Source organism: Mycobacterium sp. E802 (assembly GCF_001666875.1).
Lineage (GTDB): Bacteria > Actinomycetota > Actinomycetes > Mycobacteriales > Mycobacteriaceae > Mycobacterium.
This window is the reverse complement of the sequence record NZ_LZJD01000082.1, coordinates 1-46,171: the sequence shown is the minus strand read 5'-3', so window position 1 is coordinate 46,171 and position 46,171 is coordinate 1. Positions and strand designations below refer to the sequence as shown.

Annotated in this window: 48 protein-coding genes, 2 pseudogenes and 1 riboswitch; of the genes and pseudogenes, 26 read left to right on the top strand and 24 right to left on the bottom strand. The window is 67.0% G+C overall.

Features of this window, described 5'->3' with window-relative positions; translation table 11 throughout:
* A partial coding sequence (locus A5699_RS29560; protein ID WP_231965696.1) for an HNH endonuclease signature motif containing protein occupies positions 1 to 780 on the top strand: 780 nt, incomplete at its 5' end.
* A gap of 120 nt (positions 781 to 900) precedes the next feature.
* On the opposite strand, the gene A5699_RS12420 is transcribed toward A5699_RS29560, so the two are convergent.
* Together A5699_RS12420 and A5699_RS12415 are read right to left on the bottom strand one after the other, a co-directional pair.
* Positions 901 to 2,052 carry an acyl-CoA desaturase gene (locus tag A5699_RS12420; RefSeq protein WP_067769654.1) on the bottom strand — a complete coding sequence of 384 codons (1,152 nt, stop codon included), beginning with the start codon at positions 2,050 to 2,052 and terminating at the stop codon, positions 901 to 903.
* Positions 2,053 to 2,069: 17 nt separating this feature from the next.
* Positions 2,070 to 3,152: a ferredoxin reductase gene (locus A5699_RS12415; RefSeq protein ID WP_067769652.1), complete on the bottom strand. Its 1,083-nt coding sequence runs from the start codon at positions 3,150 to 3,152 to the stop codon at positions 2,070 to 2,072.
* A 71-nt stretch (positions 3,153 to 3,223) separates the two neighbouring features.
* Here A5699_RS12415 and A5699_RS12410 point away from each other — a divergent pair, with 71 nt between their 5' ends.
* Positions 3,224 to 3,889, top strand: a complete 666-nt coding sequence (locus A5699_RS12410) for a TetR family transcriptional regulator (RefSeq protein WP_067769647.1) — start codon at positions 3,224 to 3,226, stop codon at positions 3,887 to 3,889.
* Positions 3,890 to 3,898: 9 nt separating this feature from the next.
* Positions 3,899 to 4,696 carry an enoyl-CoA hydratase/isomerase family protein gene (locus A5699_RS12405; RefSeq protein ID WP_067769645.1) on the top strand — a complete coding sequence of 266 codons (798 nt, stop codon included), beginning with the start codon at positions 3,899 to 3,901 and terminating at the stop codon, positions 4,694 to 4,696.
* Here A5699_RS12405 and A5699_RS12400 read toward each other — a convergent pair.
* Positions 4,665 to 5,435, bottom strand: a complete 771-nt coding sequence (locus A5699_RS12400) for an SDR family NAD(P)-dependent oxidoreductase (protein WP_067769643.1) — start codon at positions 5,433 to 5,435, stop codon at positions 4,665 to 4,667. The two genes, A5699_RS12405 and A5699_RS12400, sit on opposite strands and share 32 nt — an antisense overlap.
* A 92-nt stretch (positions 5,436 to 5,527) precedes the next feature.
* On the opposite strand from A5699_RS12400, the gene A5699_RS12395 reads away from it, so the two are divergent.
* Positions 5,528 to 6,118, top strand: coding sequence for a hypothetical protein (locus tag A5699_RS12395; RefSeq protein ID WP_067769642.1), 591 nt, complete (start codon positions 5,528 to 5,530; stop codon positions 6,116 to 6,118).
* 3 nt (positions 6,119 to 6,121) lie between these two features.
* Here the strand turns inward: A5699_RS12395 and A5699_RS12390 are convergent, their stop codons facing one another.
* From A5699_RS12390 to A5699_RS12380, 3 genes are read right to left on the bottom strand one after another with little or no spacing between them, the layout of a single operon-like run.
* Positions 6,122 to 6,976: a pseudouridine synthase gene (locus A5699_RS12390; protein WP_082957680.1), complete on the bottom strand. Its 855-nt coding sequence runs from the start codon at positions 6,974 to 6,976 to the stop codon at positions 6,122 to 6,124.
* A gap of 7 nt (positions 6,977 to 6,983) precedes the next feature.
* The gene (locus A5699_RS12385) at positions 6,984 to 8,729 is read right to left on the bottom strand and encodes a glycerol-3-phosphate dehydrogenase/oxidase (RefSeq protein ID WP_067769633.1); all 1,746 of its coding nucleotides are present in this window, start codon (positions 8,727 to 8,729) and stop codon (positions 6,984 to 6,986) included.
* 42 nt (positions 8,730 to 8,771) lie between these two features.
* Complete coding sequence (locus A5699_RS12380) at positions 8,772 to 10,187, bottom strand: NAD(P)H-quinone dehydrogenase (protein WP_067769631.1); 1,416 nt, start codon at positions 10,185 to 10,187, stop codon at positions 8,772 to 8,774.
* Positions 10,188 to 10,228: 41 nt separating this feature from the next.
* Between A5699_RS12380 and A5699_RS12375 the strand changes: the two genes are divergently transcribed.
* Entirely contained in the window at positions 10,229 to 10,696 is a 468-nt protein-coding gene (locus tag A5699_RS12375; protein ID WP_067769629.1) for a gamma-glutamylcyclotransferase, read from the top strand.
* Between the two features lie 70 nt (positions 10,697 to 10,766).
* Here the strand turns inward: A5699_RS12375 and A5699_RS12370 are convergent, their stop codons facing one another.
* The 3 genes from A5699_RS12370 to A5699_RS12360 form a co-directional block, all read right to left on the bottom strand.
* Entirely contained in the window at positions 10,767 to 11,702 is a 936-nt protein-coding gene (locus A5699_RS12370) for a hypothetical protein (protein WP_067769627.1), read from the bottom strand.
* A 76-nt stretch (positions 11,703 to 11,778) separates the two neighbouring features.
* Positions 11,779 to 12,945, bottom strand: coding sequence for a M20 family metallopeptidase (locus A5699_RS12365; protein WP_067769625.1), 1,167 nt, complete (start codon positions 12,943 to 12,945; stop codon positions 11,779 to 11,781).
* On the bottom strand, positions 12,942 to 14,126 hold the full coding sequence (locus A5699_RS12360) for a M20 family metallopeptidase (protein WP_067769623.1): 1,185 nt from the start codon (positions 14,124 to 14,126) through the stop codon (positions 12,942 to 12,944). Before A5699_RS12360 ends, A5699_RS12365 begins: the two co-directional genes overlap by 4 nt.
* Positions 14,127 to 14,170: 44 nt before the next feature.
* On the opposite strand from A5699_RS12360, the gene A5699_RS12355 reads away from it, so the two are divergent.
* The gene (locus tag A5699_RS12355) at positions 14,171 to 14,980 is read left to right on the top strand and encodes a purine-nucleoside phosphorylase (protein ID WP_369806694.1); all 810 of its coding nucleotides are present in this window, start codon (positions 14,171 to 14,173) and stop codon (positions 14,978 to 14,980) included.
* On the opposite strand, the gene A5699_RS12350 is transcribed toward A5699_RS12355, so the two are convergent.
* Complete coding sequence (locus A5699_RS12350) at positions 14,973 to 16,064, bottom strand: AbrB family transcriptional regulator (RefSeq protein WP_067769666.1); 1,092 nt, start codon at positions 16,062 to 16,064, stop codon at positions 14,973 to 14,975. The genes A5699_RS12355 and A5699_RS12350 overlap by 8 nt on opposite strands.
* A 108-nt stretch (positions 16,065 to 16,172) precedes the next feature.
* Here A5699_RS12350 and A5699_RS12345 point away from each other — a divergent pair, with 108 nt between their 5' ends.
* The gene (locus A5699_RS12345) at positions 16,173 to 16,619 is read left to right on the top strand and encodes a MarR family winged helix-turn-helix transcriptional regulator (protein WP_067769619.1); all 447 of its coding nucleotides are present in this window, start codon (positions 16,173 to 16,175) and stop codon (positions 16,617 to 16,619) included.
* Positions 16,616 to 18,232, top strand: coding sequence for a phospho-sugar mutase (locus tag A5699_RS12340; RefSeq protein WP_067769617.1), 1,617 nt, complete (start codon positions 16,616 to 16,618; stop codon positions 18,230 to 18,232). Before A5699_RS12345 ends, A5699_RS12340 begins: the two co-directional genes overlap by 4 nt.
* Positions 18,233 to 18,238: 6 nt before the next feature.
* Here A5699_RS12340 and upp read toward each other — a convergent pair whose 3' ends face one another.
* On the bottom strand, positions 18,239 to 18,862 hold the full coding sequence (gene upp / locus A5699_RS12335) for a uracil phosphoribosyltransferase (RefSeq protein WP_067769615.1): 624 nt from the start codon (positions 18,860 to 18,862) through the stop codon (positions 18,239 to 18,241).
* 136 nt (positions 18,863 to 18,998) lie between these two features.
* Here upp and A5699_RS12330 point away from each other — a divergent pair, with 136 nt between their 5' ends.
* The 5 genes from A5699_RS12330 to A5699_RS12310 all read left to right on the top strand — a co-directional run bounded on the left by A5699_RS12330 (position 18,999) and on the right by A5699_RS12310 (position 23,107).
* Positions 18,999 to 19,607: a sigma-70 family RNA polymerase sigma factor gene (locus A5699_RS12330; protein WP_082957679.1), complete on the top strand. Its 609-nt coding sequence runs from the start codon at positions 18,999 to 19,001 to the stop codon at positions 19,605 to 19,607.
* 18 nt (positions 19,608 to 19,625) lie between these two features.
* Positions 19,626 to 20,363 (top strand): SDR family NAD(P)-dependent oxidoreductase, encoded by a 738-nt coding sequence (locus A5699_RS12325; RefSeq protein ID WP_067769612.1) that lies wholly within the window; start codon positions 19,626 to 19,628, stop codon positions 20,361 to 20,363.
* Positions 20,364 to 20,426: 63 nt separating this feature from the next.
* Complete coding sequence (locus tag A5699_RS12320) at positions 20,427 to 20,732, top strand: hypothetical protein (RefSeq protein WP_231965695.1); 306 nt, start codon at positions 20,427 to 20,429, stop codon at positions 20,730 to 20,732.
* Positions 20,733 to 20,734: 2 nt separating this feature from the next.
* Positions 20,735 to 21,784, top strand: a complete 1,050-nt coding sequence (locus A5699_RS12315; RefSeq protein ID WP_067769610.1) for a C40 family peptidase — start codon at positions 20,735 to 20,737, stop codon at positions 21,782 to 21,784.
* A 45-nt stretch (positions 21,785 to 21,829) separates the two neighbouring features.
* Positions 21,830 to 23,107, top strand: a complete 1,278-nt coding sequence (locus A5699_RS12310; RefSeq protein WP_067769606.1) for a primosomal protein — start codon at positions 21,830 to 21,832, stop codon at positions 23,105 to 23,107.
* A gap of 3 nt (positions 23,108 to 23,110) precedes the next feature.
* On the opposite strand, the gene A5699_RS12305 is transcribed toward A5699_RS12310, so the two are convergent.
* The 4 genes from A5699_RS12305 to A5699_RS28470 all read right to left on the bottom strand — a co-directional run bounded on the left by A5699_RS12305 (position 23,111) and on the right by A5699_RS28470 (position 27,650).
* The gene (locus A5699_RS12305; protein ID WP_231965698.1) at positions 23,111 to 24,427 is read right to left on the bottom strand and encodes a PQQ-binding-like beta-propeller repeat protein; all 1,317 of its coding nucleotides are present in this window, start codon (positions 24,425 to 24,427) and stop codon (positions 23,111 to 23,113) included.
* Between the two features lie 358 nt (positions 24,428 to 24,785).
* Positions 24,786 to 25,874 carry an adenosine deaminase gene (locus tag A5699_RS12300; protein WP_067769603.1) on the bottom strand — a complete coding sequence of 363 codons (1,089 nt, stop codon included), beginning with the start codon at positions 25,872 to 25,874 and terminating at the stop codon, positions 24,786 to 24,788.
* Between the two features lie 39 nt (positions 25,875 to 25,913).
* Positions 25,914 to 27,203 (bottom strand): thymidine phosphorylase, encoded by a 1,290-nt coding sequence (locus A5699_RS12295; RefSeq protein WP_082957678.1) that lies wholly within the window; start codon positions 27,201 to 27,203, stop codon positions 25,914 to 25,916.
* Positions 27,204 to 27,251: 48 nt separating this feature from the next.
* Positions 27,252 to 27,650, bottom strand: coding sequence for a cytidine deaminase (locus A5699_RS28470; protein ID WP_076239935.1), 399 nt, complete (start codon positions 27,648 to 27,650; stop codon positions 27,252 to 27,254).
* Positions 27,651 to 27,863: 213 nt separating this feature from the next.
* Here A5699_RS28470 and sdhC point away from each other — a divergent pair, with 213 nt between their 5' ends.
* Genes sdhC through A5699_RS12270 form a run of 4 tightly spaced genes read left to right on the top strand, consistent with a single transcriptional unit; the run spans position 27,864 to position 31,302 of the window.
* A complete protein-coding gene (gene sdhC, locus A5699_RS12285) occupies positions 27,864 to 28,280 on the top strand; it encodes a succinate dehydrogenase, cytochrome b556 subunit (protein WP_076239954.1) in 417 nt (138 codons plus the stop codon).
* Positions 28,281 to 28,327: 47 nt separating this feature from the next.
* A complete protein-coding gene (locus A5699_RS12280; protein ID WP_197508273.1) occupies positions 28,328 to 28,750 on the top strand; it encodes a succinate dehydrogenase hydrophobic membrane anchor subunit in 423 nt (140 codons plus the stop codon).
* A gap of 3 nt (positions 28,751 to 28,753) precedes the next feature.
* Positions 28,754 to 30,508 carry a succinate dehydrogenase flavoprotein subunit gene (sdhA, locus tag A5699_RS12275; RefSeq protein ID WP_067769593.1) on the top strand — a complete coding sequence of 585 codons (1,755 nt, stop codon included), beginning with the start codon at positions 28,754 to 28,756 and terminating at the stop codon, positions 30,506 to 30,508.
* A 2-nt stretch (positions 30,509 to 30,510) separates the two neighbouring features.
* Complete coding sequence (locus A5699_RS12270; RefSeq protein WP_067769590.1) at positions 30,511 to 31,302, top strand: succinate dehydrogenase iron-sulfur subunit; 792 nt, start codon at positions 30,511 to 30,513, stop codon at positions 31,300 to 31,302.
* A 76-nt stretch (positions 31,303 to 31,378) separates the two neighbouring features.
* On the opposite strand, the gene A5699_RS12265 is transcribed toward A5699_RS12270, so the two are convergent.
* Positions 31,379 to 31,747, bottom strand: coding sequence for a hypothetical protein (locus A5699_RS12265; protein ID WP_231965694.1), 369 nt, complete (start codon positions 31,745 to 31,747; stop codon positions 31,379 to 31,381).
* Between the two features lie 105 nt (positions 31,748 to 31,852).
* Here A5699_RS12265 and A5699_RS12260 point away from each other — a divergent pair.
* A pseudogene (locus A5699_RS12260) lies at positions 31,853 to 32,449 on the top strand (carboxymuconolactone decarboxylase family protein); the annotation flags it as partial.
* Here the strand turns inward: A5699_RS12260 and A5699_RS12255 are convergent.
* From A5699_RS12255 to A5699_RS12245, 3 genes are read right to left on the bottom strand one after another with little or no spacing between them, the layout of a single operon-like run.
* Complete coding sequence (locus A5699_RS12255) at positions 32,412 to 32,933, bottom strand: PPOX class F420-dependent oxidoreductase (protein ID WP_067769586.1); 522 nt, start codon at positions 32,931 to 32,933, stop codon at positions 32,412 to 32,414. The pseudogene A5699_RS12260 and the gene A5699_RS12255 sit on opposite strands and share 38 nt — an antisense overlap.
* Positions 32,933 to 33,841, bottom strand: coding sequence for a sigma-70 family RNA polymerase sigma factor (locus A5699_RS12250; protein ID WP_067769584.1), 909 nt, complete (start codon positions 33,839 to 33,841; stop codon positions 32,933 to 32,935). The genes A5699_RS12255 and A5699_RS12250 overlap by 1 nt, the downstream gene beginning before the upstream one ends.
* A 44-nt stretch (positions 33,842 to 33,885) precedes the next feature.
* Positions 33,886 to 35,373 (bottom strand): gamma-aminobutyraldehyde dehydrogenase, encoded by a 1,488-nt coding sequence (locus A5699_RS12245; RefSeq protein ID WP_067769582.1) that lies wholly within the window; start codon positions 35,371 to 35,373, stop codon positions 33,886 to 33,888.
* Between the two features lie 123 nt (positions 35,374 to 35,496).
* On the opposite strand from A5699_RS12245, the gene A5699_RS12240 reads away from it, so the two are divergent.
* From A5699_RS12240 to A5699_RS12225, 4 genes are all read left to right on the top strand, one after another.
* Positions 35,497 to 36,009, top strand: a complete 513-nt coding sequence (locus A5699_RS12240; RefSeq protein ID WP_067769578.1) for an Lrp/AsnC family transcriptional regulator — start codon at positions 35,497 to 35,499, stop codon at positions 36,007 to 36,009.
* Positions 36,006 to 37,376, top strand: a complete 1,371-nt coding sequence (locus tag A5699_RS12235; protein ID WP_067769576.1) for an aspartate aminotransferase family protein — start codon at positions 36,006 to 36,008, stop codon at positions 37,374 to 37,376. The genes A5699_RS12240 and A5699_RS12235 overlap by 4 nt, the downstream gene beginning before the upstream one ends.
* A 39-nt stretch (positions 37,377 to 37,415) precedes the next feature.
* Positions 37,416 to 38,414: an SMP-30/gluconolactonase/LRE family protein gene (locus A5699_RS12230; RefSeq protein ID WP_067769574.1), complete on the top strand. Its 999-nt coding sequence runs from the start codon at positions 37,416 to 37,418 to the stop codon at positions 38,412 to 38,414.
* A gap of 79 nt (positions 38,415 to 38,493) precedes the next feature.
* On the top strand, positions 38,494 to 39,711 hold the full coding sequence (locus A5699_RS12225; RefSeq protein WP_067769572.1) for a D-alanyl-D-alanine carboxypeptidase family protein: 1,218 nt from the start codon (positions 38,494 to 38,496) through the stop codon (positions 39,709 to 39,711).
* A 136-nt stretch (positions 39,712 to 39,847) separates the two neighbouring features.
* On the opposite strand, the gene A5699_RS12220 is transcribed toward A5699_RS12225, so the two are convergent.
* On the bottom strand, positions 39,848 to 40,705 hold the full coding sequence (locus A5699_RS12220; protein WP_082957677.1) for a nitronate monooxygenase family protein: 858 nt from the start codon (positions 40,703 to 40,705) through the stop codon (positions 39,848 to 39,850).
* A 22-nt stretch (positions 40,706 to 40,727) separates the two neighbouring features.
* Positions 40,728 to 40,792, top strand: a riboswitch (guanidine-III (ykkC-III) riboswitch).
* A 12-nt stretch (positions 40,793 to 40,804) separates the two neighbouring features.
* Between A5699_RS12220 and A5699_RS12215 the strand changes: the two genes are divergently transcribed.
* Positions 40,805 to 41,122: a multidrug efflux SMR transporter gene (locus A5699_RS12215; protein WP_067769570.1), complete on the top strand. Its 318-nt coding sequence runs from the start codon at positions 40,805 to 40,807 to the stop codon at positions 41,120 to 41,122.
* On the opposite strand, the gene yhjD is transcribed toward A5699_RS12215, so the two are convergent.
* Both yhjD and trpS read right to left on the bottom strand, forming a co-directional pair.
* Positions 41,119 to 42,135 carry an inner membrane protein YhjD gene (gene yhjD, locus A5699_RS12210; protein WP_067769567.1) on the bottom strand — a complete coding sequence of 339 codons (1,017 nt, stop codon included), beginning with the start codon at positions 42,133 to 42,135 and terminating at the stop codon, positions 41,119 to 41,121. The genes A5699_RS12215 and yhjD overlap by 4 nt on opposite strands.
* 21 nt (positions 42,136 to 42,156) lie before the next feature.
* Positions 42,157 to 43,173: a tryptophan--tRNA ligase gene (gene trpS / locus A5699_RS12205; protein WP_067769564.1), complete on the bottom strand. Its 1,017-nt coding sequence runs from the start codon at positions 43,171 to 43,173 to the stop codon at positions 42,157 to 42,159.
* Positions 43,174 to 43,214: 41 nt separating this feature from the next.
* Between trpS and A5699_RS12200 the strand changes: the two genes are divergently transcribed.
* A complete protein-coding gene (locus A5699_RS12200; protein ID WP_067769562.1) occupies positions 43,215 to 43,742 on the top strand; it encodes a hypothetical protein in 528 nt (175 codons plus the stop codon).
* Here A5699_RS12200 and A5699_RS12195 read toward each other — a convergent pair.
* Positions 43,739 to 44,548: an exodeoxyribonuclease III gene (locus tag A5699_RS12195; protein ID WP_231965693.1), complete on the bottom strand. Its 810-nt coding sequence runs from the start codon at positions 44,546 to 44,548 to the stop codon at positions 43,739 to 43,741. The genes A5699_RS12200 and A5699_RS12195 overlap by 4 nt on opposite strands.
* A gap of 72 nt (positions 44,549 to 44,620) precedes the next feature.
* On the opposite strand from A5699_RS12195, the gene A5699_RS12190 reads away from it, so the two are divergent.
* On the top strand, positions 44,621 to 45,448 hold the full coding sequence (locus tag A5699_RS12190; protein ID WP_067769560.1) for an alpha/beta fold hydrolase: 828 nt from the start codon (positions 44,621 to 44,623) through the stop codon (positions 45,446 to 45,448).
* A gap of 104 nt (positions 45,449 to 45,552) precedes the next feature.
* On the opposite strand, the pseudogene A5699_RS12185 reads toward A5699_RS12190, so the two are convergent.
* Positions 45,553 to 45,966 (bottom strand): annotated as a pseudogene (locus A5699_RS12185) (NADP-dependent isocitrate dehydrogenase); the annotation flags it as partial.
* Between A5699_RS12185 and A5699_RS12180 the strand changes: the two are divergent.
* Positions 45,935 to 46,171: NADP-dependent isocitrate dehydrogenase (locus A5699_RS12180; RefSeq protein WP_369806693.1), on the top strand; the 237-nt coding region annotated here is incomplete at its 3' end. The pseudogene A5699_RS12185 and the gene A5699_RS12180 overlap by 32 nt on opposite strands.

Genomic DNA, 46,171 nt, shown 5'->3' with positions numbered 1-46,171 from the left:
TCGGGCACCCGGGCTGCTGCCGATGCCGCGGTGGTGCACCTGCTGGCTGAGCAAGCCACCCTCGATGCCAACAGCCCCACCCCCGGCTACCTACCCGGCTACGGGATCGTGCCCGCCCAAAGCGTGCGCGACCTGGCCGCCAACGCCACCCGCAAACCGGTGCGCCTACCCGACGACAACCCCACCCCCGAGACCACCCGCGCGGCGGCTGACAGTAGTGAGGCCGCGCCAGCCTCCACCGCCAGGACCTCTGCTCCAGAGCCTGGGTATCGCCCGTCGGTGGCGTTGCGGGAGTTCATCTTCTGGCGGGATCTGACCTGCCGGTTCCCCGGCTGTGACCGGCCCGCACAGTACTGCGATGTCGACCACACCGTGCCCTATCCGGCCGGGCCGACCCATCCGTCGAACACCAAAATGTATTGCCGCACACACCATCTCGTCAAAACGTTCTGTCCCGGCTGGGTCGATCGCCAATCACCTGATGGCACCGTTGAATTCAACACACCCACCGGGCACACCTACACCACCGAAGCCCACGGCGCGACGCTGTTTCCCATCCTGGGCGAGTCGACCGGGGACCTCAACCTCCCCGATCCCGAGGCGCAAAGTCCGCACCGTGGCATGAAGATGCCCAAACGCAGCCACACCCGCGAACAAGAACGCCAAGAACGCATCGCCGAAGAACGACACCTACGCGCCGAAATCAACAACGACCTCGACGTCGAACGCCAATACCAAATCTGGCTCGCCGAAGAATACGGACCACCCCCGCCGTTCTGAGAGTTTCGCGGTCAGCACCTCGGGCTCCCTCCTGCCACCTCGGAGCCCGGATGACCACTCGTGGTTCCGATATTGCCACGGGGTGGGCCAGGAGGGCCGGTGCCAAGGACCGGATTCAGATCAGCAATTGACGAGTTCAGGCTCGCAGATCGGCTGCGAAACCGGTTCGGGTGCAGACTCTTCGACAGCAGGCTCTTCTACGGCCGGCTTCGGATCCTTCGGCTTACCGCCCCACGGGAAGGCGAGCCGCACGATCTTGCGCACCACTGACGCGAATTGCTTGTGGATCGGGCCCGTGTTGTAGGGCAGGCCGTAGCGCTGGCAGATCTCCTTGACCTCGCCGGAGATCTCGGCATAACGGTGTGCCGGGATATCCGGGAACAGGTGATGTTCGATCTGGAACGACAGATTGCCGCTGAAGATGTGGAACCACTTGCCACCGCTGAGGTTTGCCGAGCCCAGCAGCTGGCGGAAGTACCACTGCCCGCGCGTCTCGTTCTGGGTTTCCTCGATGGTGAACTCGTGAGTGCCTTCCGGGAAGTGTCCGCAGAAGATGATGGTGTAGGACCACACGTTGCGCATCAGATTGGCAGTCATGTTGCCGGCGAACACAAATGGCGCGAACGGTCCGGCCAGCAGCGGGAAGGCCACGTAGTCCTTGACGGTCTGCTTGCGGACCTTGGCCCACATCTCACGCAGCATGTCCTTCTTGTCCCGCAGCCGGATCTCACCGGAGCGAATGCGTTCGGTTTCCAGCTCGTGCAGGGCCACGCCGTACTGGAAGAACACCATCAACAGGAAGGCATACAAGGGATTACCCAGGTAGTACGGACTCCACTTCTGGTCCTCGCTCATGCGCAGGATGCCGTAGCCGATGTCGCGGTCCATGTCGACGATGTTGGTGTAGGTGTGGTGCATGTAGTTGTGCGAGTGACGCCACTGGTTGGACGGGCAGGCCGAATCCCATTCGAAGTTCTGGCCGCGCAGCGCGGGATCGCCCATCCAGTCGTACTGGCCGTGCATGACGTTGTGGCCGATCTCCATGTTGTCGAGGATCTTCGACAGCCCGAGCATCACCGTCCCGACCGGCCAGGCCGGCGGCAAGAACAACAGCGCGCGACCGCCGACCTCGAGCTTGCGCTGCATCTTGATGATGTCGCGGATATAGGTGGCGTCGCGCTCGCCGAGATCGGCCAGCGCGCGCTCGCGGATGGTGTCGAGTTCGCGACCGAACTCCTCGAACTGGTCGGGGGTCAGGGTGTAGTGAGTCATGGCTCCGCCTTTCCGGACTAGAGATCGATGTCGACGTCACCGACGGGTGCGGTGACGCAGATCTGGATGTCTTCGCAATCCGCGGTGGACACCGCGCCGGTGATCAAGTTGCGTACTGCGCCGCGGCTCTTGAGCCGGGTGCAGCTGTGGCAGATACCCATGCGGCATCCGCTCTCGGGAGTCAGCCCGGCAGCCTCGGCCTGCGCAAGCAGGGTCTGGCCGTCGTCGGTGACGGTCACGGAGCTGTCGGTGAAGGTGATCGTGCCGCCCGTCGCCTCCCCGGACACCGCGAAGGTCGGGGGCACGAAGCTCTCCGAGTGGGCACCCGGGCAGTGTTCGCGGACGGTGTCGACGAGCGCGGGCGGACCGCAGACGAACACGGCGTCCGGCGTCGCGTCCGGGAAAGCAGCCGCCAGATGCGCCGGACCGAAATGGCCGTCCAAGTCGCCGCCGCCGTCGCGCGTGAACCCGTGCAGCACCCGCACGCCGAACATGCCCGCCAGCTCAGTGCGGTAGCAGGCCTCGTCGGCGCTGCGCGCGTAGTGCACGAACGCGATCTCGCCGGTGAACGCCTGTGCACGCAAGGTGCGCAGCATCGACAGCACCGGGGTGATCCCACTGCCGCCGGAAACGAACAAGATGCGCTGCGGCCGGACCTCCGGAAGCACGAAGTCACCGCCAACCGAATCGAGACCGAGGACCATCCCCGGATACGCGTGGTCACACAGGTAGTTCGAGACCAGCCCGCCGTCGTGACGGCCGATGGTCAATTCCAGGTGCCGCGCGCCTTCGGCGTTCGCCGGCGAATAGCACCGCGTGAGACGTCGGCCGTTGATCTCGACGGAGAGGTTGATGTGCTGACCAGCTCGAAACCCGGCGAACGCCGCATTGGGCTCCAGGGTCAGGGTGACGCTGCGCGACGTCTGTCGCCGCACCGCCACCACTTTGGCGCGGGCCTCGCCGCGGGTCCACGTCGGCTCGACCAGCTCGGTGTAACGATCCACGCCGTGCGGTCCGGTGAGCAAGTTCGCGAGCGCACTCAGCCGGGGGCCGGCCAGCAGCCGTCGACCAACGCCTTCAGCCATAGTTTGAGTGAACATGTGTACACAGTGCGCGTGCACAAGCGCATCTGTCAACGATAAAAATGCAGCAAGTGGTAGGGTTCACATCAGTGAACAGACGTACGCCCACTTCACGAACATCTAGCTCCCGCTCGCGGGACACGCTGTCCCGGGAAGAACGCAAGGAAGCCACCCGCCGCGCAATCATCGCCGCGGCGCTCACGCTGCTGAAAGACCGCAGCTTCAGTGCGCTGTCCCTGCGGGAGGTCACCCGCGAGGCCGGCATCGTGCCCGCCGCGTTCTACCGGCATTTCGACTCGATGGACGCGCTCGGACTCGTCCTCATCGACGAGTCATTTCGCTCTCTGCGCGACATGCTGCGGGGTGCGCGTGCCGGCAAGCTCGATCCGCACCACGTCATCGAATCCTCGGCCGAGATCCTGATCGGCAGTGTCAACGACCGGCGCGAGCACTGGCGGTTCATCGCCCGGGAACGCTCCAGCGGCGTGTCGGTACTGCGGTACGCAATCCGCACCGAGATCCGGCTAATCACTTCCGAACTCGCGATCGACCTGGCCCGATTCCCGGCCATGAAGGACTGGAGCAGCGAGGATCTCAACATCCTGGCGACCCTGTTCGTCAACGCGATGATCTCGACGGCAGAAGCGCTCGAAGACGCGGGCGATGCGTCAGCCGTCGAGGCCATCCACCGCACCGCGGTCAAACAACTACGGATGATCGCCGTTGGCGTCAACGGGTGGCACAGCACCGGCTAGTGTCCGCTCATGCCCCTCGCAGAGCCACTCGACCTGGCCTATCCGCGGCCCGACATCGCCGTCATCACACTCAATCGGCCCGACAAGCTCAACGCCTTGTCCTACGAGCTGGTCGAGGCCCTGCACGACACCCTCGACACGATCGCCGCGAACAACGAGTGCCGCGTCGTCGTACTCACCGGCGCCGGACGCGGATTCTGCTCGGGCCTGGATCTGAGCAACCCCAATCCGCCCGAGGCCGGTGGCGGCACCGAGTTTCCCCGCTCGGGCATGCGCTGGCAGGAACGCATCGCCAACCTGACGGTCAAGCTGCACCGCCTGCGCCAGCCTGTCATCGCCGCGGTCAACGGCGCGGCCTACGGCGGCGGTTTCGCGCTGGCCGCCGCCAGTGACATCCGCATCGCCGGACCGGCGGCCAAGTTCTGCACGCAGTTCATCAAGCTGGGCATCGGCGGCTGTGACATCGGCGTGAGCTACACGCTGCCCCGAATCATCGGCGCGGGTCCGGCATTCGATCTGATCCTCACCGCACGGGCGGTCGACGCGGCCGAAGCGCTACGGCTGGGTCTGGTGACGCGCGTCGTCGACGACACCGCCGACCTGCTCGACGCAGCCCTGGAAATCGCCGAAACCCTCTGTGGCTACGGCAAATTCGGTCTGGAATCGACCAAACAGGTCCTGTGGGCCAACCTCGACGCCGGCTGCCTGGAGACGGCACTGCACGTGGAGAACCGCAGCCAGATCCTGTCGGTTGGCACCGGCAGTCTTGCCGATGTCACCGAGGCGTCCCGCCACCGTCGACGATGATCACCTGCCCGGTCATGTAGCTACCGGCGTCAGAACACATCAGCAGCGCCGCGCCGACCATCTCGTCGGGACGGGCCAGGCGTTTCATCAAGGTGCCACCCACCATGTGGTCGATGGCCTCCTGCGGGTTGTTGCGCATCATGTCGGTGTCGACCGGCCCCGGCGCCAGGGCGTTCACCCGGATACCGAGCGGGGCGAACTCGGCGGCCATCGACCGGGTGGCCGACATGAGCGCGGCCTTGCCCGAGGCGTAGATCGACAGCGACGGCGCGAAGTTGAACGCCCCGACCGACACCATGTTCAGCACTGCTGCCTTGGCGCTGGCCTTCAGATGCGGCAAGGCCTCCTGCACGAGAAACACCGGTCCGCGCAGGTTCACCTCATAGGACTTCGCCCAGGCTTCCGGCGTCATCTGGCCCAGGGGCTGGGCCAGTGCGTTGGCGGCGTTGTTGACCACCACGTCGATCCCGCCGAACTCGGCGACCGTGCGTTCCACCAGGGTGCCGAGGTCGTCGATGCTGCCGCTGTGGGTGGGCACCCCGATCGCCTGACCTCCGAGACCGCGCAAATGCTCGGCCGCCTTCTCGCACGCATCCGGCTTGCGGCTGGCCACCACCACATGCGCACCGGCCAGGGTGAAACCCTCGGCGAGGGCCAATCCAATGCCGCGGGTACCGCCGGTGACGATCACGGTCCGGTCGGTCATGTCGAACAGATGGTCAAAGGTCTCCCGGTTCACCCCGTCAGTAGAACACCCCGACGGGGGGTGGATTGAGTCGCTACCGCAGTGTCAGCATGGAGGGGTAGCCAAGATCGGAGGGACCAGGCTGCATGAGAGTCAATCGGCGTCGCTGGTGGGTGCTGCGGGCACTCGGCCGGAACCCGCTCGTCCGGCGATCCGATCGGTTCGAAGCATGGGCCATGGTGCTCGTCGCGATCTTCGTCGTCCTGGTCATCCCGCACGCCGTCACCGTCGGGGAGAACGTCTACGCACACACGCTTCGCACCGCCGAGATCCAGGCGCAGACCCGCAAGCCGGTGCAGGCGACGGTGGTGGACGACACCCCCGCGACAGCCATGCCCGACGAGGGCACGACCGCCACAGCCACCGTGACGTGGACGGCGAACGGCACCCCGCACACCGGTGCCGTGCGCCCGACTCGCTCATTGAAGGCCGGCGACACCGTGCCGATCTGGGTCGACGAGAACGGGCGCCGCGTGTCGGCGCCGCTGTCGCCGTCCAGCGCCGGAACCTATGCGATCGCCGCCGCGGTGTCCGTCTGGCTGGGCACAGCGGTGTTGTGCGGCCTGGCCATCGCCGGGCTACGCGCGCTCCTCGACCGGCTCCGGATCCGCACCTGGGCCGCTGAGCTTCGGGTACTGCTCGACCGTGGCGACGGCCGAACCAGATGGCACCACTGAATCTCAACCCAGAGTTCGCGCGCTGACGAACTCGCGGTCGGCGCCGCTGACCGGGTCCGTGAACGCCAGACGCTGGGCCAGCAGCTGCAGCGGATGGTCAAAATCGTCTGGGCTGACTCCGATCACGTTGGGGTACAAGGAGTCACCGACAATCGGCAGGCCGATCGAGGCCATGTGCACCCGCAATTGATGCGTCTGCCCGGTACGCGGGGTGAGCCGGTACAGTCCGTTCCCGAGGGGTTCGACGTAGGTTTCGGCATTGGGTTCACCGGGTTCCTCGAAAGCCTGTAACCGACCGCGCTGCTTGATGATCCGACTTCGCAGCGTGGCCGGCAGAGCCACCGTCGGGGTGCCGGTCGCGCGGGCCAGATAGGTCTTGCGCACCCGGCCCTCGGCGAACAGTCGCTGATAACTCCCCCGAATCTCACGGCGCACGGTGAACAACAGCATGCCGGCGGTGAGCCGGTCCAGCCGATGCGCCGGACTGAGCTCCGGCAGGTCCAGATCCCGGCGCAGCCGCACCAACGCGGTCTGGGCGACGTGCGCGCCGCGGGGCATGGTGGCCAGGAAATGAGGTTTGTCGACGACGACGATGTCGTCGTCGACGTACAGCACCGGGATGTCGAACGGCACCTCTACCTCCTCGACCAGGTCCCGGTAGAAGTAGACGTACGCCCCAGCGGGAAGCGTCGTCGTCTCGTCGACGATCGAGCCGTCCGGTAGAACCACCTCGCCGGCAAGCACTTTCGCGCCGATGCCGAAACGGTTGTCCAACTCGTCGCGCACATTGCCCCCGAGAAGCCGCAACCGGGCCGGGCCCAGACCGTCCCGCACCGGCAGCGGGGGCGGCTTTCTCAACGCACCCTCAATTCAGCGGCACGGGTTCGAGGATCTGCGCGCGGGCCTCGGGCGCGGCCTGGCGCAGCGCATCGGCGGACTCGTCGTCGGGTTGGCGTTGCGACTGCACCTCGGCCTCCACCCGGGCGATGTAGGTGGCCACCTCACGATCGACATCCTCGGTGCTCCAACCCAGCACCGGGGCAACAACTTCGGCGACCTCGCGGGCACAGTCGCGGCCTCGGTGCGGGTACTCGATCGAGATCCGCATCCGCCGCGCCAGGATGTCCTCCAGATGCAGCGCGCCCTCGGCCGCGGCGGCATAGTAGGCCTCGACCTTGAGGTAGACCGGCGCATCGGTGATGGGTTCCAGCAGGTCGGGCCGCCCTTCGGCCATCTGTAGCACCTCACCGATCAACGAGCCGTAGCGGTCCAGCAGGTGCCGAACCCGGTAGGGATGCAGCCCGTAGTGTTTGCCCACCGACTGGGTCTGATTGATCAGGGCGAAATACCCGTCGGCGCCCATCAACGGGACTTTCTCGGTGATCGACGGTGCCACCCGGGCCGGGATGTACTCTGCGGCAGCGTCTATCGCGTCGGCCGCCATCACCCGATAGGTGGTGTATTTGCCGCCGGCAATGGCCACCAACCCCGGTGAAGGCACCGCGACGGCGTGCTCACGCGACAGCTTGGAGGTTTCCTCACTCTCACCGGCCAGCAGCGGACGCAACCCGGCGTAGACACCGTCGATGTCGTCATGGGTCAACGGCGTGGCCAGCACGGTGTTGACATGGCCGAGGATGTAGTCGATGTCGGCTTTCGTCGCTGCGGGATGTGCGAGGTCGAGATTCCAATCCGTATCGGTCGTGCCGATGATCCAGTGTGTCCCCCACGGGATCACGAACAACACCGACTTCTCGGTACGCAGGATGATCGCCACTTCGCTGACGATCCGATCGCGCGGCACCACGATGTGCACACCCTTGGAGGCCCGCACGCGAAACCGCCCACGCTCCTTGGACAGTGCCTGGATCTCGTCGGTCCACACCCCGGTGGCATTGACCACGACGTGGCCCCGCACTTCGGTGACGGCGCCGTCCTCGGAGTCACGCAGCGTCACCCCGACCACCCGATCGCCCTCCCGCAGGAGGTCGACCACCTGACTCGACGAACGCACCACCGCGCCGTAGTGGGCGGCGGTGCGGGCCACCGTCATGGTGTGACGGGCATCGTCGACGACGGTGTCGTAGTAACGGATTCCGCCGATCAGCGAGCTCCGCTTGAGCCCGGGCGCCAGCCGCAGGGCCCCGGACTTGGTCAGATGTTTTTGTGCCGGAACGGATTTCGCGCCACCGAGCTGGTCGTACAGAAAGATCCCGGCCGCCACATACGGCCGCTCCCACCACCGGTTGGTCAACGGGAACAAAAAGGGCAGCGGCTTGACCAGATGCGGTGCCAGCGTGGTCAGGCTCAGTTCCCGCTCGTGCAACGCCTCACGGACCAGACCGAACTCCAACTGCTCCAGGTAGCGCAGCCCACCGTGGAACATCTTGGAGCTGCGGCTCGATGTCCCGGAGGCGAAATCGCGGGCCTCCACGAGCGCCACCTTGAGGCCGCGGGTCGCGGCATCGAGAGCCGCACCGGCCCCCACCACACCGCCACCGATGACCACTACGTCGAATTGTTCACCGCCGAGTCGTTGCCAGGCTTGCGCCCTTTGCTGCGGACCGAGGAAGGTTTGCCCGTCGCCCGGTGCTGAGATCGGGTCAGTCACAATTCCCAGGCTACGTGGACGATGGGGTATCCGCCTGATTCTCTAGTCCAGGTCGTCGTGTTTCATCAACTGGCGCGCCGCCTCGGTGATCGAGCCCGACAGCGACGGATACACCGAGAAGGTCTGGGCCAGGTCGGTGACCGGAATGCCGTTCTGCACGGCCAACGCGATCGGCAGGATCAGCTCGGAGGCGATAGGCGCCACCACCACGCCGCCGATCACCACACCGGTGGCCGGGCGGCAGAAGATCTTGACGAAGCCGCGGCGCAGGCTGGACATCTTGGCCCGGGCATTGGTGTTCAGGGGCAGGGTCAGGGTGCGGGCCGGCACGGACCCGTCGTCGATCTTGGCCTGCGGAACACCGACCGCCGCGATCTCCGGCCGGGTGAACACCGCCGCGGCGACGGTGCGGAGCCGGATCGGGGCCACCGCCTCACCGAGAGCGTGGTACATCGCGATGCGTCCCTGCATGGCGGCGACCGAGGCCAGCGGCAGCAGACCGGTACAGTCGCCCGCCGCGTAGACACCCGGCACCGACGTCCGCGACACCCGGTCGACGGTCAGGTAATTGCCGGGGCCGAGCTCGATGCCGACCCGTTCCAGGCCCAGACCGCTGGTGTTGGGCACCGAACCGACCGTCATCAGGGCGTGGCTGCCCTCGACGACGCGGCCGTCGTTCATCGTCACGCGCACCCCGCTGTCGGTACGGGTCACCGACTCCGCGCGGGCGTTCTTGACCAACGTGACACCGCGTTCGGAGAACACCTCCTCCAGCACCGCGGCGGCGTCGGAGTCTTCGTGCGGCAAGATCTGGTCGCGGCTGGCCACGACCGTCACCGTCACGCCGAGCTCGGTGTAGGCGTTGACGAACTCGGCGCCGGTGACCCCCGAACCCACCACCACGAGATGCTCGGGCAAGGTGTCGAGGTCGTACAACTGACGCCAGTTGAGGATGCGGTCGCCGTCGGGCGCGGCGTTGGGCAGCACCCGCGGGCTGGCGCCGGTGGCGATCAACACCACGTCGGCGGTGAGCTGGCTGACCTCGCCGTCGTCGGCAGTGACCTTGACCCGATGCTGGGCCATGCCCGGCACGTCGTCGATCAGCTCGCCGCGGCCGGCGACCAGGTCGATGCCCTCGCTGCGCAGCCGCTGGGCGATGTCCACGGACTGCGCGGCGGCCAGCGTCTTCACCCGCTCGTTGATCTGGGGCAACGAGATGATGGACTGCTCGAAGTCCAGCGAATAGCCCAGGTTGGGTGCGCGCCGCAACTCGGTGCGCACCCCGGTGGAGGCGATGAAGGTCTTCGACGGCACACAGTCCCACAGCACGCACGCGCCGCCGATGCCGTCACTGTCGACGACGGTGACATGCGCGACCTCCGGGCCGCGGGCGGCGGCGACCAGCGCCGCCTCATATCCGGCGGGTCCGCCGCCGATGATCACGATGCGGGTAGCCACTGGACCAACCTAACGAACTTCGCCGATTAAGCTGTCTAACCGTGCCGCTGTACGCCGCGTATGGATCGAATATGCACCCGGAGCAAATGCTCGAACGGGCTCCGCACTCGCCGATGGCGGGTACCGGGTGGTTGCACGGCTGGCGGTTGACGTTCGGCGGTGAAGACATCGGCTGGGAAGGCGCGCTGGCCACCGTCGTGGAGGACCCGCTGTCCAAGGTGTTCGTCGTCCTCTACGACATGACGTCGGCCGATGAGCACTCGCTGGACCGCTGGGAGGGCTCCGAACTCGGGTTCCACAAAAAGATCCGCTGCCGGGTGGACCGGTTGTCGTCGGACACCACCACCGATCCCGTGCTGGCCTGGCTATATGTGGTCGATGCCTGGGAAGGCGGTCTGCCCTCGGCCCGCTATCTGGGGGTGATGGCCGACGCCGCGGAGATCGCCGGCGCGCCGGAGGAATATGTGCACGATTTGCGCACCCGCCCGTCCCGCAACATCGGACCCTGACTGGTCTGACGCCGCGCGAGCGTGATTCAAGCGGGGTCGACGTAAGGCGCGGATCTGAGCACTGGCGAGATCAGGCCAAGATGTCCGCGCGTTCGGCTCGCAGCAGGGTCAACTCGTGGTTGGCCGCCTGCGCGCGCTGATCGAGTTGCCTGAGGATCTGCTTGACGCCCGTAATGGCCTGATCGACTTTCCCCTGTGCCTCGATGATCCGGTCGCGCACCATGAAATCGGTGAAGAAATTGTCGAACCACACGTCGAAAACGCTGGTCATGGAGCGGAGTTCGACGAGTCGCACGCCCTCCATATGGACGTCGGCCAGCTCGACGGTGAACTGCTTGAGATGGGTGTCGGCAGAACGCATCGACCATGACACGCTGTCGAGCCTGCCCTCCTTGACGAGGCTGGCGATCATGCCGCCGTCGAACCAGGTGTCATATGCCGACCATGACCGTGCGCTGTCGAGCTGTTCAGCGGCGGTGCGCAGATCCGTCAACGCCAGTCGGCCGGCCGAGGTGGCCTCCGCCATCTCGTTGAGCTCAGCCGTCAATTCTCCACGGCGACCAGCGATTTCAAGGAGCCTGGTCGATCCGGGACGATGGTTGTCCTGAAGCCAGCGTTCCTTGGCGCTCAGCGCCTGCTCCAATGCGAGAGCCACGTCGCCGAGTGCCGCGAGGCGGACGGTCAGATGCTCGACGAGGCGCTCGTCGGCCTCGGCACGCGCCCGCTGGGTCAGGTACTCGTACTCCGCGGCCTGGTGTTCGGCGGTCTCACGCGCCAGGTCGTCGTGGTGCGAACCTTTGAGGTGGGCCCAGATCTTGGTCAGCGAAAACGATTCCAGCTTGTGGACGTCGCGCGCCTCGGCGCCCAGGCGGCCGCCCGCTTCACCGGCGCGCGCAGCCGACTCCTCGGCATGCGTCCGCGCCGCGGCCAGTTGGCGTTTGAGCGACTCGGACTCCCGTATCGCCGCCGTCGCCGAAGCCAGTTGATCGTCAGGCGCAGCTGTCATGTCGACAGCCTAGGAGCGCTCATGCGGCGTGTCTGGAGGCAAACACGCACGCTCGCGGGGCAGAGGGGGCCGAAAGTTACCCAGAGGCGGCGACGATGTTGACCATCGTGCGCACGCCCACGCCGAGCGCGCGCTCGTCGATGTCGAAGGTGGGCTGATGCAGATCGAGCTGTGGCCCTTGACCGCTCCACACCCCGAGACGGCCCATGGCACCGGGAACGTCTTCGAGGTACCAGGAGAAGTCCTCCCCGCCGCCGGACTGATGGGTGTCGGCGAGGACGTCGGGGCCGACGGCCTCGATCGCGTGGGTGAGGATGCGCGTGGACACCTCTTCGTTGACCACCGGGGGCACCCCGCGCCGGTAGTTGAGGCTGTGGGAGATGTTGAGCGGGGCCAGCAGCGACGTAACTGTTTCTTCCACAATGGATTCCAGCGTGAGCCAGGTGTCGCGACTGGCGGTGCGAATGGTTCCGGCCAGGGTGCCGATCTGCGGGATGGCGTTGGCGGCCACGCCCGCATTGACCGCGCCCCACACCATCACGGTGTCGTGGCGCGGGTCGATGCGACGCGACAGCACGCCGGGCAACCCGGTGATCAGCGTGCCCAGCCCGTAGACCAGGTCACCGGTCAGATGCGGCCGGGAGGTGTGCCCGCCAGGTGAGTGCAGGGTGATCTCGATGGAATCGGCCGCCGAGGTGATGGGGCCGGGCTTGGTGGCCACCTTCCCCACCGCCAGCCGCGGATCGCAGTGCAGGGCGAAGATTCGGCTCACCCCGTTGAGCACACCGGCATTGATCGCGTCGATCGCGCCGCCGGGCATCAGCTCCTCCGCCGCCTGGAACAGCAGGCGCACCCCCACCGGCAACTCGGGGACCGACGACAGGGCCATCGCCGCGCCGAGCAGTACCGCGGTGTGGGCGTCATGCCCGCAGGCATGTGCGACGTTGGGCACCGTCGAGGCGTACGACGCGCCGGTCCGGTCGGCCATCGGCAAGGCGTCCATGTCGGCCCGCAGGGCGATGCGTGGCCCATCCTCCGGCCCGAAGTCACACGTCAACCCGGTACCGCCGGGCAGCACTTTGGGATTCAGCCCCGCGTCCGCGAGGTGGTTGGCGACGAACTCGGTGGTGGCGAACTCTTGGCGGCCCAACTCCGGATGTGCGTGCAGGTGCCGGCGCCACGACACCATCTCGTCGTAATGGGCCGACAACCAGCGGGCAGCGGCGTGCTGCAACACACTCATGACGCCCGCCTCACCCGCTGGGCCTCCAGCACCCGGTCGCGCTGCGCCGGTGTCTCGGCCAGCGCAACCACGGTGCGCGCCAACATGATCGCGCCTTCCACCACAGCCTGGTCGGCGCTCGGGCCGGCCGCTGCCGCGGTGAACGCCGGCTGGTGGATCGCCGCCCCGCCCGAGTCGATACCGATCACCGGATGGATTCCGGGCATCACCTGACTGATGTTGCCCATGTCGGTACTGCCCAGCGGCACACTTGCCTCCACGTTCTCCGGTAACGGGCTTCGGCCCAACCGCACCATCTCGGCCCGGATGGTCTCGGAAAGCCATGGGTCGGGCACCATTTCGGCGTAGGCCGGTCCGATCTCGGTGACCCGGTGTTGGCAACCCGTGGCCAGCGCCCCGGCCGAAAAGCACCCGGCCATCCGCTCTTCCAACTCGCGCAGCGCCGGCATGGCGGTGGCCCGCATGGTGTAGCGCATCTCGGCGCGCCCCGGAATGACGTTGGCGGCCTGCCCGCCGTGGGTGACGATGCCGTGCACCATCTGCCCGGGCATGAGCTGTTGACGTAACAAGCCGATGGCCACCTGCGCGACGGTGACCGCGTCCCCGGCATTGACCCCCAGATACGGCGCCACGGCCGCGTGCGACTCCCGGCCGACGTAATCGACGGTCACCTCCGACAGCGCCAGCGAACGGGCGGCGGCGATGTCCACCGGACCGGGATGCAGCATCACCGTCGCGGCGATGTCGTCGAACACTCCGGCGTTGAGCAGCAACACTTTTCCGCCGCCGAGCTCCTCGGCCGGAGTACCGACCAGCACCACGGTCAGGCCGAGGTCGTCGGCCACGTCGGCCAGCGCCAGCGCGGTACCGACAGCCGAGGCCGCGATGATGTTGTGCCCACAGGCGTGGCCGATCTCGGGCAGGGCGTCGTACTCGGCGCAGACGCCGATCACCAGCTCGCCGCTGCCGTACGACGCGCGGAACGCGGTGTCCAACTCACCGGCACCCGCGGTGATCTCGAAGCCGTACTCGGCCGCCAGCGCCTGGGTCTTGGCGCAGCTGCGGTGCTCGGCAAACGCCAGCTCGGGCTCGGCGTGGATCGAATGAGAGAGCTCGATGAGGTCGCCACGACGCCGGTTGATGGCGTCTTCGACGCTCAGCGAGGCGGTGGCGGACGGCATCCTCGCAGTATCTCACTGCTCGTTTCCGACGGTTAAGCTCGCCTATCGTGACCGATCTCCAGGCCTCAGCGCTGTCATCTGCCGAAGCCATCGCCGAACGCACCGGAGTTCGCCACCACGATGTCGCCGTCGTGCTCGGCTCGGGTTGGGCGCCCGCGGTCGCCGAGCTCGGAGATCCCGTCGCCACGGTGCCGATGGCCGACATCCCCGGACTCGTCCCGCCCAGCGCGGTCGGGCACCGCGGTCAGATCCACTCCACCCGCATCGGCACTCACCGGGTGCTGGTGCTGGCCGGCCGGATCCACGCCTACGAGGGTCATGACCTGGACCATGTCGTGCACCCGATCCGCACCGCGGCGGCCACGGGTGTGTCCACCGTGGTGCTCACCAACGCCGCCGGCGGCCTGCGGTCCGAGTACGAGGTCGGCCAGCCCGTGCTGATCAGCGACCACCTCAACCTCACGGCCCGGTCTCCGCTGGTGGGCGCGCAGTTCGTCGACCTGGTCGACGCCTACTCCCCCCGGCTGCGTGCACTGGCCCGCGGGATCGAACCGGCCCTGACCGAGGGCGTCTACGCCGGGTTGCCCGGCCCGCACTACGAGACCCCGGCCGAGATCCGGATGCTGCGCACCCTGGGTGCCGACCTGGTGGGCATGTCCACGGTGCTCGAAACCATCGCGGCTCGGGCGGCCGGCCTGGAGGTACTGGGTGTGTCGATGGTGACGAATCTGGCCGCGGGGATGACGGGTGCGCCGCTCAGCCATGCCGAGGTGCTCGAGGCCGGGCGGCAGTCGGCGACCCGGATGGGTGCGCTGCTGCGTTCGGTGATCGAGCGGATCCGGCCGCTCACCTGACCGCAGCGACCGGTTCCTCGATCGGCCGGCCGTGTCGACGGCCCAGCCGGGCCATGCCGCGTGCCATCAGTGGCGCCGCGAACAGCATCAGAAGTACCCGCAGCACCTGCGCGGTGATGATGAAGGTGACGTTGGACCCGGTTTCCACCGCGGTGGCCAGCACCGCGTAGACGCCGCCCGGGCTGGTCGCCAGATAGCCCTCGAGCTGCGTCATGCCGGTGACGTTGGCCAGCAGTACGCCGAGCCCGGCGGTGGCCATACCGAGCACCAGGATCAAGGTCAAGGCCAGCGGCAGGATACGGCCGATGGCGCGCAGCGATTCTCGGGTGAAGGCGATGCCGGCCTGCCAGCCGATCATCATGTAGGCCGCCTGCACCAGCAGCGACGGGACGGTGAGTCCGAAGGACAGGCCACTGAGTTCCAACGCCACCGTCAACGCCAACGGGCCCAGTAGCCCGGCACCGGGAAGCCTGGCCAACCGGCCGAGCACCACGCCGACCCCGACGATAACGACCAGCATGAGGAGGCTGAGATACCAAGGGGCCGAATCGGTTTCAGCGGCTACCGGCGCAGGGTGGGAACGGTCGGCGCGGAAGATCAGGGTCACCACGAGCGGAATGGTCGCGGTGACGAGCGCCACCCGCAGGTACTGGACGACGGAGACGACGCGATCGTCGCCGCCAAGTTCGCGCGCGATGGCCACCAGACCCGACGCACCACCGGCCACCAGGGCCAGCGACCCGGTCAGTGGGCTGACGTCACGGTGCAATCCCAGCAAGCCGCCGGCCACGACGCTCAGCACCAAGGTCGCCACGGTGACCGCCGCCACGATCAGCCAGTCCGAACCCATGGCGTCGACGGCATCCTGATGCACCATCGTGCCGATGTAGACGCCGAGTACGCCTTGGGCGATCGCCCCGGCCGGGCGAGGCATCCGCTTGGGGGCGAATGTGGCCAGGGCCCGCGCGATGCCGACCGCGAGACCGGCGAACAACGCCGCCGACGGAACGCCGACGAGGTTCAACGGGACGGTGACGGCGGCAGTCGCGACAACCAGCAGCACCCACCGCAGCGTCCGAGTCATCCGTGCGTCCACCTCCCGCTCACATAATAAGTAATCCCTTGGCATTAGTCACCGCGGAAGGCGATCAACATGCATCTACCGTGATAGCTACCAAGGTATAACTTGATTATGTCTGCGACGTCGGCAACGGAACTCCGCGAGTCGATCATGGCGGTGGCCCGCCAGATGCGGCGTCATCGCCCCGATCACGGGCTGACCTTGAGCCAGTTGGAACTGCTCGGCGAGGCCGGTCGCAGCGGCACCACCACTCCCGCCGAGATGGGCGCCCGCCTGCACGTGCGCGTCCAGTCCCTGACTGACAGCATCAACGAGCTCGTCCGTCGCGGACTGATCGCCCGCCGCCCCGACGACGCCGACCGCCGCCGCCAACTGATCGAGATCACGGACGAGGGCACCGCACTTTTACAGGCCGACCGGGCCGAACGAGACGCCTGGCTGCACGCCACCATGCGGGAGAACCTGACCGATCTGGAAGTCGACCTGTTGATGCTGGTGGCGCCGGTCCTGCGCAAGCTTGCTTACTCCGACGCCAGTGCGGGCACACTTGGCACATGACCTCCATCGCGACTGCCTCCGCCGATTGGATCGCCCACGACCCCGATCCGCAGACCGCGGCCGAACTGGCCGCCTGCAGTCCCGACGAGCTCGACCGCCGGTTCAGCCGGCCGCTGACGTTCGGCACCGCCGGGCTGCGCGGGCCCCTGCGCGGCGGGCCGGACGCGATGAACCTGGCCGTGGTCATGCGAGCCACGTGGGCCGTCGCGCAGGTACTCAAGGACCGAGGGTCCGGCGGCACGCATGTGGTGGTGGGTCGCGACGCGCGGCACAAATCCGACGAATTCGCCCTGGCCGCTGCCGAAGTGCTGGCCGGGGAAGGTTTCGACGTGCTGCTGATGCTGGCCGCAGTCCCGACACCGGTCATCGCCTACGCCGTCCGGCACCTGCCGACCGCGGCGGGCATCCAGATCACCGCCTCACACAATCCGCCGACGGACAACGGCTACAAGGTGTTTCTGGGCGGTGGCATGCAGATCATCTCCCCCGTCGACCGCGAGATCGAGGCGGCGATGGCCCGGGCGCCACATGCCGACGAGATCCCCCGGGTGCCGGTGGAAGTCGGCGGCCTGCGCCAGATCCACGGTTACGTCGAGCGGGCCGCGCGGGTGCGCCGCAGCGCGGGGTCGGTGCGGGTGGCGCTGACGCCGCTGCACGGTGTCGGCGGCGAATACGCGCTGGATGCCATGGCCCTGGCCGGATTCGACGACGTCCACGTCGTCGAGGAACAGTTCGCGCCCGATCCGGACTTCCCCACCGTCGGCTTCCCCAACCCCGAGGAACCCGGTGCGGTGGACGCACTGCTGGCGCTGGCCGACGACATCGACGCCGAGATCGCCATCGCGCTGGATCCCGACGCCGACCGATGCGCCGTCGGTGTCCCGGGTCCGGAGGGCTGGCGCATGCTCACTGGTGACGAAACCGGTTGGCTGCTGGGCGATTACATCTTGTCTCAGCTGGAGCCCGGCCCGGTCAGCGAGGCCGCCCTGGTGGCCAGCACCGTGGTGTCCTCCCGGATGCTGGCCGCGATCGCCGAGGCGCACGGCGCCCAACACGCCGAAACCCTCACTGGCTTCAAGTGGTTGGCCCGTGCGCAGAGTCCCGGCAACACCTTGGTGTACGCCTATGAAGAGGCGATCGGCCATTGTGTGGACCCCGCCGCGGTGCGCGACAAGGACGGGATCAGCGCGGCCATCCTGGCCGCCGACCTGGTTGCGGCGCTGCGTGATCAGGGCCGCACCATGCTCGATGCGCTCGACGATCTGGCCAAGAAGCACGGCGTGCACGTCACCGGCGCGGTGACCCGCCACGTCGACGACGCCGACGCCGCCATGGCCCGGTTGCGCTCGGACCCGCCGACCGAGCTGGCCGGTTTCGCCGTCGCCGTCGAGGATCTGCAGCTACGGCCCGGACAGCTCTGCACCGATGCGCTGATCTTCACCGGGGACGAGGCGGGTACGTCGGTGCGGGTGGTGGTGCGGCCCTCCGGAACCGAGCCGAAACTCAAGTCCTACACCGAGGTTCGGTGTGCCCCGACCGACGATGTGCGCACCGCGCGGGCGCACGCCGAGAAGCTGAGTCAGGCCCTGGCCGACGCGGCGGTGCGCTGGTAGGCAGCCTCAGCGCGGACCGAACTGACGATCCCCGGCGTCACCCAGGCCCGGGACGATGTAGGCGGCGTCGTTGAGCCCCTCGTCGATGGACGCCGTGATCAACCGGATCTCGGGCGCCGCTTCCTTGAGGGTGTCGATCCCCCGTGGCGCACACACCACGCACACCGCGGTGATGTCGACGGCGTTGCGCTCGCGCAGCAGGCCGATGGTGTGGGCCATCGAGCCGCCGGTGGCCAGCATCGGGTCGAGCACGAACACCGATCGGGCACTCAGGTCGTCGGGCAGCGAGGCCAGATACGGCGTCGGCTGATGCGTCGTCTCGTCGCGGGCCATCCCGACGAACCCGACCTGCGCCTCGGGGATCAGGGCGTGTGCCTGATCGACCATGCCCAGACCGGCCCGCAACACCGGGACCAGTAGCGGCGGGTTGGCCAGCCGGAACCCGGTCGTTTCGGTCACCGGGGTTCGTACCGAGATTGCCTCGGAGGCAGCATCGCGGGTGGCCTCGTACACGAGCATCATGGTCAGGTCGCGCAGTGCCGACCGGAACCCGGCGTTGTCGGTGCGCTCATCCCGCAGGGTGGTCAGCCGGGCGGCGGCCAGAGGGTGGTCGACGACGCGTACATCCATGCGCCGACCTTAACGGGGTCCCTGCCCGCAGTGGCCCACGGACCACGGACCACGGGTTTTCAAGGGTCCGCTACGGGGTTGGCCCGGACAGTCTGAGATGGCGTCAATCCTGCCCCCTCGACTCTGGAGAACTGACATGGCGAAAGTCGTAGACATCGGACCGACCGGCTCGCCCACGGACCCCACCGTCGAGGAGTCCGTCGCACAACTGGCCGACAGGTTCGCTCGTGAGGCCATGCCGTTTCAACCCGTCCTGTTGCGCACCGCGCGACGGCTCACCCTCACCCAGGCCGACGCCGAAGACCTGGTGCAGGACACACTGATGAACGCCTACGCCGGCTTTCACCGGTTCGAGCCGGGCACCAACGTGCGGGCATGGCTGTTCCGGATCATGCACAACCGCTGGATCAGCACGCACCGGATGAAGCAACGCCGGCCGGACACGTTCACCGTCGGCGATATCACCGACAGCGACATGTGGACCAACAGTAGCCACGGCAGAGCCGCAGAGCGTTCCGCCGAAGATCACGCTCTTGACCTGTTCTGCGACAACCGGATCCGTGACGCGGTGCTGACGCTGCCCGAGGGCTTTCGCACGGTGCTGTACTACGCCGACATCGAAGGTTTCACCTACGCCGAGACCGCGGCCCGGATGGAAATCCCGCTGGGAACGGTGATGTCACGGATATCGCGCAGCCGAGAACGACTGCGCGCCACGCTGGCCGACACCCAATGTGTCGCCTGAGAACAACGAGAGGACACCATGGAATCGGGATCGACCGAACTCAAGGGGTACACCGCGCTGATCACCGGCGGGACTGCCGGCATCGGCCTGGCATGCGCCGACCTGCTGGCCGGTGCCGGCGCAACTGTGATCATCACCGGCCGAGACGAGAAGCGAGGACGTGACGCCGCGGTCGCGCTGGGCGGTGACGTCGACTTCGTCCGCGCCGACCTCGCCGACCTGGAATCGGTGAAATCACTTTCACAACAATGTGATCAGACCGACATCCTGGTAAACAACGCGGCCGCGTTCCCGGGCGCGCTCACCGTCGAGCAGGGCATCGACTCCTTCGAGCAGACCTTCGACACCAATGTGCGCGGCACCTATTTCCTCGTCGCCCAGCTGGTGGGCGGCATGCTCGACCGTGGCCGCGGCAGCATCGTCAACGTCACCTCGATGGTCGCCTCCAAAGGCGTGCCCGGAGCATCCGCCTACAGCGCCTCCAAGGCCGCGGTGGAATCGCTGACCCGCACCTGGGCCGCGGAATTCGGGGCCGGCGGGGTGCGGGTCAACAGCGTGGCCCCGGGACCGACCCGCACCGAAGGTGTGGCGGCGCAATGGGGCGACACCAATGAGGAGTTGGGTCGTGCCCTGCCACTGGGCCGCACCGCCACGCCCGAGGAGATCGCCCACGCGGTGTTGTTCCTGAGCTCTCCGCGCGCGGCCTTCATCACCGGTTCGACGCTGCACGTCGACGGCGGCGGCACGGCCATCTGAACCCGACACTCAGCCCGACGCGATTCAAGGGAACCGAACGGCGTCGGCGGGCGTCCTAACCACATGCCCGCCGACACCCTGCGCGCCGACCTGGCGGCCATCCGCGCACTTGGCGCCGCCCTTGCCGCGCACGCCGCCGACCTGAACACCGTGGCCGCCGCCCTGCGGTCGATGCCGTCACCGGCCGATGCTCTCGGCCCTGTCGCTGAACGATTCGTCATCGCGTTCACCGAGGCGGTGACCGAACACAGTGCCGCAGTTGCGGCGCTCGGAACCCACACCGGCTCCGGTGCGCTGCACGCCGAGGGCACCGTCAACGTCTTCCACGCCGCCGGTGAGCGGGCCGCCGAGCTGTTGCCGCAGGTGTAGCGGTGCCCATCACCCTGGCCGCACCGCTGTACGAGCTGCGTGATCTCGTCGGGTCCGGCCACCACGTCCCCGCGGTGACGGCCCTGGACGGCGCGCACACCACGCTGTCGGACATCGCCGTCGCGCTGCGGCATTCCTGGGAACGGGCCGGGGACTGGTCCGGAACCGCCGCCACCGCCGCCGCGGAGTTCACCGCGGGTGCCGCGGCTCAGGCGAGCAGCCTGGCCGAGCGGGCACGGGTGCTGAGCGCCTCGGCCCGGCACGCAGGCACCGCAGTGGCCGACGCGGGTGCGCGGCTGCAGGCCATCATCGACCGCTTCGAGCAACGCGCCGCGGCATTGGCGCCGCACCTCGCAGAGCCGGGGGTGGCCGAAGAACTCGAGGCCGAGGCACAGCGGGCGATCAGCGAGGCGTCAGCCGTCATCGAGGAACTCCGCGCCGAGCTGGATGTTCAGGCCGGCTCGCTCACCGGCGCCGTCACCGCCCCGGCTCCGGCCGGGTTCTCGGGTGGTACGGGGTTCTCGGGTGGCACGGGAAGTGCCGGCGGTGCGGGCCACGCGGGCGGTTTCACCCCGGCCTCGTTCAGCGGGGGTATGCCATCGGCTGCCGATCGACCCGAGGCCGCCGTCGGCCTACGCGACCCCGGCATGTTCGGTGACGGCGTCGCGGTACGCCTGCCCGACGGCAGTACCGCGGTGGCGCCCAATGCGGTGGCCGCCAGCGCCGTGCGACACGCCCTCACCCAGCTGGGCGTGCCCTACCGGTGGGGCGGCACCACACCGGGCGTCGGACTGGACTGCAGCGGCTTGACGCAATGGGCGTATCACGAAGCCGGACTGGACATTCCACGTTTGGCCCAGGAGCAGGACATCGGCAAGGCGGTGTCGGCCGGGTCGCTGCGCCCGGGTGATCTGGCGGTGTGGGACGGCCATGTCGCGATGATCGTGGGTGAGGGGACGATGATCGAGGCGGGCGATCCGGTGAAGCTGTCCCCGATCCGCACCACCAATGCCGGTCAGGGCTTCCAGGGCTTCTGGCGGCCCACGGCGTAGACCAACCTGACCGGGCGCGCAGGCCGTCCCATTAGGCTGTGCCGCATGGCTGCTGACATCGTGCCGGTCCGGCTCGGGCTGACCAAGGGCGACCTTTACACACTCTGGGCTCCGCGGTGGCGCGATGCCGGCGACGAGTGGGAGGCCTTCCTGGGCGAAGGCGACGCCCTCTATGGCTTCGAATCGGTCGCTGACCTGGTCGCATTCGTCCGCACCAACACCGACAACGATCTGGCCGACCACCCGGCATGGGACAAGCTGACCGCGGCCAACGCCCATCGGCTGCAACCGGCCGACGACCGTGAGTACGACATCGTCGGGCTCCCCGATCTCGTCGCCGACAAGCCGACGGAGGAGTCTGTCGCGACCCTGCACCGCACGCTGGTCGTGGTGTCCTCGATCGGCTCGGTCTGCGAGCTGGCGGCGATCAGCAAGTTCTTCAACGGCAACCCGGTGCTCGGCACGGTCGGCGGCGGGTTGGAGGGCTTCACCGGCCGCGCCGGTCGCAAGCGCTGGGCCGAGATCGAAGCCGTGATCGCCCGGGGCTGGGACGGTGTGCTCGATTCCATCGACGAGATCGTCACGGTGCCCGAGGATCTCGAGGCCGACGCCGTCAAGAAGGCCGAGGCCGAGCTGGAGGAGCCCGCTCCCGAAGAGGACGATGACGAGCTCACCGCCGAGACCGAAGACGCCGACGGTGAGGGTGACGGCGAGGACGAGGCGGTCGCCGGTGAGTCTGCCCGCAGCGCCGCCGATACCGCGGTCCTGGGCGACGACGAGGATTTCTGGGCGAAGGTCGGCATCGATCCGGTGCGGATCATGACCGGTTCGGGCACCGTCTACACCCTGCGCTGCTACCTCGACGACGAGCCGGTCTTCCTCGGCCGCAACGGCCGCATCAGCGTGTTCAGCTCCGAGCGTGCGCTGGCCCGGTACCTGGCCGACGAGCACGACCACGACCTGTCGGACCTGGCCACCTACGACGACATCCGGACTGCGGCGACCGACGGCTCGCTGCGGGTGGAGGTCTCCGACGAGAACGTCTACGTCCTGTCCGGCATCTCCGATGACATCGCCGACGGGCCCGACGCGGTCGACCACGACCAGTTGGAGCTGGCCGTCGAACTGCTGCGCGACGTCAGCGACTACTCCGAGGACAAGACCGTCGACGAGACGCTGGCCGACACCAAGGCCCTCGGCAAGTTCGTCGGCTATGTCCTGGGCAACGACGACGCCCGCAAACCTGAAGCGCCCTATGCCGAGGCCGTCGAGCAGTGGGACGCGCTGGAGCGCTTCGTGGAGTCGCGGCTGCGCCCGGAGTAGACCTCAGGACAACCGGGTGATTTTGCCGCGCCCATTTCCATAGAGCCCGGCTCCCACCCACGTGACGCTGCCGACGTCGTCACCCAGCTGCCACGATGGTTGGCCGGTTGCGGTGTCGTAGGCGATCGTAGGGCCACCGTCGTGGCGGCCGACGATCTGGTTGTTGTCGGCCGCGACCAGTTCATCGAGCTTCGCCTTCTCGATGAACGCGCCGGTTCCGTCTGTGCAGTCCCGCACGCGCACCCCGCCCGTGTCCGAACCCACCTCCCCGTACGCCACGATGCACAGATTGCCCACCCCCGCGAGCCTGACCGAAGGCTTCGGTGAGAGCGGCACCCGCTGTGACCACTTGAAATCGCCTGTCAGGGGCTCCACGGCCGCGATCTCTCCCTTGCCCTCGCTGTACACGATCGGCAGCGCAACCCCTGATGTTGCGTACTCCACCGAAGATGGGAACGAGGGAGTTGAATTCAGACTGGTGTCCGGCAGCCGATATCCGCGGTCCGCGGGAATGCGCCAGGCGAGCTTGCCGGTAAAGGAGTAGAAATCGATCTGCTGTTCGGGGAAACGGTCCGAGTTCTGGCGTCCCCTGCCGCGCACCGACACCACGATGCCTCGGCTGGTGGCGATGAGATCGTCGACCGCGCCGATCGAGAACAGATCGGCGCCGGACTTGGCGTCGTAGAACTTCGTGCTGGTGCCGCCCACTTCTTCTGCCACGACGCCTTGATCCAGGTAGACCGATGCCAATCCAGTTATCGGCTTCGTCCAGAGCTGTTGCCCAGCATCATCGAACACCGTGAGGTTTTTCTTGTTGGCGGCGAATGCGAGTAAGCCGGAACCGGCATAGACCTGAGCGACGCCGGTGTCAGCCGACATGGAGGCCTTCGTCGCGCCGGACCTCATATCGAGGAGCACCGCCTCCTTGCCGCCGCGGCAGAGGGCGGCCCCGCCCGACGTACCGACGACACAGTGCGCTGCCATGCCGAACGACGCGGGAAGAGGTTGCTGCCACAGCGGCGCACCGTTCTCGGCATCCAGCGCGATCATGGATTTCTTCAGATTGACGATGACGGTTTTCGAATCGCCGCCCATGACCGAGGAATACGCGCCGGAATCCGGTCCCGGCGGGTAGCTCCACAGGTTCTTGGTGGGCGCTGCACTCAAGGACAGCTTCGCCGCGGCGGGCGGACGCTCCACACCGGCGATCTCTGCCTTTCCAGCAGCTGCATCGGCCTCCGACAACCCTGAGTCAGAGCCCGACATCCAGTACACGATCGAGCCGACCAAGGCCAGTACGCCGATCACCGCGGCGATCACCAAGCCGATGGCCTTCGCGTTCCGGCGACGGTGCTCCGGGGGCTGCGGACTGAACTGAGGCGGGTATGCGCCGTATGCGGATTGCTGACCCCATCCCTGCGGAGGGAATCCCGGATGGTCGCCGAAGACCGGGGGCGCTCCGGGTTGTACCGAGGGTGAATCGAACGGCGACCCGCTCATCCCAGATGCCTGCTGACCATCGTTGTCGCCCCACGGCGAACTCCCCCACGGGTTCACGTGGGGAGTGTATTTGACAGGTCCTGCGATGAGCCGATGAGTTCAATGCTTCCCGCGTGCCAAACAGATCGGCCGACGTCGAAATTTCGACAAGGAGAATTTGCCCGTCGCGCCGTGACCCTCAGCCGACCAGCACCGCGTACCGAGGCTTGATCACCTCGTCGATCAATGCGAGCCGTTGGTCGAACGGGATGAAGGCCGATTTCATCGCGTTGATCGTGAACCGCTCCAGATCACTCCAGCCGTAGCCGAATGCCTCGACCAGACGCAGCATCTCCTGGCTCATCGTGGTGTCGCTCATCAGCCGGTTGTCGGTGTTGACCGTGACCCGGAACCGGAGTCGGGCCAGCCGGTCGAACGGGTGCTCGGCGATGCTGGGTGCCGCCCCGGTCTGCACGTTGCTGCTCGGACACATCTCCAGCGGGATGCGCTTGTCCCGCAGAAGCGAGGCCAGCCGGCCCAGGTGTTGGGTGCCGTCGTCGAGTTCGGTGATGTCGTCGACGATGCGCACGCCGTGGCCCAGCCGGTCGGCACCGCAGAACGCGATGGCCTCGTGGATCGATGGCAGACCGAACGCCTCGCCGGCGTGAATGGTGAAGCGCGCGTTGTTGCCCCGCATGTACTCGAAGGCATCCAGGTGCCGGGTGGGCGGGTAGCCGGCCTCGGCTCCGGCGATGTCGAATCCGACCACGCCCTTGTCGCGGAATCTGATTGCCAGCTCGGCGATCTCACGCGACCGGGCCGCGTGGCGCATCGCGGTGACCAGGCAACGCACGGTGATTGTGCGACCCGCGGCCGCGGCTGCCTTCTCCCCGTCGGCGAACCCGGCCAGGACCGCATCGACGACGTCGTCGAGCGACAGGCCGCGGTCGATGTGCAGCTCGGGGGCGAACCGGACCTCGGCGTACACCACGTTGTCGGCGGCCAGATCCTCCACGCACTCGTGGGCGACCCGGTGCAACGCCTCAGGGGTCTGCATGACGCCGACGGTGTGGGCGAACGGTTCCAGGTAGCGCTCCAGCGAGCCGCTGTGGGCGGCGGTGCGGAAGAACGTGGCCAGCTCGTCGACCTCGGTGGCGGGAAGCTCTTCGTACCCGAGCTCACCGGCCAGCTCCAGCACGGTGGCCGGACGCAGCCCACCGTCGAGGTGGTCGTGCAGCAGGGCCTTGGGCGCGTGCTGAATCTTGTCCAAGGTCAGCGGGGTGCTCATGCCCCCATCATCCCTCGGCACCGCAGCCGTGGGTGCCCGTCAGACGATTCGGTCGATGACCAGGGGCCGCTGCACCGGTGCCGAGTCGTCGACCGACCAGGCGCCGTCGAGCTCGGCGAGCGCGCCGGCCAGCCGCTCCGCGGTCTCGGTGTAGAGGGTGAACAGCGTCTCTCCGGCGGCCACGGGCTCCCCCGGCTTGCGGTGAATCCGCACCCCCGCGCCCAGCTGTACTGGCTCCCCCGGCTGCGCGCGACCCGCACCCAAGCGCCACGCCGCCATCGCCACGCCCATGGCCTCGATGTCACCCATGATGCCGCCGTGCGGGGCCGTCACGGTCTCGGTGGCCGTCCCGATCGGCAGCGGGCGGCTCAGCTCCCCGCCCTGGGCTGCCACCAGCGCCCGGAACCGATCCATCGCGGTGCCGTCACGCAGCGTCTGAGCCGGGTCGGCGCCGTCGACGCCGGCGGCGTCGAGCATCTCGGCCGCCAGCGTCAGCGTCAGCTCGACCACGTCGGCCGGGCCGCCGCCGGCCAGCACCTCCAGCGATTCGGCCACCTCCACGGAGTTACCGACGGCGCAGCCCAGCGGGCAGTTCATGTCGGTGAGCAGGGCCCGCGTCGGGACCCCGTCGGCATTCCCGAGGTCGACCATGATCCGCGCCAGCTCCCGGGCGTCGGCCTCGGTCTTCAGGAACGCACCCCGGCCGACTTTGACGTCGAGCACCAAGGACCGGGCACCCTCGGCGAGCTTCTTGCTCATCACCGAACTGGCGATCAGGGGCGTCGAGTCGACGGTGGACGTGATATCCCGCAGGGCATAGATCTTGCGATCGGCCGGAGCCAGCTCACCGGCGGCGAAGATCGCTCCGCCGATATCGGAAAGTTGCTGGCGGATACGGTCTTTGGACAGCTCCGCGGTGAACCCGGCGATCGATTCCAGCTTGTCGAGCGTGCCACCGGTATGCCCCAGCCCGCGGCCGGATGCCTGCGGAACGCTGCCCCCGCAAGCCATTACGACCGGCAGCAGCGGGATGGTGATCTTGTCGCCGACCCCGCCGGTGGAGTGTTTGTCGACGAGGGCGAGCGGCTTTCCCTCACGACGTAGATCGGTGAAATCGAACCGCTCCCCGGAAGAGACCATGGCGGCGGTCCAGCGGGTGGTCTCGGTCACCGTCATCCCGTTGAGGAAGATCGCCATCAACAGGGCCGACATCTGCTCGTCGGCCACCCGTCCGTGGGTGTAGCCGTCGATCACCCAGTCGATGGCGGCGTCGGACAGCACACCGCCGTCCCGTTTGGTCCGAATGACAGACGGCGCGTCGAAAGGCATGGCCGTCAACCTACTCGTCGGTAACCGGAGTTGTTGGACCACTTGGCCTTACCGACGTTCCAGATCCTGCGGGCCGAAGGCGTCGGGCAGCAGCTCGGCCAGTGGCCGCGGGCCACTGGGATGGTCGACGAGCATCCCCGGCCCGCCGTGTTCCAGCAACACCTGACGGCACCGTCCGCAGGGCATGAGCAGGGCGCCATCCGGGCCCACACACGACAACGCGACGAGCCTTCCACCCCCTTGCGAATGCAAGGCGCAGACCACAGCGCACTCGGCACAGAGACCTAGGCCATATGAGACATTCTCCACATTGCAACCGGCCACCACGCGACCATCGTCGACGAGAGCGGCGGCGCCCACCGGAAATCCGGAATACGGCGCGTAAGCCCGCCCGGAAACGTCAATTGCCTTGTCACGCAATAACTTCCAGTCGACATTCGCCGTCATACGGGCATCCCCCACATAGGTTCTGAATGCATTCCGAAACCCCCGTTCGCGGCTCTCGCATTAAGATAGGTAAGCCTAACTTTTGCCTGTTCAGTGGGCCGAACAGGTCAACCGTAATTCGTTCGCCACTACAAATGGGTTTAGAGTCGCCCCGAGGTTTGGGGCTAATCCTGAGCAGTCCCAGACGTCCCACCGATGGCGTTGGAGGGCCCGATGAGTACTCAGACGGAGGTACCGGCTCCGCAACCCAGGAAAGCACGACGGCGCACCCTTTATCGCGGTGATCCGGGAATGTGGTCCTGGGTGCTGCACCGTATTACCGGTGCCACGATCTTCTTCTTCCTGTTCGTACACGTCCTAGACACCGCGTTGGTCCGCGTCAGCCCGCAGGCCTACAACGAGGTCATCGAGACGTACAAGACCCCCATCGTCGGATTGATGGAGATGGGCCTGGTCGCCGCCGTGCTGTTCCACGCACTCAACGGCATCCGCGTCATCCTCATCGACTTCTGGCAGCAGGGTCCCCGCTACCAGCGGCAGATGCTCGCGGTCGCCGTCGGCGTCTTTGCCGTGGTTCTCATCGCCGCACTAGGAGTTCTCGGTATGCACATGGTGGAGCGGTTCCTGTGAGCGCGCCAGGAGCAGGTGAGTCGCGGCTCGGCCGCCCCGCACCGGTGATGGAACGCGAACACGACCGGCCGGCTGCGCTGGACCACCCGCGCGCGCCCCGTCGTCCCCGCGGTATCCCGTACTTCGAAAAGTACGCGTGGCTGTTCATGCGGTTCTCGGGTGTCGCCCTGGTCTTCCTGGCCCTGGGCCACCTGTTCATCATGCTGATGTGGTCCGACGGTGTTTACCGCATCGACTTCAACTATGTCGCGCAGCGGTGGGCCTCGCCGTTCTGGCAGATCTGGGACATGGCCCTGCTGTGGCTGGCGATGATCCACGGGGCCAACGGCCTGCGGACCATCATCGGCGACTACGCCCGTAAGAACACCACGAAGTTCTGGCTGAATTCGCTGTTGCTGCTGGCCACAGGGTTCACCCTGGTTCTGGGCACCTACGTCTTGGTCACCTTCGACCCGAATATTGGGAGCTGACCCATGATTCAGGAACATCGCTACGACGTCGTCATCGTCGGCGCGGGCGGCGCCGGCATGCGCGCAGCCGTCGAGGCCGGTCCGCGCGTCCGCACCGCCGTGCTGACCAAGCTGTACCCGACGCGTTCGCACACCGGCGCAGCCCAGGGCGGCATGTGCGCCGCGCTGGCCAACGTCGAAGAGGACAACTGGGAATGGCACACCTTCGACACCGTCAAGGGTGGCGATTACCTCGCTGACCAGGACGCCGTCGAGATCATGGCCAAGGAGGCCATCGACGCGGTGCTGGACCTGGAGAAGATGGGGATGCCGTTCAACCGCACCCCCGAGGGCCGCATCGACCAGCGCCGCTTCGGCGGGCACACCCGCGACCACGGCAAAGCCCCGGTGCGCCGGGCCTGCTACGCCGCGGACCGCACCGGCCACATGATCCTGCAGACGCTGTACCAAAACTGCGTCAAGCACGACGTGGAGTTCTTCAACGAGTTCTACGCCCTGGACATCGCGCTGACCGAGACCCCGGCCGGCCCGGTGGCCACCGGCGTCATCGCCTACGAGCTGGCCACCGGCGACATCCACATCTTCCACGCCAAGGCGATCGTCTTCGCCACCGGCGGGTCCGGCCGGATGTACAAGACCACCTCCAACGCCCACACCCTGACCGGTGACGGCCTGGGCATCATCTTCCGCAAGGGACTTCCCTTGGAGGACATGGAGTTCCACCAGTTCCACCCGACCGGTCTGGCCGGCCTGGGCATCCTGATCTCCGAAGCCGTGCGCGGTGAGGGCGGCCGGTTGCTCAACGGCGAGGGCGAGCGGTTCATGGAGCGCTACGCGCCGACGATCGTCGACCTCGCGCCGCGTGACATCGTGGCCCGGTCGATGGTGCTGGAGGTGCTCGAAGGCCGCGGCGCCGGACCGAACAAGGACTACGTCTACATCGACGTGCGTCACCTCGGCGAGGACGTGCTGGAGGCCAAGCTTCCCGACATCACCGAGTTCGCCCGTACCTACCTGGGCGTGGACCCGGTCACCGAGCTGGTGCCGGTGTACCCGACCTGTCACTACGTCATGGGCGGCATTCCCACCACGGTCCACGGCCAGGTGCTGCGCGACAACACCAACGTCATCCCCGGCCTGTACGCCGCGGGTGAGTGCGCCTGCGTCTCGGTGCACGGCGCCAACCGCCTGGGCACCAACTCGCTGCTGGACATCAACGTGTTCGGCCGTCGTGCCGGCATCGCCGCCGCCGAGTACGCCGCCAACCACAACCACGTCGACCTGCCGGAGAACCCGGCCGACATGGTGGTCGGCTGGGTCGGCGACATCCTCTCCGAGCACGGCAACGAGCGCGTCGCCGACATCCGCACTGCCCTGCAGCAGTCGATGGACAACAACGCGGCCGTGTTCCGCACCGAGGAGACGCTCAAGCAGGCGCTGACCGACATCCACGCCCTCAAGGAGCGCTACGCCCGAATCACCGTGCACGACAAGGGCAAACGCTACAACAGCGACCTGCTGGAGGCCATCGAACTGGGCTTCCTGCTGGAACTGGCCGAGGTGACCGTGGTCGGTGCGCTCAACCGCAAGGAGTCCCGCGGCGGCCACGCGCGTGAGGACTACCCGAACCGCGACGACACCAACTACCTGCGCCACACCATGGCGTACAAGGAAGGCCCCGGGCTGCTCGCCGACATCCGGCTGGACTACAAGCCCGTGGTCCAGACCCGGTACGAGCCGATGGAACGGAAGTACTAGCAATGGCACCTGTCGCAGAAGTTGTAGATAAGCCCGAAGCCGGCGATCCGCCCCTGCCCCCCGTGCCCGAGGGCGCGGTCATGGTGACGCTGAAGATCGCCCGGTTCGACCCCGAAAACCCCGACGCCGCCGGCTGGCAGAGTTTCCGGGTGCCGTGCCTGCCCTCAGACCGGCTGCTGAACCTGCTGCTGTACGTGAAGGGCTACCTGGACGGCACGCTGACGTTCCGTCGGTCCTGCGCCCACGGAGTGTGCGGTAGCGACGCCATGCGGATCAACGGTGTGAACCGGCTGGCCTGCAAGGTGCTGATGCGCGACATGCTGCCCAAGAACCCCAAGAAGCAGCTGACCATCACCATCGAGCCGATCCGCGGCCTGCCCGTGGAGAAGGACCTGGTGGTGGACATGGAGCCGTTCTTCGACGCCTACCGCGCCGTCAAGCCGTTCCTGATCACCAGCGGAAACCCGCCCACCAAGGAGCGCATCCAGAGCGCCACCGACCGGGCCCGTTACGACGACACCACCAAGTGCATCCTGTGCGCCTGCTGCACCACCTCGTGCCCGGTGTATTGGAGCGAGGGGTCGTACTTCGGCCCAGCCGCGATCGTCAACGCGCACCGGTTCATCTTCGACTCACGTGACGAGGCGGCCGCCGAGCGTTTGGACATCCTCAACGAGGTCGACGGTGTGTGGCGTTGCCGCACCACGTTCAACTGCACCGAGGCGTGCCCGCGTGGCATCCAGGTGACCCAGGCGATCCAGGAGGTCAAGCGCGCGCTGATGTTCGCGCGTTAGATCTTCGATGTTCCGCCGAGTGTGAAGACGATCGCGAGATTTCTCGAAAATCTCGCGATCGTCTTCACGTTGGGCATCAGAAGGGGGCGCCGGCATCCCGGAGGGCTTGGCGGGTGCGGTCGATGATGATGCGTTGGCGGTGACGCAGCAGATCAGCGCCGACGCGAACGATGCGCCAGCCGAGTTCGCGGTACTGGGCATCCTGATCGATGTCCTTGGTGCGCTGTCGCGGATCGGTCCAGTGGTGAATGCCGTCGTACTGCACGCCGACCTTCCATTCCGGCCAACCCATGTCGATGCGGCCGATCCACGTATATCCGTCGAACACGTTGATCTGGGTCTTGGTCGGGCGCATGCCCGCTTTCGTGTACACCAGTCGGAGCCGGGTTTCCTGCGGTGATTCGGCGCCATAGTCGGCAAGATCCAACACCTTCCGCAACTGCACGCAGCGCAGGTCAGTACGGTTCCATCGCCCGCCAGTGTGAACATGATGGTCAGAAATCTCGGAATTTCGCCATTATGTACACACTCGGCGTCACAAACTCAGCGGCCATCTCGTCTACTGGATATGACCGAGACAAAAACACGAATCGCTCCCGTCACCCCCAAACAAGCCGGCCTGTTGACCCGTGCCATGTACTGGTTCGCCAAGCGTCAGTTCGGTGAGGTGCCCGAACCGTTCACCGTGGCGGCACACCACCCGCGTCTACTGGTCGCCAACGCGGCACACGAAATGCTGTTGAAGAGTGGCTCGAAGAAGCTGCCGGCCAGCGTCCGGGAGCTCGCGGTGTTCTGGACCGCCCGCACCGTCGGCTGCTCGTGGTGCGTGGACTTCGGCTCCATGCTGATGCGGCTGGACAACCTCGACATGGAGCGCCTCAAGTCGATCGACGACTATGCCAGCTCGCCACTGTTCACCGACGACGAGCGAGCCGCGATCAGCTACGCCAATGCCATGACCACCGATCCGCACACCGTCACCGACGAGCAGGTGGCCGACCTGCAACGCCGCTTCGGCGACGACGGCGTGATCGAGTTGACCTACCAGATCGGGGTGGAGAACATGCGGGCCCGGATGTATTCGGCGCTGGGCATCACCGAGCAGGGGTTCAACTCCGGGGATGCGTGCCGGGTTCCCTGGGCGTGATCTCGATGTACGCCATGGGCACACCGAGCGTTTGACTGCCGGCATCCAGGCTGCGCTCGAACAACTTCATCGGCAGACTCCAGTTGGCCGCGATCACCGACTCGGCGTGCGCATGTTCGGATTCGTCGAGGATGCGGGCCACACCGGCCACCACCGGACCGCTGGGCTTGCCGCGCAGATTGCACGCCACGACGAGGACGTGCGGGTTGTTCCGAATGCGCCTGACCTTGGCGGTCGACGCATCGGTGCGGACGTAGAGCTTGCCCGGACCGGCGAGGTCGATGCCGTGGTTGATCGGGCTGGGCACCGGCTCCCCCGAACGTCGGTACGTCACCAACACGATCTGGCGGTGGTTCTCGAACCCGGCGAAATCCGACCCGGTCGCCGGGCCGATGTCGAAGGCGTCACGGTGACGCATCTTGTCCATGCCGCGGAACATCATCCGGCTGAAGGTTTGGGCCAGGGTTCCGGGCTCGTTCGGCATCACCGGGCACCTCGCAACGGGGATCCGGTGAACTTGTCCGGGTTGGCGATGTCCCATACCGCGCAGACCAAGCCGTCGCGGACGGTGAATATCGTGACCCGCGGCATCATCTCGGGGTAGCCGTCACCGGCGGGTGCGCCTGTCGTGTAGACGCCCAGCTGGCCGTTGACAAGCGCAAATTGACTGCCCGCCAACCAATTCGGGCCGTACTTCTGGGCCAGTCCGAGGATGAAGCGGGCCACCTTGTCCGGTCCGTGGATGACGCGGGCAGCGGTCGGGGCGCGCCGGTTCGAATCGCCGGTGAACGTCACGTCGGGATGCAGCAACCGGACGACGGCGTCGAGCTCCCCCGACGCCAGGGCGGCCATCAGCTCGCCCGCAACCTGGTTGTGCACATCGTCGGACGACGACGGCGGTGGGTTGTCGGAGACTGCGCGGCGGGCCCGCGAGGCCAACTGGCGGGCCGAGGCGTCGCTGACTCCGAGCACGCGGGCGATTTCGCCGAAGGGCAGGCCGAAACCGTCGTGCAACACGAACGCCACCCGCTGATCGGGCGTGAGCCGTTCGAGCACCACCATCGCGGCGAACCGCGCGTCCTCGCCTGCCACCACCGCGTTGAGCGGATCGTTCGCATCTAGCCCGGTCACGACAGGCTCGGGCAGCCATTCGCCGTAATAGGCCTCGCGTCGATGGGCCGCAGAACGCAGCCGGTCCAGCCCCAACCGGCTCACCACGGTGGTCAGCCAGGCGCGTAGGTCGGCGATCGCACTCTTATTGTCGTGCCAGCGCAACCAGGCGTCCTGGACGATGTCTTCGGCATCGGCATAGGTACCCGTCAACCGATAGGCGACCGCCAACAGGTGCGGCCGCAGCGCCTCGAACTCGTCGGTGCGCGCCGCAGTGGTCACAGACCAAGCTTAATCCCGCCGAGCGTGACCGCGGCACACTGCGGTCAGCGCTTGTTGAATACCGTTCGGTGCCAGCCCTTTTCGACCACACCGGTGATGTCGCTCATCACGTGCTTGATGGCGAGGTACTCCTCGAACGAGTAGTCGCTCATGTCCTTGCCGAAGCCGGACGCGCCGACGCCGCCGTGGGGCATCTCGCTGATGATCGGGATGTGGTCGTTGATCCACACGCATCCGGCGTTGATCTCGCGTGAAGCCCGCTGCGCGCGGTACACATCGCGGGTCCAGGCCGAGGCGGCCAAGCCATAGTCGGTGTCGTTGGCCTGCCGGATCGCATCGTCGTCATCGGTGAACGACCGCACCGTCAGCACCGGGCCGAAGATCTCGTCGCGGTACACCTCGGAGGTCTCCGCGACATCGGCGATGAGGGTGGGACGGTAGAACGCGCCAGGCAGATCAGGAACCACGCCGCCGGTGACGACACGGCCGCCCTGCTGGGGTGCCCGGGCCACCATGCCCGCCACCTTGTCGCGGTGCGCGAAGGAGATGAGCGGCCCGAGGTCGGTGTCGGGATCGTGCGGGTCGCCGACGACGATCTTGCTCATCACCTCTGCCACGCCGGCGACAAAGTCGTCGTAGAGATCGCGAGCGACGATCGCCCTGGTGGCCGCGGTGCAGTCCTGGCCGGTGTTGATCAGGGAAGCGGCCACGGCTCCCTGAATGGCAGCGTCCAGATCGGCGTCGTCGAACACCACGAACGGCGCCTTGCCGCCCAGTTCGAGCTGGGTGCGGTGACCGTGGGTGGCTGCGGCGGCCATCACCTTGCGGCCGACGGCAGTCGACCCGGTGAAGGTCACGACGTCAACGTCACGGTGTGCGGCCAGGGCCGTTCCCACGTCGGCGCCACCGCCGGTGACCACGTTGAACACGCCGTCGGGCAGACCGGCCTCGGTGGCCAGCCGGGCCAGCGTGAGAGTGGTCAGTGGGGTGACCTCGGCGGGCTTGATGACGACCGAACAGCCGGCGGCCAGCGCCGGGATGACCTTCCACACCGCCATCTGCAGCGGGTAGTTCCACGGGGTGATGGTCGCGACCACGCCGACGGCCTCACGCCGGATGCTGGAGGTGTGGTCGCCTGAGTACTCAGCGGTGGCCTTGCCTTCCAGGCGACGGGCGGCACCGGCGAAAAAGTCGATGTTGTCGATGCTGCCGGGCACGTCGAACTCGGTGGCCAGCCGCACCGGCTTGCCGGTCTGGCTGACCTCCTCGGCGATCAGTTGATCGGCGTGCTCGTCGGCGAGCTTGGCGAGTTTGGCCACTACTGCTGACCGTTCGGCCGGAGCGGCCTTCGCCCAGCCGGGGAATGCCTTACGTGCAGAGGCGACAGCGGCATCCACATCGGCCTCAGTGGCCAAGGAGTAGTCAACGACAGCCTGGCCGGAGGCCGGGTCGATGATCTGGTGGATGGGTCCGGCCGTCGCCACCGGTGCGCCGTCGATCCAACTGCTCGTCACATTCACTGCCACACTCATGGGGCCCCACGGTAACCGAAGACATGAACGTTCTCTACGCAATCCCGTGTCACACCCGGGTTGCGACGAAGGATTTCATTGATTCAGTTGCCGCAAACAACGGATTCCGTGCACAATCGGTGGATGACCAACCCTGAGGGCGCTGACCTTCAGCCCGTGCCGCTGCGGGTGAACAATTCTCGCACCGCCTTTCAGCTCGATGATCTGTCGAAGGCGATCATCGAGAAACTCCAAGCCGACGGACGCCGCTCGTACGCCGGAATCGGTAAGGCCGTGGGACTGTCGGAGGCCGCGGTGCGGCAGCGCGTGCAGCGCATGGTCGACGCCGGGGTCATGCAGATCGTCGCGGTGACCGATCCACTGCAACTCGGCTTCGCGCGGCAGGCCATGATCGGCATCCGCTGCACCGGAGACACGCTCAAGTTGGCCGAAAAGCTGTCGGCCCTCGAAGCGGTGGACTATGTCGTCCTGACGGCCGGATCGTTCGACGCGATCGTCGAGGTGGTGTGTGAGGACGACGACAGCCTGCTCGAACTTCTCAACACCGAGATCCGGTCCCTGCCCGGAGTGATCACCACCGAAACCCTCGTTTACCTCAAACTCGTCAAGCAGCAATACAACTGGGGAACCCGATGACCAACACGGAGACAACCGATCTGGGCGCCAAGGCCAATCGCCACCTGTGGGGCCACTTCGCCCGGCACGGCGAGGGCATCACCCCGCCCATCATCACCCGCGGCGAGGGCGTGCGCATCTTCGACGACACGGGCAAGAGCTACATCGACGGGTTGAGCGGCCTGTTCGTCGTGCAGGTCGGCCACGGCCGAGCCGAGTTGGCCGAAGCCGCAGCCAAACAGGCCGAGAAGCTGTCGTTCTTCCCGCTGTGGTCCTACGCCACACCGCCGGCCATCGAACTGGCCGAACGCGTCGCCAATTACGCGCCGGGCGACCTGAACCGGGTGTTCTTCACCACCGGCGGCGGCGAGGCCGTCGAGAGCGCCTGGAAGCTGGCCAAGCAATACTTCAAGCTGACCGGCAAACCCGGTAAGCACAAAGTGGTTTCACGTGCGATCGCCTACCACGGCACCCCGCAGGGCGCGCTGGCGATCACCGGAATCCCGGCCTTCAAGGCGCCGTTCGAGCCGCTGACCCCCGGCGGCTTCCGCGCGCCGAACACCAACTTCTACCGCGCACCGGCCGAATACGCGCATGACGAAAAGGTTTTCGGTCGCTACTGCGCCGACCGCATCGCCGAGGCCATCGAGTTCGAGGGCCCCGACACCGTGGCCGCAGTGTTCCTGGAACCGGTGCAGAACGCGGGCGGCTGCTTCCCACCACCACCCGGCTACTTCGAGCGGGTGCGCGAGATCTGCGACTCCTACGACGTGCTGCTGGTGTCCGACGAGGTGATCTGCGCCTACGGCCGCATCGGATCGATGTTCGCCTGCGACGACTTCGGTTACGTGCCGGACATCATCACCAGCGCCAAGGGCCTGACTTCGGGTTACTCGCCGCTGGGGGCGATGGTGGCCAGCGATCGGCTGTTCGAGCCGTTCAACGACGGCAAGACAGTCTTCGGCCACGGCTATACCTTTGGCGGACATCCGGTTTCGGCCGCGGTGGCGATGGCCAACCTCGACATCTTCGAGCGCGAGGGGCTCAACGACCACGTCAAGGAGAACGCCCCGGCGTTCCGGTCCACCTTGGAAAAGCTCTACGACCTGCCGATCGTCGGCGACGTCCGCGGTGAGGGATTCTTCTACGGCATCGAGCTGGTCAAAGATAAAACGAGCAAGGCCACGTTTGATGACGAAGAGTCCGAGCGGCTGCTGCGCGGCTTCCTCACCCCGGCATTGTGGGAGGCCGGGCTGTACTGCCGCGCCGACGACCGGGGCGACCCGGTGATCCAGCTGGCCCCGCCGCTGATCAGCGGGCAGGCCGAGTTCGACGCGATCTACGAGATCCTGCACGGCGTGCTCACCGAGGCCGGCAAGCTGCTCTGATTCGCTACCGGAATAGCGATTCGGCGGCAGACTGACTGCGTGCCACGCAAACCGCCGATCGATCCGATCCGTTGGACACCACCATCGATCGATCCGCTACCGGACTTCGGGCCGGCCGAGCTCACCATCGTCCCGATGCCCGGCCACGGGCCCGAGGACGTCGTCGTCGACGCCTCCGGGCAGCTGTGGACCGGTTTGGAGGACGGTCGCATCGTGCGGGTCTCCCCCGCCGGTGACACGACCGTCGTCACCACTACCGGCGGGCGGCCGCTGGGCCTGCACGTCGCCCGCGACGGGCGGGTTTTGATCTGTGACAGCCACCGCGGGCTGCTGGCGTTGGATCCTGACTCCGGCGCGTTGACGACGCTGGTCGAGTCCGTGGCCGGCCGGCCCTTGAGGTTTTGCTCCAATGTGACCGAGACTGCCGACGGCACAATCTATTTTACCGAGTCGACCAGCCAGTTCCATTACGAGCATTTCGCCGGTGCGGTCATGGAGGCCCGTGGGCGGGGCAGCTTGTTCCGGCTCGGCACCGACGGCACGGTCACCACACTCGTCGACGGCCTGTACTTCGCCAACGGCCTGACCGCCACCGCCGACGAATCGGCGTTGGTGTTCGCCGAAACCCAGGGCCGGCGGTTGTCGAAGTACTGGCTCAGTGGGCCGCAGGCCGGGACGGTGACGCCCCTGGCAGTGCATCTGCCGGGGTATCCGGACAACATCTCCACCGGTGGCGACGGCCGGATCTGGGTGGCGATGGTCTCCCCGCCGAACGCCGCCGCCGAGGCCCTCGCACCACGGGCCCCGGTGATCCGAAGGCTCTTGTGGCGGTTACCCGATCGGCTCCAGCCAAAGATCCGGCCGCACGTATGGGTGCTGGCTTTCGACCCTGGCTCCGGCGACGTGCTCACCGGAATTCAGGCCACCCGTCCGGACTTCGGCACCGTCACCGGCCTGGTGGAATCGGCGGGCAAGTTGTGGATGTCGACGATCGCCTTCCCGGCGTTGGCGTATGCCGACGTTCCGGGTGTGCGTTAGCGCAGTTTTAACACCAGTCACACCAGCCACAGCGTGGCAAACCGCAAACGGCGTCGACGTGGCCTAATCTTCGGACACGATGGCGACCTTGCAGAAGACGACCCGGCGCGTGGTGTCCGCGTTCGCGGCACTGGCGATGCTGACCGCACCCCTGATGACGGCCGGTGCGGCCAACGCCGATCCGGCCGTGGACTGCCCGTACCGGGTGACGACCCCGCCGGCCGTGGACGCCTCAGAGGTTCCCAAGCCGGGCGATCCAACCCCCGGCCCGCTCCCGGTGCCCACCAAGACAATTGGTGGTGAGGCGCTGTCGAGCTGTGGCGTGATCACTGCGCCCGACACCCCGCAACTGCCCAACGATGTCTCGGCCGAGGCCTGGCTGGTCGCCGATCTGGACAGCGGCGACATCATCGCCGCGCGCGATCCGCACGGCCGGCACCGCCCGGCCAGCATCATCAAGGTGCTGGTGGCCACCGCCGCGCTCAACGAACTCAACCTCAACAAGCTGGTCGCCGGCACCCAGGAGGACGCCAACTCCGAAGGCACCCGCGTCGGCGTCGGCCCCGGCGGCCAGTACACGATCAACGATCTGTTGCACGGTCTGCTGATGCACTCCGGCAACGACGCTGCGCACGCGCTGGCGGTGCAGTTGGGCGGGATGGACCCGGCGTTGCAGAAGCTCAACATCTTGGCCGGCAAGCTCGGCGGCCGCGACACCCGGGCCGCCACGCCCTCGGGTCTGGACGGCCCGGGCATGAGCACCTCGGCTTACGACATCGGCCTGTTCTACCGGTATGCCTGGCAGAACCCGGTCTTCGCCGACATCGTGCGGACCCAGAGCTACGACTTCCCCGGCCGCGACGGCAACGCGTCCTACCCCGTCGAGAACGACAACAAGCTGCTCTACAACTACCCGGGCGCCCTCGGCGGCAAGACCGGGTACACCGACGACGCGGGCCAGACCTTCGTCGGCGCAGCCGAACGCGACGGCCGCCGCCTGGTGGCAGTTCTCATGAAAGGCACCCGGGTGCCGATCGCCCCATGGGAGCAGGCTGCCCATCTGCTCGACTACGGTTTCGCCACCCCACCGGGAACCAAGATCGGCACGCTCGTCGACCCGGACGCGTCACTCAAGCCCAAGCCGGCCGAGCCCGATGCCGCCGCGGCGCAGGCGGCGTCGGTGCTACCGCCCGCCGATGCCCTGCCGGTCCGGGTGGGCGTCGCGGTGGTCGGCGCTCTCATCGTGTTCATGCTGATGATGGGCGCGCGGTCGCTGAATCGCCGCACCATCCGGTGACGTTCCAGCCTGTCAGCGCAAACACCCAGCAATCAATCATGAATTTGCCGATTCGGCTGACAATTAATTGCCGCTCGAGTTGAATACTCCTCGAGCCTGCCAAACCGCCGCCGCTCTAGACGGTTTGGCAGGCTCATCAATGCCAGCGTGCCAGCAGCTCCGTAGCGCCCCCTGTCAGCGACTTCACGATTTCGGCAACCGTTTCGGAGCGTTGGACGGCCCCGACTCCCTGCCCCGCGTTGACCGGCGAGCCGGCCAACACCCGCTCAGGGATGCTGCTCGGCCACCGATAGCCCGCAGCAAGATCGTATTCGCTGGTCAACTCGGTAGCGTCGCCGTCGGCAGCGATGAGAGCCGTGCGCGCCGGGTCCGGGGTGAGCGACTCGGCACAGGCGGCGAACGCCGTGCCGACCCAGACCGCGGCCGCGCCGGCCGCCAACACCGCGGCCACCGCCCGGGCCGAGGAGACCCCGCCGGCAGCCAGCACCGGCACGTCGACGGCATCGAGCACATCGGCCAGCAGCGGCAGGGTACCCACCGTCGGCTCACCATGACCGCCGCCCTCGGCACCCCGGGCCACCACCACGTCGACGCCGGCGTCGACCGCGCGCCGGGCCGCGTCGAGTGTGGCCACCTGGGTCGTCACCGTCAGGCCCGCATCGTGGGCCCGGCGGACCCACGCCCAATCGTCGCCGAAACTCACGCTCAGCAGCGCCGGCCGGGCCGCCACCGCGACGTCGAACAGCTCGGGCCGGTCCTGAACCACCCAGTGCACCAAGCCGATTCCGAATCGGGACCCCTCGACGTGGGCCAGCTCGGTCCGCAATTGCTCGGCGGTGGCCGAACTGCCCATCCCGACCATGCCCAGACCGCCCGCCGCAGAGACCGCGGCGGCCAGCCGACCCCCGGCCGCTCCGCCCATCGGCGCGTTGACGATCGGAACGTTGATGCCCATGGACCGCGACCACGTGGTTGCCAAGCTCACAGCCTGCAATGTTACGTCGTTGTTACAATGGTTTTCGCCAGCACCTGGCACCGGACGAGGCACACCCGTACCCGGACAGCGACAAGACGGGATGTTTGGAGGTGTCTCATGGCCTGGTTGATTCTCGTCGTCTCAGGTGTCTTGGAAGCGGTCTGGGCGACCGCATTGAGCAAGACCGAGGGCTTCACCCGCCTGGCGCCATCGGTGGTATTCGGTGTGGCACTACTGTTCTCGATGATCGGGCTGGCCATCGCCATGCGAACCCTGCCTCCCGGCACCAGCTATGCGGTGTGGGTAGGCATCGGGGCGGTGCTCACCGTCGGATACGCGATGCTCACCGGCGCCGAGTCCGCATCGGTGGTCAAGGTATTGCTGATGCTCGGTGTCGTGGGCTGCATCGTGGGCCTCAAGGCCGTCAGCCACTAACGACGCAGCAGCCGCGAAAGACCCAGCGCACCAATTGCTCCCGCCGCTGCAGCGGCCAGGACACCGGGCGCGCCCAGCCCCTCGCGGACTTGCACACGGGTGACGATCTGGGCCGGGTCGGGCGGAAGCACCGGCGCCTCGGCCAGGCTCTCTCTGGACGTCGCCGCCCAGGCGGTCGCGAACAGGATCAGCCGCGCGGTGACATAGGCGAACACCATCAAGCCCAACACCGGGCCGAATGTCGCCCCGGCGGGTCCGTTGATCACCGATTGCAGGTAGATCGAGGCCACCTGCTTGAAGATCTCGAAGCCTACGGCAGCCAGCAAGCCGGCCCGGATCGACCGACGGAACGGTACCGGCTCGCGCGGTAACCGGGAGATGATCCAGGTGAACAACAGCCACGAGATCGCGACGGACACGCTGATCGAGATGACCCGCAGCCCGCCGCCGAGTACCGCACCGTCGTGAAGGCCGATCCAGCGCAACACCTTTCGCATCAGGGCGGGGTCGCCGAGGACGGTCAGACCGATGGTGATCACCATCGCCAAGAACGCCGACACCAAGGCGAACAGATCGGAGAGCTTGTTGCCGACGAAGTTGGACTCGGCGTGTTGCTCCCACATTTGGCTGAGCGCCTGGCGCAGGTTGGACATCCATCCCAGCCCGGCCCACACCGCCGTCGCCAACCCGATCACGCCGACCGTGCCACGCGAGGCGATTGCCGAATCCATCAGCGTCACCAGTTGCTGACCGAGGTCGCCCGACACCGCATCACGGATGCGGTCCTCGATCTGGTCGAGCAGATCGCGTCGCCGAGCCAGCAGGAAACCGCCCGCAGCGAAACCGACCATCAACAACGGGAACAGCGCGAAGATCGTGAAGTACGTGATGCCTGCGGCGTAGAAGTTGCCGTTGCAGTCGTTGTAGCGCTCCTGCGCCCGCATGACATGGTCGAACCAGGGAAAGCGCGCGCGCACCCGGGCCAGCATTCCGGGCTTCTCCGGCTCGTCCACCGCCAACCCCTCCCCTGGCACCTATGGTGTTTGCTGGAGAAACCCTATCCTGTCGTAAACCCGCGCGAGGGTATTGCCGGCGACCTCTCGGGCGTGTTCGGCCCCGGCCGCCAGAACCGACTGGAGCTCAGCCGGGTCTGCCAGCAATTCGTCCACCCGGGTCTTGATCGGAGTGACGAACTCGACGACAGCCTCGGCCGTCTCCTTCTTCAGGTCTCCGTAGCCACGGCCGGCATAGCCTTCGACCAGCTTGCCGATATCGGCACCGGTGACCGCGGACTGGATGGTCAACAGGTTCGAGATGCCGGGCTTGGCCTCGGCGTCGAACCGGATTTCCCGCTCACTGTCGGTCACCGCCGAGCGAATCTTCTTGGCCGTGGCCTTTGGATCGTCGAGCAGGCTGATCAGCCCGGCGTCACTGGCCGCCGACTTGCTCATCTTCGCCGACGGGTCCTGCAGGTCGTAGATCTTGGCCGTCGCCTTCGGGATCATCGCCTCGGGGACGACGAACGTCTCCGGGAACCGGGCGTTGAACCGCTGCGCCAGGTCGCGGGCCAGCTCCAGGTGCTGGCGCTGATCCTCCCCCACCGGGACCAGATCGGTGTCGTACAGCAGTACGTCGGCGGCCATCAGCACCGGATAGGTGAACAACCCGACGGTAGTGGCGTCCGCGCCCTGCTTCTGCGACTTGTCCTTGAACTGCGTCATCCGCGAGGCCTGGCCGAAACCGGTGAAACAGCCCAGCACCCAAGCCAATTGGCTGTGCTCGGGCACGTGGCTCTGGACGAACACGGTGCTGCGGGCCGGGTCGATGCCCAGCGCCAGGTACTGCGCGGCGGTCACCAGGGTGCGCCGGCGTAAGGTTTCGGGATCCTGCGGCACGGTGATGGCGTGCTGGTCGACGACACAGAAGAACGCCTCGTAACCGTCCTGCAGCTGCGCCCAGTGCGTGACGGCACCCAGCGCGTTGCCGAGGTGCAGGGAATCCGAGGTGGGCTGTGCGCCGGAGAACACGACGCTCTTGGTGGGGACGCTCATGATGGTTCGATCTTGTCACGCGACCTGAAGGGAACCGAACCGTGTCCAACCGCATCACCGCCGACCACGATCCGGCGGTGGCCGACATCACCCTGAGCAACGGCGTGACGTCAGTGTTCCTGTCGGTGCTACTGCTCAGCGGGTCAGACCTGGCCCGCGATGACCACCAGGTGGCCACCATCTGCTGGCTGGCCGATCGGGACGACTCGCTGGTCGGCCTCGGAACCGTCGGCTTCGACGTATCCGAGCTGGGCTGGACCGCCGCAGGCTTTGACGCCCAGAAACAGTTCCTGCTGCAGGTCGTGGACACTGCCGTGCACCGCCACCGCTGGGAGGTGCTGAGCTATCAGCCGGATGCCGCGTCGCTCATCGAGTACCTGACAGCGTTCCGGTCGATGATCGCGGCGTTTCCGGCCGATGCCTGCGGTGACGGAAGTTCCGGCGCCTCGGTCACGGCCGATGTGCGCGCCGATCGGGCGCAGTGCCCTCGTCACCGCGTCCTGCTGCACAACCGGTCCGACGATGACGCCGAGTGCTGCCTGATCTGCAATGACGAGCCGGTCGACTAACTGAACGCGACCGTCACCGGCGAGTGATCCGACCACCGCAACGCATATAGCTCGGCTCGGTCGACCCGCGCCGAGGTGGCCCGCGCCGCCAGCGTCGGGCTGGCCAGGTGGTAGTCGATGCGCCAGCCGGCGTCGTTGTCGAACGCCTTTCCGCGCCATGACCACCAGCTGTAGGGTCCGGCCACGTCGGGATGCAGCACCCGCACCACATCCACCCAACCGGTGCCCAACAACTCGGTGAGCCAGGCCCGTTCGCTGGGCAGGAAGCCGGCCTTCTTGAGGTTGCCCTTCCAGTTCTTGATGTCGTTCTCGGTGTGGGCGATATTCCAATCACCACACAGCACCGCGTCGTGGGCATGCAGCTCGGCCATCCGCGCCGCGAGGGTGGCCATGAACCGCTCCTTCTCCAGCTGACGGTCCGTCTCGGCCTCGCCGGTCGGTACGTACACGCTGGCCACGGTCACCCCGGCGGTGTCCACCTCGAGGTAGCGCCCGTGGGTCTCGAACTCGTCGGAGACCAGCAGCCGCGCCGCCTCGATGGGGTGACGGGACAACACGGCAACGCCGTTGCGCCCCTTCACATGCGGAACGGCCGAGGCCAGGTTCCAGCCATCGGCCAATGCCGGCGCCAGGGCATCGCTGAGCTGCTCGTCGTCGGCCCGGGTTTCCTGCAGACACACCACGTCAGCCTCGGTTTCCTTGAGCCAGGGCAGCAGACCGAGATTGTCGGTGGACCGCTGCTTGACCGCGGCGCGAATACCGTTGACGTTGATGGTGCTGACGGTCAGGGATGCCGGAGTTGCCACGGCCCAGACCCTACCGATGGGCAACGACAGCCCCCTTGCGGTACCGGCGGTATCACCTTAGGGTCGGGCGGCATGGCAGAACGTGCTCCCATTCATCTCGGCTCTGGCGAGCCGATCCTGCTGCTGCACCCATTCCTGCTGTCGCAGAGCGTCTGGAAATACGTCGCACCGCAGCTCGCCGCCACCGGCCGCTACGAGGTGTTCGCCCCGACCATGGCCGGCCACCACGGCGGTCCGCACGCGCCGCTGCTCCTCGACGTCGCGACGTTGGCCGACGATGTCGAGCGCCGGCTCGACGAAATCGGCTGGTGCACCGCCCACATCGTCGGCAATTCCCTGGGCGGCTGGGTCGCCTTCGAGCTGGAACGGCGCGGCCGGGCCCGCACGTTGACCGGCATCGCCCCCGCGGGCGGCTGGTCGATGCACACGCTGGCGAAGTACGAGATCATCGCCAAATTCATGGCCGCACTTCCGGTGGTCCTGACCACCGCGGTGCTGCGGCGGCAGTTGCTCAAACTGCCACTGACCAAGCAGATTTCATACGTAGCCGTGAGCGCGACACCCGACGTGCTCAACGACAGCGACCGCCGCGATCTGATCGACGACCTGGCACACTGCCCGGCCTACTTCAAACTCATGGTCAAGGCCTTGACCACCGCGGGCCTGATGGAGATCGAGAACTCCCGCACCCCGACTCAACTGGTGATCTGTGAAAAGGACCGCGTCCTGCCGACGCCGCGATTCACCCGGCACTTCACGAACAGCTTGGCACCGGATGCCGTGGTGAAGACACTGGACGGTGTCGGCCATGTGCCGATGTTCGAGGCGCCCGACACCATCACCCGGGTGATCACCGAGTTCGTGGATAGCCACATCGACCAAACGCGCGCCACGGGGTAGGCCGGTACAAAGAACGCCCAGATTGCACCCAGGGACAAAATCTCGGCGGGATTTGTCCCTGGGTGCAATCTCGGTGAGGCTGGCCCGACGTGAGCCGGGAAGGCTTAGACCTTCTCGGAGGCCGCCAAGGCCTCGTTGAAGGTCTTGCTCGGCCGCATCACCTCGGCGGTCTTCTCCCGATCCGGGTAGTAGTAGCCACCGATATCGGCCGGCTTGCCCTGCGCGGCATTGAGTTCGGCGACGATGGCCTGCTCCTGCTCACCGAGCGTCTTGGCCAGCGGGGCGAAGTGCTCGGCCAGTTCCTTGTCCTCGGTCTGCTCGGCCAGCGCCTGCGCCCAGTACAGCGCCAGATAGAACTGGCTGCCACGGTTGTCGAGCTCGCCGGTCTTGCGCGACGGAGACTTGTTCTCGTCCAACAACTTTCCGGTCGCGGTGTCCAGCGCCGCGGCCAGCACCTTGGCCTTGTCGTTGTTGAGCTTGTTGCCCATGTCGTCCAAGCTGGCGCCCAGCGCCAAGATGCTCTCGATCGTGCCGTTGATGGCCGGTGGTGGCCTGTACGAGACCGGTGCCGGCGGCTCGGCGCCCAAGCACGTGCACCAGCTGGTGGAGGAGAACCACCTGCGCTGGGATTCGCTCGGTGAGTTCCTGGCGCTGGGCGCCAGCTTGGACGACATGGGCAACAAGCTCAACAACGACAAGGCCAAGGTGCTGGCCGCGGCGCTG

Bases quoted from the DNA above. Each gene is read 5' to 3' on its own strand.
- A5699_RS12420 (WP_067769654.1), bottom strand. From the start codon at position 2,052: ATGACTCACTACACCCTGACCCCCGACCAGTTCGAGGAGTTCGGTCGC.
- A5699_RS12415 (WP_067769652.1), bottom strand. From the start codon at position 3,152: ATGTTCACTCAAACTATGGCTGAAGGCGTTGGTCGACGGCTGCTGGCC.
- A5699_RS12405 (WP_067769645.1), top strand. From the start codon at position 3,899: ATGCCCCTCGCAGAGCCACTCGACCTGGCCTATCCGCGGCCCGACATC.
- A5699_RS12395 (WP_067769642.1), top strand. From the start codon at position 5,528: ATGAGAGTCAATCGGCGTCGCTGGTGGGTGCTGCGGGCACTCGGCCGG.
- A5699_RS12370 (WP_067769627.1), bottom strand. From the start codon at position 11,702: ATGACAGCTGCGCCTGACGATCAACTGGCTTCGGCGACGGCGGCGATA.
- A5699_RS12365 (WP_067769625.1), bottom strand. From the start codon at position 12,945: ATGAGTGTGTTGCAGCACGCCGCTGCCCGCTGGTTGTCGGCCCATTAC.
- A5699_RS12360 (WP_067769623.1), bottom strand. From the start codon at position 14,126: ATGCCGTCCGCCACCGCCTCGCTGAGCGTCGAAGACGCCATCAACCGG.
- A5699_RS12350 (WP_067769666.1), bottom strand. From the start codon at position 16,064: ATGACTCGGACGCTGCGGTGGGTGCTGCTGGTTGTCGCGACTGCCGCC.
- A5699_RS12345 (WP_067769619.1), top strand. From the start codon at position 16,173: ATGTCTGCGACGTCGGCAACGGAACTCCGCGAGTCGATCATGGCGGTG.
- A5699_RS12340 (WP_067769617.1), top strand. From the start codon at position 16,616: ATGACCTCCATCGCGACTGCCTCCGCCGATTGGATCGCCCACGACCCC.
- upp (WP_067769615.1), bottom strand. From the start codon at position 18,862: ATGGATGTACGCGTCGTCGACCACCCTCTGGCCGCCGCCCGGCTGACC.
- A5699_RS12330 (WP_082957679.1), top strand. From the start codon at position 18,999: ATGGCGAAAGTCGTAGACATCGGACCGACCGGCTCGCCCACGGACCCC.
- A5699_RS12325 (WP_067769612.1), top strand. From the start codon at position 19,626: ATGGAATCGGGATCGACCGAACTCAAGGGGTACACCGCGCTGATCACC.
- A5699_RS12320 (WP_231965695.1), top strand. From the start codon at position 20,427: ATGCCCGCCGACACCCTGCGCGCCGACCTGGCGGCCATCCGCGCACTT.
- A5699_RS12310 (WP_067769606.1), top strand. From the start codon at position 21,830: ATGGCTGCTGACATCGTGCCGGTCCGGCTCGGGCTGACCAAGGGCGAC.
- A5699_RS12300 (WP_067769603.1), bottom strand. From the start codon at position 25,874: ATGAGCACCCCGCTGACCTTGGACAAGATTCAGCACGCGCCCAAGGCC.
- A5699_RS12295 (WP_082957678.1), bottom strand. From the start codon at position 27,203: ATGCCTTTCGACGCGCCGTCTGTCATTCGGACCAAACGGGACGGCGGT.
- A5699_RS28470 (WP_076239935.1), bottom strand. From the start codon at position 27,650: ATGACGGCGAATGTCGACTGGAAGTTATTGCGTGACAAGGCAATTGAC.
- sdhC (WP_076239954.1), top strand. From the start codon at position 27,864: ATGAGTACTCAGACGGAGGTACCGGCTCCGCAACCCAGGAAAGCACGA.
- A5699_RS12280 (WP_197508273.1), top strand. From the start codon at position 28,328: ATGGAACGCGAACACGACCGGCCGGCTGCGCTGGACCACCCGCGCGCG.
- sdhA (WP_067769593.1), top strand. From the start codon at position 28,754: ATGATTCAGGAACATCGCTACGACGTCGTCATCGTCGGCGCGGGCGGC.
- A5699_RS12270 (WP_067769590.1), top strand. From the start codon at position 30,511: ATGGCACCTGTCGCAGAAGTTGTAGATAAGCCCGAAGCCGGCGATCCG.
- A5699_RS12255 (WP_067769586.1), bottom strand. From the start codon at position 32,933: ATGCCGAACGAGCCCGGAACCCTGGCCCAAACCTTCAGCCGGATGATG.
- A5699_RS12245 (WP_067769582.1), bottom strand. From the start codon at position 35,373: ATGAGTGTGGCAGTGAATGTGACGAGCAGTTGGATCGACGGCGCACCG.
- A5699_RS12240 (WP_067769578.1), top strand. From the start codon at position 35,497: ATGACCAACCCTGAGGGCGCTGACCTTCAGCCCGTGCCGCTGCGGGTG.
- A5699_RS12235 (WP_067769576.1), top strand. From the start codon at position 36,006: ATGACCAACACGGAGACAACCGATCTGGGCGCCAAGGCCAATCGCCAC.
- A5699_RS12225 (WP_067769572.1), top strand. From the start codon at position 38,494: ATGGCGACCTTGCAGAAGACGACCCGGCGCGTGGTGTCCGCGTTCGCG.
- A5699_RS12215 (WP_067769570.1), top strand. From the start codon at position 40,805: ATGGCCTGGTTGATTCTCGTCGTCTCAGGTGTCTTGGAAGCGGTCTGG.
- trpS (WP_067769564.1), bottom strand. From the start codon at position 43,173: ATGAGCGTCCCCACCAAGAGCGTCGTGTTCTCCGGCGCACAGCCCACC.
- A5699_RS12190 (WP_067769560.1), top strand. From the start codon at position 44,621: ATGGCAGAACGTGCTCCCATTCATCTCGGCTCTGGCGAGCCGATCCTG.